60 protein-coding genes (1 of these 60 only partly in view) are annotated in these 54,162 nt (G+C 61.2%); 17 read left to right on the forward strand and 43 right to left on the reverse strand.

Going from position 1 to position 54,162, the window contains the following annotated elements; genetic code table 11:
- On the reverse strand, positions 1–751 hold the 5' portion of the coding sequence (gene mak / locus ACJ8IM_RS17835) for a fructokinase (protein ID WP_033653287.1). It extends 164 nt beyond the left edge of the window; 751 of the gene's 915 nt are visible here — the first part of the coding sequence; it begins with the start codon at positions 749–751; the stop codon falls past the left edge of the window.
- Between the two features lie 216 nt (positions 752–967).
- Here mak and rdgC point away from each other — a divergent pair, with 216 nt between their 5' ends.
- Positions 968–1,879, forward strand: coding sequence for a recombination-associated protein RdgC (rdgC, locus tag ACJ8IM_RS17840; protein WP_004940461.1), 912 nt, complete (start codon positions 968–970; stop codon positions 1,877–1,879).
- 65 nt (positions 1,880–1,944) lie between these two features.
- Here rdgC and ppnP read toward each other — a convergent pair whose 3' ends face one another.
- The 14 genes from ppnP to ACJ8IM_RS17910 all read right to left on the reverse strand — a co-directional run bounded on the left by ppnP (position 1,945) and on the right by ACJ8IM_RS17910 (position 16,705).
- Entirely contained in the window at positions 1,945–2,235 is a 291-nt protein-coding gene (gene ppnP, locus ACJ8IM_RS17845; protein WP_004940463.1) for a pyrimidine/purine nucleoside phosphorylase, read from the reverse strand.
- Between the two features lie 211 nt (positions 2,236–2,446).
- On the reverse strand, positions 2,447–3,124 hold the full coding sequence (locus ACJ8IM_RS17850) for an AroM family protein (RefSeq protein WP_033653288.1): 678 nt from the start codon (positions 3,122–3,124) through the stop codon (positions 2,447–2,449).
- A gap of 4 nt (positions 3,125–3,128) precedes the next feature.
- On the reverse strand, positions 3,129–4,058 hold the full coding sequence (locus ACJ8IM_RS17855) for a DUF1177 domain-containing protein (RefSeq protein WP_033653289.1): 930 nt from the start codon (positions 4,056–4,058) through the stop codon (positions 3,129–3,131).
- A gap of 34 nt (positions 4,059–4,092) precedes the next feature.
- On the reverse strand, positions 4,093–5,649 hold the full coding sequence (locus ACJ8IM_RS17860) for an OPT/YSL family transporter (protein WP_033653290.1): 1,557 nt from the start codon (positions 5,647–5,649) through the stop codon (positions 4,093–4,095).
- Between the two features lie 219 nt (positions 5,650–5,868).
- A complete protein-coding gene (locus ACJ8IM_RS17865; protein WP_033647338.1) occupies positions 5,869–6,642 on the reverse strand; it encodes an IclR family transcriptional regulator in 774 nt (257 codons plus the stop codon).
- Between the two features lie 253 nt (positions 6,643–6,895).
- Positions 6,896–7,687, reverse strand: a complete 792-nt coding sequence (locus ACJ8IM_RS17870; protein WP_033653291.1) for an energy transducer TonB — start codon at positions 7,685–7,687, stop codon at positions 6,896–6,898.
- A gap of 2 nt (positions 7,688–7,689) precedes the next feature.
- Positions 7,690–9,021 (reverse strand): HlyD family type I secretion periplasmic adaptor subunit, encoded by a 1,332-nt coding sequence (locus ACJ8IM_RS17875; RefSeq protein WP_033653292.1) that lies wholly within the window; start codon positions 9,019–9,021, stop codon positions 7,690–7,692.
- Complete coding sequence (locus tag ACJ8IM_RS17880; RefSeq protein ID WP_033653293.1) at positions 9,018–10,799, reverse strand: type I secretion system permease/ATPase; 1,782 nt, start codon at positions 10,797–10,799, stop codon at positions 9,018–9,020. The genes ACJ8IM_RS17875 and ACJ8IM_RS17880 overlap by 4 nt, the downstream gene beginning before the upstream one ends.
- A gap of 72 nt (positions 10,800–10,871) precedes the next feature.
- Positions 10,872–11,441: a heme acquisition protein HasA gene (locus ACJ8IM_RS17885; protein ID WP_033647344.1), complete on the reverse strand. Its 570-nt coding sequence runs from the start codon at positions 11,439–11,441 to the stop codon at positions 10,872–10,874.
- Between the two features lie 78 nt (positions 11,442–11,519).
- The gene (locus ACJ8IM_RS17890) at positions 11,520–14,219 is read right to left on the reverse strand and encodes a TonB-dependent receptor (protein ID WP_033653294.1); all 2,700 of its coding nucleotides are present in this window, start codon (positions 14,217–14,219) and stop codon (positions 11,520–11,522) included.
- Positions 14,220–14,375: 156 nt separating this feature from the next.
- Positions 14,376–15,329 carry a FecR family protein gene (locus ACJ8IM_RS17895; protein WP_033653295.1) on the reverse strand — a complete coding sequence of 318 codons (954 nt, stop codon included), beginning with the start codon at positions 15,327–15,329 and terminating at the stop codon, positions 14,376–14,378.
- 76 nt (positions 15,330–15,405) lie between these two features.
- Positions 15,406–15,906, reverse strand: a complete 501-nt coding sequence (locus tag ACJ8IM_RS17900) for an RNA polymerase sigma factor (protein WP_033653296.1) — start codon at positions 15,904–15,906, stop codon at positions 15,406–15,408.
- 146 nt (positions 15,907–16,052) lie between these two features.
- Positions 16,053–16,253, reverse strand: coding sequence for a YaiA family protein (locus tag ACJ8IM_RS17905; protein ID WP_004940491.1), 201 nt, complete (start codon positions 16,251–16,253; stop codon positions 16,053–16,055).
- Positions 16,254–16,300: 47 nt separating this feature from the next.
- Entirely contained in the window at positions 16,301–16,705 is a 405-nt protein-coding gene (locus ACJ8IM_RS17910) for a nuclear transport factor 2 family protein (RefSeq protein WP_033637262.1), read from the reverse strand.
- Between the two features lie 96 nt (positions 16,706–16,801).
- Between ACJ8IM_RS17910 and ACJ8IM_RS17915 the strand changes: the two genes are divergently transcribed.
- The gene (locus ACJ8IM_RS17915) at positions 16,802–17,545 is read left to right on the forward strand and encodes a helix-turn-helix domain-containing protein (protein WP_033653297.1); all 744 of its coding nucleotides are present in this window, start codon (positions 16,802–16,804) and stop codon (positions 17,543–17,545) included.
- 36 nt (positions 17,546–17,581) lie between these two features.
- Here the strand turns inward: ACJ8IM_RS17915 and aroL are convergent, their stop codons facing one another.
- From aroL to ACJ8IM_RS17935, 4 genes are all read right to left on the reverse strand, one after another.
- Positions 17,582–18,106: a shikimate kinase AroL gene (gene aroL / locus ACJ8IM_RS17920; protein WP_033637260.1), complete on the reverse strand. Its 525-nt coding sequence runs from the start codon at positions 18,104–18,106 to the stop codon at positions 17,582–17,584.
- Between the two features lie 109 nt (positions 18,107–18,215).
- A complete protein-coding gene (locus tag ACJ8IM_RS17925; protein ID WP_033653298.1) occupies positions 18,216–18,734 on the reverse strand; it encodes a GNAT family N-acetyltransferase in 519 nt (172 codons plus the stop codon).
- Between the two features lie 53 nt (positions 18,735–18,787).
- Positions 18,788–20,911: a TonB-dependent siderophore receptor gene (locus ACJ8IM_RS17930; protein WP_033653299.1), complete on the reverse strand. Its 2,124-nt coding sequence runs from the start codon at positions 20,909–20,911 to the stop codon at positions 18,788–18,790.
- A complete protein-coding gene (locus ACJ8IM_RS17935; protein WP_033653300.1) occupies positions 20,904–22,019 on the reverse strand; it encodes an ABC transporter substrate-binding protein in 1,116 nt (371 codons plus the stop codon). The genes ACJ8IM_RS17930 and ACJ8IM_RS17935 overlap by 8 nt, the downstream gene beginning before the upstream one ends.
- A 216-nt stretch (positions 22,020–22,235) precedes the next feature.
- On the opposite strand from ACJ8IM_RS17935, the gene ACJ8IM_RS17940 reads away from it, so the two are divergent.
- Positions 22,236–22,697, forward strand: a complete 462-nt coding sequence (locus tag ACJ8IM_RS17940; RefSeq protein ID WP_033653301.1) for a GNAT family N-acetyltransferase — start codon at positions 22,236–22,238, stop codon at positions 22,695–22,697.
- On the opposite strand, the gene ACJ8IM_RS17945 is transcribed toward ACJ8IM_RS17940, so the two are convergent.
- The 3 genes from ACJ8IM_RS17945 to ACJ8IM_RS17955 all read right to left on the reverse strand — a co-directional run bounded on the left by ACJ8IM_RS17945 (position 22,698) and on the right by ACJ8IM_RS17955 (position 25,514).
- On the reverse strand, positions 22,698–23,255 hold the full coding sequence (locus tag ACJ8IM_RS17945; RefSeq protein ID WP_004940516.1) for a class I SAM-dependent methyltransferase: 558 nt from the start codon (positions 23,253–23,255) through the stop codon (positions 22,698–22,700).
- Between the two features lie 241 nt (positions 23,256–23,496).
- Complete coding sequence (locus tag ACJ8IM_RS17950; RefSeq protein WP_033647361.1) at positions 23,497–23,781, reverse strand: YdgH/BhsA/McbA-like domain containing protein; 285 nt, start codon at positions 23,779–23,781, stop codon at positions 23,497–23,499.
- A gap of 371 nt (positions 23,782–24,152) precedes the next feature.
- Positions 24,153–25,514 carry an esterase-like activity of phytase family protein gene (locus ACJ8IM_RS17955; RefSeq protein WP_033647363.1) on the reverse strand — a complete coding sequence of 454 codons (1,362 nt, stop codon included), beginning with the start codon at positions 25,512–25,514 and terminating at the stop codon, positions 24,153–24,155.
- Between the two features lie 425 nt (positions 25,515–25,939).
- On the opposite strand from ACJ8IM_RS17955, the gene aqpZ reads away from it, so the two are divergent.
- Positions 25,940–26,635, forward strand: coding sequence for an aquaporin Z (gene aqpZ / locus ACJ8IM_RS17960; protein ID WP_025301712.1), 696 nt, complete (start codon positions 25,940–25,942; stop codon positions 26,633–26,635).
- 57 nt (positions 26,636–26,692) lie between these two features.
- On the opposite strand, the gene ACJ8IM_RS17965 is transcribed toward aqpZ, so the two are convergent.
- Positions 26,693–27,463 (reverse strand): class I SAM-dependent methyltransferase, encoded by a 771-nt coding sequence (locus ACJ8IM_RS17965; RefSeq protein ID WP_033653302.1) that lies wholly within the window; start codon positions 27,461–27,463, stop codon positions 26,693–26,695.
- 117 nt (positions 27,464–27,580) lie between these two features.
- Here ACJ8IM_RS17965 and ACJ8IM_RS17970 point away from each other — a divergent pair, with 117 nt between their 5' ends.
- From ACJ8IM_RS17970 to ACJ8IM_RS17980, 3 genes are all read left to right on the forward strand, one after another.
- A complete protein-coding gene (locus tag ACJ8IM_RS17970) occupies positions 27,581–28,366 on the forward strand; it encodes a helix-turn-helix transcriptional regulator (RefSeq protein WP_033653303.1) in 786 nt (261 codons plus the stop codon).
- 125 nt (positions 28,367–28,491) lie between these two features.
- Positions 28,492–29,238, forward strand: coding sequence for a DUF2076 domain-containing protein (locus tag ACJ8IM_RS17975; RefSeq protein ID WP_033637249.1), 747 nt, complete (start codon positions 28,492–28,494; stop codon positions 29,236–29,238).
- A gap of 96 nt (positions 29,239–29,334) precedes the next feature.
- A complete protein-coding gene (locus ACJ8IM_RS17980; protein ID WP_033653304.1) occupies positions 29,335–29,883 on the forward strand; it encodes a GNAT family N-acetyltransferase in 549 nt (182 codons plus the stop codon).
- On the opposite strand, the gene ACJ8IM_RS17985 is transcribed toward ACJ8IM_RS17980, so the two are convergent.
- The 6 genes from ACJ8IM_RS17985 to ACJ8IM_RS18010 form a co-directional block, all read right to left on the reverse strand.
- Complete coding sequence (locus ACJ8IM_RS17985; protein WP_033637247.1) at positions 29,874–30,125, reverse strand: hypothetical protein; 252 nt, start codon at positions 30,123–30,125, stop codon at positions 29,874–29,876. The two genes, ACJ8IM_RS17980 and ACJ8IM_RS17985, sit on opposite strands and share 10 nt — an antisense overlap.
- A gap of 86 nt (positions 30,126–30,211) precedes the next feature.
- Positions 30,212–30,664, reverse strand: coding sequence for a thiol-disulfide oxidoreductase DCC family protein (locus tag ACJ8IM_RS17990; protein ID WP_033653305.1), 453 nt, complete (start codon positions 30,662–30,664; stop codon positions 30,212–30,214).
- A 73-nt stretch (positions 30,665–30,737) separates the two neighbouring features.
- Complete coding sequence (locus ACJ8IM_RS17995; RefSeq protein WP_033653306.1) at positions 30,738–31,067, reverse strand: hypothetical protein; 330 nt, start codon at positions 31,065–31,067, stop codon at positions 30,738–30,740.
- Between the two features lie 231 nt (positions 31,068–31,298).
- A complete protein-coding gene (locus ACJ8IM_RS18000) occupies positions 31,299–32,474 on the reverse strand; it encodes a type I restriction endonuclease (protein ID WP_033653307.1) in 1,176 nt (391 codons plus the stop codon).
- 306 nt (positions 32,475–32,780) lie between these two features.
- On the reverse strand, positions 32,781–33,407 hold the full coding sequence (gene ycaC / locus ACJ8IM_RS18005; RefSeq protein WP_033653308.1) for an isochorismate family cysteine hydrolase YcaC: 627 nt from the start codon (positions 33,405–33,407) through the stop codon (positions 32,781–32,783).
- A gap of 118 nt (positions 33,408–33,525) precedes the next feature.
- Positions 33,526–34,407, reverse strand: coding sequence for a pirin family protein (locus ACJ8IM_RS18010; protein ID WP_033647377.1), 882 nt, complete (start codon positions 34,405–34,407; stop codon positions 33,526–33,528).
- A gap of 125 nt (positions 34,408–34,532) precedes the next feature.
- Between ACJ8IM_RS18010 and ACJ8IM_RS18015 the strand changes: the two genes are divergently transcribed.
- Complete coding sequence (locus tag ACJ8IM_RS18015) at positions 34,533–35,441, forward strand: LysR family transcriptional regulator (RefSeq protein ID WP_033637243.1); 909 nt, start codon at positions 34,533–34,535, stop codon at positions 35,439–35,441.
- Here the strand turns inward: ACJ8IM_RS18015 and ACJ8IM_RS18020 are convergent, their stop codons facing one another.
- Together ACJ8IM_RS18020 and ACJ8IM_RS18025 are read right to left on the reverse strand one after the other, a co-directional pair.
- Positions 35,442–35,825, reverse strand: coding sequence for a VOC family protein (locus ACJ8IM_RS18020; RefSeq protein ID WP_033647378.1), 384 nt, complete (start codon positions 35,823–35,825; stop codon positions 35,442–35,444).
- Between the two features lie 2 nt (positions 35,826–35,827).
- Positions 35,828–36,610, reverse strand: coding sequence for a DeoR/GlpR family DNA-binding transcription regulator (locus ACJ8IM_RS18025; RefSeq protein ID WP_033647381.1), 783 nt, complete (start codon positions 36,608–36,610; stop codon positions 35,828–35,830).
- Positions 36,611–36,643: 33 nt separating this feature from the next.
- Between ACJ8IM_RS18025 and ACJ8IM_RS18030 the strand changes: the two genes are divergently transcribed.
- Both ACJ8IM_RS18030 and ACJ8IM_RS18035 read left to right on the forward strand, forming a co-directional pair.
- The gene (locus tag ACJ8IM_RS18030) at positions 36,644–36,934 is read left to right on the forward strand and encodes a hypothetical protein (RefSeq protein ID WP_226871984.1); all 291 of its coding nucleotides are present in this window, start codon (positions 36,644–36,646) and stop codon (positions 36,932–36,934) included.
- The gene (locus ACJ8IM_RS18035) at positions 36,876–37,400 is read left to right on the forward strand and encodes a hypothetical protein (protein ID WP_229601687.1); all 525 of its coding nucleotides are present in this window, start codon (positions 36,876–36,878) and stop codon (positions 37,398–37,400) included. The genes ACJ8IM_RS18030 and ACJ8IM_RS18035 overlap by 59 nt, the downstream gene beginning before the upstream one ends.
- 29 nt (positions 37,401–37,429) lie before the next feature.
- On the opposite strand, the gene ACJ8IM_RS18040 is transcribed toward ACJ8IM_RS18035, so the two are convergent.
- From ACJ8IM_RS18040 to ACJ8IM_RS18060, 5 genes are all read right to left on the reverse strand, one after another.
- Positions 37,430–37,693, reverse strand: a complete 264-nt coding sequence (locus tag ACJ8IM_RS18040; protein WP_004940597.1) for a putative hemolysin — start codon at positions 37,691–37,693, stop codon at positions 37,430–37,432.
- A 50-nt stretch (positions 37,694–37,743) separates the two neighbouring features.
- A complete protein-coding gene (locus tag ACJ8IM_RS18045; protein WP_033653310.1) occupies positions 37,744–38,232 on the reverse strand; it encodes a DUF2501 domain-containing protein in 489 nt (162 codons plus the stop codon).
- A 126-nt stretch (positions 38,233–38,358) separates the two neighbouring features.
- The gene (gene pagP, locus ACJ8IM_RS18050) at positions 38,359–38,949 is read right to left on the reverse strand and encodes a lipid IV(A) palmitoyltransferase PagP (protein ID WP_033653311.1); all 591 of its coding nucleotides are present in this window, start codon (positions 38,947–38,949) and stop codon (positions 38,359–38,361) included.
- A gap of 211 nt (positions 38,950–39,160) precedes the next feature.
- Entirely contained in the window at positions 39,161–39,589 is a 429-nt protein-coding gene (locus tag ACJ8IM_RS18055; protein ID WP_033653312.1) for a universal stress protein, read from the reverse strand.
- 250 nt (positions 39,590–39,839) lie between these two features.
- Complete coding sequence (locus ACJ8IM_RS18060) at positions 39,840–40,040, reverse strand: hypothetical protein (RefSeq protein ID WP_144337671.1); 201 nt, start codon at positions 40,038–40,040, stop codon at positions 39,840–39,842.
- A 223-nt stretch (positions 40,041–40,263) separates the two neighbouring features.
- Between ACJ8IM_RS18060 and ACJ8IM_RS18065 the strand changes: the two genes are divergently transcribed.
- Positions 40,264–41,943, forward strand: a complete 1,680-nt coding sequence (locus tag ACJ8IM_RS18065; protein WP_033653313.1) for an alpha-keto acid decarboxylase family protein — start codon at positions 40,264–40,266, stop codon at positions 41,941–41,943.
- Between the two features lie 53 nt (positions 41,944–41,996).
- On the opposite strand, the gene ACJ8IM_RS18070 is transcribed toward ACJ8IM_RS18065, so the two are convergent.
- A complete protein-coding gene (locus tag ACJ8IM_RS18070; RefSeq protein ID WP_051917608.1) occupies positions 41,997–43,100 on the reverse strand; it encodes a DUF1615 domain-containing protein in 1,104 nt (367 codons plus the stop codon).
- 176 nt (positions 43,101–43,276) lie between these two features.
- Here ACJ8IM_RS18070 and tehB point away from each other — a divergent pair, with 176 nt between their 5' ends.
- Positions 43,277–44,140, forward strand: a complete 864-nt coding sequence (gene tehB / locus ACJ8IM_RS18075) for an SAM-dependent methyltransferase TehB (protein ID WP_033653314.1) — start codon at positions 43,277–43,279, stop codon at positions 44,138–44,140.
- Here the strand turns inward: tehB and ACJ8IM_RS18080 are convergent.
- Both ACJ8IM_RS18080 and ada read right to left on the reverse strand, forming a co-directional pair.
- Entirely contained in the window at positions 44,135–44,848 is a 714-nt protein-coding gene (locus ACJ8IM_RS18080) for a 2OG-Fe(II) oxygenase (RefSeq protein ID WP_033653315.1), read from the reverse strand. The genes tehB and ACJ8IM_RS18080 overlap by 6 nt on opposite strands.
- A complete protein-coding gene (gene ada, locus ACJ8IM_RS18085; RefSeq protein WP_033653316.1) occupies positions 44,845–45,900 on the reverse strand; it encodes a bifunctional DNA-binding transcriptional regulator/O6-methylguanine-DNA methyltransferase Ada in 1,056 nt (351 codons plus the stop codon). Before ada ends, ACJ8IM_RS18080 begins: the two co-directional genes overlap by 4 nt.
- A gap of 237 nt (positions 45,901–46,137) precedes the next feature.
- Between ada and leuE the strand changes: the two genes are divergently transcribed.
- Complete coding sequence (leuE, locus tag ACJ8IM_RS18090) at positions 46,138–46,776, forward strand: leucine efflux protein LeuE (protein ID WP_016928933.1); 639 nt, start codon at positions 46,138–46,140, stop codon at positions 46,774–46,776.
- Positions 46,777–46,935: 159 nt separating this feature from the next.
- Positions 46,936–48,435, forward strand: coding sequence for an aldehyde dehydrogenase family protein (locus tag ACJ8IM_RS18095; protein WP_033653317.1), 1,500 nt, complete (start codon positions 46,936–46,938; stop codon positions 48,433–48,435).
- 33 nt (positions 48,436–48,468) lie between these two features.
- On the opposite strand, the gene feaR is transcribed toward ACJ8IM_RS18095, so the two are convergent.
- The 3 genes from feaR to ACJ8IM_RS18110 form a co-directional block, all read right to left on the reverse strand.
- Positions 48,469–49,368, reverse strand: coding sequence for a transcriptional regulator FeaR (gene feaR / locus ACJ8IM_RS18100; protein WP_033653318.1), 900 nt, complete (start codon positions 49,366–49,368; stop codon positions 48,469–48,471).
- 139 nt (positions 49,369–49,507) lie between these two features.
- The gene (locus ACJ8IM_RS18105) at positions 49,508–50,149 is read right to left on the reverse strand and encodes a DsbA family protein (protein ID WP_033653319.1); all 642 of its coding nucleotides are present in this window, start codon (positions 50,147–50,149) and stop codon (positions 49,508–49,510) included.
- Positions 50,150–50,256: 107 nt separating this feature from the next.
- Positions 50,257–50,661, reverse strand: a complete 405-nt coding sequence (locus tag ACJ8IM_RS18110) for an Exc2 family lipoprotein (protein ID WP_033653320.1) — start codon at positions 50,659–50,661, stop codon at positions 50,257–50,259.
- A gap of 193 nt (positions 50,662–50,854) precedes the next feature.
- Here ACJ8IM_RS18110 and ACJ8IM_RS18115 point away from each other — a divergent pair, with 193 nt between their 5' ends.
- A complete protein-coding gene (locus tag ACJ8IM_RS18115; protein ID WP_019454278.1) occupies positions 50,855–51,103 on the forward strand; it encodes a hypothetical protein in 249 nt (82 codons plus the stop codon).
- Here the strand turns inward: ACJ8IM_RS18115 and ACJ8IM_RS18120 are convergent.
- Positions 51,100–51,867 carry an NAD(P)H-dependent oxidoreductase gene (locus ACJ8IM_RS18120; protein WP_033653321.1) on the reverse strand — a complete coding sequence of 256 codons (768 nt, stop codon included), beginning with the start codon at positions 51,865–51,867 and terminating at the stop codon, positions 51,100–51,102. The genes ACJ8IM_RS18115 and ACJ8IM_RS18120 overlap by 4 nt on opposite strands.
- An 84-nt stretch (positions 51,868–51,951) precedes the next feature.
- On the opposite strand from ACJ8IM_RS18120, the gene ACJ8IM_RS18125 reads away from it, so the two are divergent.
- Both ACJ8IM_RS18125 and ACJ8IM_RS18130 read left to right on the forward strand, forming a co-directional pair.
- Positions 51,952–52,332: a winged helix-turn-helix transcriptional regulator gene (locus ACJ8IM_RS18125; RefSeq protein WP_033653322.1), complete on the forward strand. Its 381-nt coding sequence runs from the start codon at positions 51,952–51,954 to the stop codon at positions 52,330–52,332.
- Between the two features lie 128 nt (positions 52,333–52,460).
- Positions 52,461–54,062: an ABC transporter substrate-binding protein gene (locus tag ACJ8IM_RS18130; protein WP_033653323.1), complete on the forward strand. Its 1,602-nt coding sequence runs from the start codon at positions 52,461–52,463 to the stop codon at positions 54,060–54,062.
- The last annotated feature ends 100 nt before the right edge of the window (positions 54,063–54,162 follow it).

Below are 54,162 nucleotides of genomic sequence, written 5' to 3' on the forward strand. Positions count from 1 at the left end.
CGAGCACCACCACGTCCGGATCCAGAATGTTGATCACGTGCGCCAACGCTTTCGCCAGCCGCATTTCGTAGCGCACGATCGCCTGCTCCGCCAGCGCATCGCCCCGCTCGCTCAGCGCCATGATTTCGTGCCCTTGCAGCGCGTTGCCGCCCAGGCGCGCATAGTCGGTGGCGAAACCGGTGCCGGAAATAAAGGTTTCGATGCAGCCCGGTTTGCCGCAGTAGCACGGCACTTCGCGGGCGTAGCGCAGCTCATCGTCATCCTGCCACGGCAGCGGATTGTGGCCCCACTCGCCGGCGATGCCGTTGCCGCCGGAATGCGCCTGCCCATTCAGCGCCACGCCGGCGCCGCAGCCGGTGCCGACAATGACCGCAAACACGGTTTGCGCGCCGGCGCCTGCGCCGTCGGTGGCTTCCGACACCGCCAGGCAGTTGGCGTCGTTGGCGATACGCACCTCGCGCGCCAACAGCGCCGAGAGATCCTTGTCCAGCGGTTGGCCGTTGAGCCATACCGAGTTGGCGTTTTTCACCCGCCCGGTAAACGGCGACAGCGTGCCGGGAATGCCGATCCCGACCGATCCCCGCTCGCCGGTATGATCTTCCGCCAGTTTCACCAGCCCGGCGATCGCCGCCAGGGTTTGCCCATAGTCATGGCGCGGCGTGGCGATGCGATGGCGAAACAGCTCCCGGCCGTCGTCCGCCAACGCAATCACTTCAATTTTTGTCCCGCCCAAATCGATGCCAATGCGCATGTATTTTTCTCCTCGATGCCGCGCAGCGTTGCCACAGCCTAATGTAAGTGCGCGGATGAATCACCTGTTTCCCTCTCCCCCGCCCGGCCTTTTCCGCTGCGGTCGGCGACGCAATTCGGAGAGAATGGGGCGATTTTTCAGCGTCAATTCGTTATCATGCCGCCCTGCTTTTGACGAATCAGCGTGCCGAGCGCACGCCCAGCCAGGGATAACATTATGCTGTGGTTTAAGAATTTGATGGTTTACCGTTTGAGCCGCGAAGTGGCGTTAAACGCGGATGAAATGGAAAAACAACTCAGCGCGTTCGCCTTCACGCCGTGCGGCAGCCAGGACATGGCCAAGACCGGCTGGGTCTCCCCGATGGGCTCGCACAGCGATGCGCTGACGCACGCGGTCAACGGCCAGATCGTCATCTGCGCGCGCAAGGAAGAGAAAATCCTGCCGTCGCCGGTCATCAAGCAAGAGCTGCAGGCCAAAATTGAGCGCCTGGAGGCGGAACAACATCGCAAACTGAAGAAAACCGAGAAAGACGCGCTGAAGGACGAAGTGCTGCACAGCCTGCTGCCGCGCGCCTTCAGCCGCTTCAACCAGACCTTCATGTGGATCGACACCGTCAACGATCTGATCATGGTCGATGCCGCCAGCGCCAAACGCGCCGAAGATACGCTGGCGCTGCTGCGCAAAAGCCTCGGCTCGCTGCCGGTGGTGCCGCTGACCATGGAAAGCCCGATCGAACTGACGCTGACCGAATGGGTGCGTTCCGGCGAGATGCCGGCTGGTTTCGCCATTCAGGATGAAGCGGAACTGAAAGCGATTCTGGAAGAAGGCGGCGTGATCCGCTGCAAGAAACAGAATCTGATCAGCGACGAAATCGCGGTGCATATCGAAGCCGGCAAGCTGGTGACCAAGCTGGCGGTGGATTGGCAGGAGCGCATTCAGCTGATGCTGTCGGACGACGGCTCGCTCAAGCGCCTGAAGTTCGCCGACACGCTGCGCGAGCAGAACGACGATATCGATCGCGACGACTTCGCCCAGCGCTTTGACGCCGACTTTATCCTGATGACCAGCGAGCTGGCGGCGTTGATCAAAAACACCATCGAAGCGCTCGGCGGCGAAGCCCAGCGTTAATCCCGCCGCAGAAATGACCAGGGCCCAGCATCCGCTGAGCCCTGCGTTTCCCTAACGAACAAAATTTATTTGCTCAGGTAACGGCACAGATAGGCGGTCGCGTCGGCCACCTGCAGGTTGAACTCGCTGTGCCCCGGCACGAAGAACTTCTCGCCCGGCGTAAACACCTGCCAGTCCGGCGCCCCCGGCAGCAGCACTTTCAGCGCCCCGGTGATCACCGTCATTTCTTCCGGCTGCGCGGTGGAGAAGGTGTATTCCCCCTCTTCCATCACGCCCACGCTGGTAAGACCGATGCTGCTACTGTCAAAACCGATAGACTTCACTTTTCCGGCAAAATACTCATTCACTTTCAGCATAGACTGGCACCCGCGTAATCATCTTGATGGAAAATCCATATTGGGGGATTGCGGTTGATCTGTCACTGGTTTTTCGCGCGAAATGCGATCGCGGCGCAGAGGAAAACGCCGCCGGGCCTCTCTCCGGCAGTCAGGGCTGCTGAAACCCGGGGATACCCGCGAGCGCAAAGCGCCCGAGGCCGCGCCGAGCGGTGATTTATGGCTATTTGTATCAGCCGATTAACTCTGCGGCCAGCTTGGCGACCAGAACGTTCGACAGCAGCACCGGCACCGACAGACGCGCCTGCAAAAAAGCGCGGTGGCGCTGGTGATAACCGATGCAATCGAGCACCACCACCTCCGCCCCCTGCCGCAGCAGTGCGCAAGCCGCCTGCTCCAGCGCGGCGTCATCCGCCAGATAAGGACTGGCGACGGCATAGCTCGGCGGCGTCGCCAGCTGCCGCCATTTGCGCGCCTGCTGCCCAACCTGTTCCGCCACCGGCACCACGATGCCGACGCGGTGTTCGCCGACGATCGCGGAGATCAACGGCGGGATGATGCGATCCGGCTCCAGCAACAGCGCCTGCTCCGCCTGCAATCGGCCGAATTCGCCGGTGCACAGCAGCAGGATCACCTGGCATCCCGCCGCTTCCAGCTCGCGGATCTTCTGCTGCAACCCGCTTTCGACGCGAGCGGCACAGAGCGTCACCTGCGTGCCGTCCAACAGGCGCGACACCAGCAGCTTATCGCCCCATTGCGGCGCATAACGCTCGGCGATCTGCCCAGCATCCAGGCCGTCCAGCAAACCGACGTGCCTCACCCGCTCCGCCGGCAGATAAGCAGACAGCAGCGGCATGATATCGCTGCGCGGCGCCTGACCGATGGTCAGCGTGGCGAATGAAGCCGTCATGGGGCTATCTCCTTTTTTGCAGGTGACTCAGACTGCCGTACAGCGCCAGCAGCTGGCCATATTCGGCGGCATCGTAGAACCGGCAGGTGCCGCGGCCGAATTCTTTGGCGACTTCCACCGCGAATTTGACCGCCAGCGCGATATCCGTTTCGTGGCTGGCGCCGGTGCCGCAGCCCGGCACCACCGATTCGCTGCAGATCGCCACGCCGACCACCGGCGCCGCAGTAGCGGTCGAGGGCTGCAGGATGCTGTTGAGGTGATGCACGCCGTTGCCGTAAGGGGTGATGTCCTGCGTGGTGATCGGGAAGGTCACCGCCGGGCGGCCGCTGGTCATCTCCATGATGCGCAGCAGATCTTCCGCCACCCGCAGGATGTAGCCCTCTTTCACCGTCGGCGATAGCGCATAGCCTTTGTGGTTGATGATGCGGTTGCCTTTGGTGGTGTCGATCGACAGGATGGCGTCAGCCTCCGGCACCACTTCATTATCGTTCATCGTCACGTCATCGATCGGCGAATCCATAAAATCGACCGGATCGTGCGGCCGGGTCGGCGCGTTCGGGCAAATATGGGTGGTGACGATCACATCCCCCGGCAGCGTGTCGCCCTTGCGCTGCATCTCCGCCAGCTTCAGCGCGGCGGCAATGGCGGCGATCGCGCCGTCGCCGTCGGACACCAGCCCGATACGCGTCGGCCGCGCGCCGATGCCGCCCAGGCGGCCGATAATGCCCAGCGTCGGCGCCGCACCGCCAGCGAATTTGCCTGCGTTGCCGGGGATCTCGATGCGCACGAAATCGGTGCCGCCCTTCGGCCCCTCGGCGCGCAGGGTGCTGGCGCGGATCGCCGGGTAAGGCGCAAACAGATCGACGACGTCCTGGCCGCTGACGAATGCGCTATCAATCAATTCAAAAACCTGCAGCGTTTGTTGCAAACTCATGGTCGTTTTACCTCACCAATGTCATCGGCAGGGGCTATTTGCCCTTGCTGGAAAAAATCGAGCTGAAGAAGTTGTAGAGCGCGTCGCCGGCGATAAATCCGGCCGCCATGATCTCCATCGGCGTGCGGCCGCGATCGCCCCAACGGCGCAGGATCGCCACGCGCAGCGCGATGCCCACCAGCACCGCCCACCCAGCCAAAGCGTTGTTGATCAGCAGGCCGGTTGCCAGCAGCACGCCGAGCTGGCGCTTGGGGCCGCCGATCAGCTGCACCACGGCGCCGGGGATCGCCCAGATCAAAAGGCTCCAGGCGATGCCCGGCTGCGCACCGGCCTCGATGGTCTTGGCGTAAACGCGCGCGACCGGCGGGATCAGATCCTGCAGGAAATAGCTGTGGTAAGAGAGGTAAACCACCGGAATGGCGATGAGGAAGGCGATCAGCGCCGCAAACAGTTGAATGCGGCGCCCCAGCAGTTCCTGCCGCAGATCCTCGCCGTAGCCGCGCAGGATGAAGCCGGCTTTCAAGTCAAAGCCCATGTCGGCGAAGGCCGGCCCGGTGGCGGCGGTAAAGCCGGTCAGGATGCACAGCGCCAGCGGTGGGAAACCGATCAGGATACCGACGATCAGGGTGATCAACGCCACCGCGAACGCCGGAAACCAGCCGGAGTGCATGGCGGCGATACCGACGATCAGCTCATGAACGAAAGCGGCGAACGCCGCGTAAATCACGAACAGCGCCAGCATCGGCAGCGACATCTCGCTAAACAGCCCGCCGACCAGAGCCAAAAACGCGGCGATGGCGATGTAGCCGACCGCGCCCAGGCCGAGCGCTTTGCTTACCGCGCTGTCCGGTTGGGTATAACCGGCGCTATCGGCGCGGCGGCTGCGGATCACCTGCGCGACCTGGATCAGCGCCACCAGGCCGGCGCCGACCATCACGCCGTGCGGAATAAAATGGGCATTGATATCGAAACCGGCCACCGGCTCGGCGTAGGCCCGCAGCAATAGCCCGACGCCGAACATGCTCAGCGCCCAGATATTGCCGATAAAGGCGGTGCCGAAGGCCGCCATGGGGATCTTGAGCATTGATCCGGCGATGCCCACCCCTACGCCCACCACCAAAAGCCAGGCCTGCTTGCCGCCGCGATCGCCGGCTTTAATCGCCTCCGCGGCGGCGACGCCCGGCGGCCAGGCATTGGCGGCGGGGAACACTTTGGTATCGAACAGACGATAAAGCAGATAGGCGTCGAGCAGCATCGCCGCCGCCACGCCGCAGAACATCGGCAGAATAAGCTGCGGTTGCCCCATCACGTAAGGCACCGCAATCGGCATCAGCAGACAGTTGGCCGCGCCGAAGGTGGCGGAGGAGATCACCGTCTGCGCCAGGTTCTGGGTGTGCACCGAGCGGTAGCGTTGAAAAATTTGCAGCGGAATGCGTGCCAGCAGCATGGCGATCAGCGCACCGATGATCGAGGTGTTGGGCGTCACGCCCAGCGTAGTGATCAGCTGAACGCCGATGATCGCCCCCACCACCGAAAGCAGCGCCATGACCAACAGCGTGCCGGCCTCTTTTAGCGGATTATTTGATTTCATACTTGGTATCCCTGAATATTTCCTGCCGCATGCCGGAAATAACGCCCGACGATAGTTCGCCGCGGCAGTTCCATTATTTGGAACTGCCGGCGTCATAACGTGATTATTTTCTTATTTAGCCTGTCTATTTCTCACCAATAAAATACGGTGAAATATAATTAATGAGTTCCCTGGTGTCGGCGCTCGTTAATGATGATGAAACGTTATAGCTCCGGCGCGTTAGTTGATCTGCTGCCAATAATCATCGCCATATTTTTCCGCCAGTTGGCGGCTGACTGCGGTTAATTCGGCCAGAACTTCCGGTACAAACGGCTGTTCCTCGCCCTGCGAAGGGAAGGACAGACACAGCCCCACCGTCTCGCTGCCGTGCTTATTCACCAGCGCGGTCGCCAGCGAACTGATGCCGTTCAAGGTTTCATTGCGCGCCAGCGACCAGCCCTGGCGCCTCACCTGCTGCAACTTCTGCAGCAGCGCATCCAGCGTTTGCGGCGCATTGGGCGAAGCTGCCCGGTAACCGCCGGCGTAACGCGCCCGAACCTGCTCGTCGCTTTCACGCGCCAGTATCGCCCGACCAACCGAGGTTTCCGCCGCCGGTGAACGGTAGCCCGCCGGGGTGACCACCTGCAAAAAGTGGCGGCCGGGGAACATGCGCATCACCATGATCTCCTGCCCCTCCAGCACCGAGAGGTAGCCGGTACACGCCGTCTGGCGGCACAGCTGCGCCATGCTGGCCGCCAGGTTGTCCACCAGCGGCATCGACAGGTAGTGGCTGGATGCCGCCAGCAACAGCGCGCCGATGCGGTAACGCCGGCTATCGGGATCGCGCTCCAGCATGCCCTGATTTTCCATGCTCTGCAGCAGGCGCGATACCGTGCTTTTCGGCAGCGCCAATTGGTCCACCACGTCGCTGAATGCAATGCCCGGTTGGCCATGCATCACGCGTTGTTGAGAAAAGAGTTTTAATACCGCAGCGGCATTTTCCAGCGTTGTCATGATCCGCCTTGTTCCACTATATGGAACTCAGTTCCTATTTTATAATTAAAAACTAAAACCCGAACTACGCAGCGTCAAGCTGTTTATTTTTTGTCAGCCGTAAAATAAAAGGCATTCGTGCTTTTTAAATGAAAATATCGCGCAGAACGCCAACTCCGCCGCGCCAAATAAAATAACGATACGCTTTGAAAATAATGAATGGCAGGACAAGCTGCTGAAAAATGATTTTATCAGGGAGAGATATTGTCGCGGCTCAAAAACTTGCGCCGCGCAAACTGAAATCGATCGGCAACGTCAATTCCACCGTGCCGTTGACGTAGGCGTCCGCCGGCGGCGTAGGCAACGGCGAAGCGCGCTTGACCAGCGCCTGGATTTCGCGATCCAGCGACGGCAACCCGGCGCTGCTGACCAGCGTCACCGCCAACACATGGCCCTGCCTGTCCAGGGTGAAACGCACCTGCCCGACGCCCTGGCGCTTCAGCCGCAAGGCGTCTTTGGGATAACGCTTAAAGCGATTAAGGCGGCCGTTGATGCGGCTGCGCCAGCTATCTTCCCCCGCCTGTGCATAGGGCGTCAGGCGGGTTTGCGGCGCGGCCGCTTTATCCGCCCGGCCCGGCGGCGGCGCGCCGACGCTTTGCTCCTGAATTCTCGGCGGCGCGATCGTTTTCTCCTGCGGCGGCGTGCGCGGCAGGGGGATTTTCTTCACCGGCTTGGGCGATTTTTTCTGCTTCGGCGGTACGGCGATGTTCGGCCGTACGGCTTCAGGCACCTTCACCGTCGGCAAGGGTTCCGGCGGCGCCGGCGGTTCAACCTGAGGCGGCGGCGTCCTTTGCCCCGGCGGTTGTTTTACCTCGGCCGGAGCCTGCGGTGCGGCGGCCATCACCACCATGACCGCCGGCGGCGGCACCCACGGCGGCTCGGCCTTGTCTCGCCAGGGCCAGAGCAGCGCCGCGGCCAGCAGGTGCAGCGCCAGCACCAACACCAGGCAACGGCGCCAGGGCATGGCATCGCCGGGCGCGGCGAAAGGCAGCGGCGAAACCGACATGCTCACTCTTCCGTCAGCGCCAGATGAAGGCGATCGGTCAGCGGTTTGAACAGGTAGTTCATCATCGAACGCTCGCCGGTGCGGATGAACCCTTCGACCGGCATCCCCGGGCGGACTTCCAACCCGTTCAACCGCTGCAGACCCGCTTCGCTGACCTTGGCGCGCACGCTGTAATAGGGCGCACCGCTTTTCTCGTCGGTCAGGCGATCGGCCCCGACCAGCGTCACTTCACCCTCGACGCGCGGCGTGGTGCTTTGGTTAAACGCCGAGAACAACAGCTCGACCGGCAAGCCCACCTGCACCTTGTCGATCAGCTCGACCGGGATACGCGCCTCCACCTGCAGCCCCCGATCGCTGGGCACGATCTCCATCAGCTGCTGACCGGCGCCGATCACGCCGCCTTCGGTGAACACGCTCAGCCCCACCACGGTGCCCGCCACCGGCGCTTTCACCTGCGTATGGCCCAGATCGGCCTCCGCCTTGGCCAGGCGGTTATCCAGCTCGTCCAGCTTCATCCGCACCTCGGCCAGTTGGCTGCTGACCTCTTTTTGATACTCTTCCCGCCGCTGGATCGCCCGCAGCTTCAGCTCCAGGATCTGGCGCCCCAGGCGGCCGATATTGCCGGTGTCTTCGGACGCCTGGCCGTCGATCTGCGCATACTGCCCTTCCAGATCCAGCAGCCGATTGCGCGCCACATACCCTTGCGCCGCCAGCTTGCGCATGCCGCTCAGCTGCTCCTGCAACATGGCCTTTTGCCGCTGCTTGCTGGCGTAAGACTGCCGGATCCCTTCCAGCATCGCCTGCGATCCGGCGATGCTCTCCGCGATCGCCGCCAGCTCGCTCTGCAACGCCGCGCGGCGGCTGGTGAACAGCTGCTGTTGCAGCAGCATCAACGACATCACCTCCGGCTCCTCCCGCCGCGCCTGCAGCAATGCCGGGAAAGCGATCGCCTGCAGGCCGTCGCGCTCGGCCTGCAGCCGCGCCCGCTGCGCGGCGTTGCTCAACTGCTGGCTGCGCAGCGCATCGCGCTGGGTGCGGCTGTCGACGGTATCCATCAGCAGCAGCACCTGCCCGGCGCTGACCCGGTCGCCCTCATGCACCTGAATTTGCGACACCACGCCGCCGCTCGGGTGCTGTACCGCCTTGCGGTTGCCGGCCACCACCACGCTGCCGGAGACCGGCACGCCCTTATCCAGCGGCGCCAACAGCCCCCACAGCAGGAAACCGCCAAACCCCAACAGCACCAGCCAACCACCGAGCCGCAGGTGGCGCCCTTCGTCGAACTGCCGGGAAAGCGCGTCGATATCGCCGGGGATCACACTCTGATTGCTCATACTTTTCGTTCACCGCTGGCCGTTTTGGCAAAATTGGCGTAGTTGACGTTGAAACCGCCGCCGCTGCTGCGGCCGGCGTTGGCCGGTACGGCCGCGGGCGTAAAACCAGGCAGTTTTTTCAGGATGGCGTCGCTGGGGCCGAAGTGCTGCACCTGGCCGGCGGCCAGCACCAGCAATCTGTCGGTCGTCGCCAGGATCGCCGGTTTGTGGGTCACCAACACGATGGTGGTGCCGCGCTTTTTCAGCGCTTCGATCGCCCGCTGCAGCGCCTCTTCCCCTTCGCGATCGAGGTTGGCGTTCGGTTCGTCCAATACCACCAACGCCGGAGAGCCATACAGCGCGCGCGCCAGCGCCACCCGCTGACGCTGGCCGCCGGACAGGCCGCTGCCACCCTCGCCCAGCTCGGTTTCATACCCTTTGGGCAAATGCAGGATCAGTTGGTGCACGCCGGCCAGCGCGGCGGCGGCCACCACCTTCTCGGCGTCAACCTGGCCAAAGCGGGCGATATTTTCCGTCAGGGTGCCGGCGAACAGCTGGATATCCTGCGGCAAGTAGCCGATATGCGGCCCCAGCTGCTGTTTGTCCCACTGCCGAAGATCCGCACCGTCCAGCCGCACGTCGCCGCTGAGCGGCGTCAGCGCGCCGACCAGTTGGCGCATCAGCAGCGTTTTGCCGGAGCCGGACGCGCCAATGACGCCCAGCACCTCCCCGGCCTCCAGACGAAAACTAACGCCGTGCAACACCGGCGCGCTCCCGCCCGGCGCGCTGGCGGTCAGCTGATTCACGGCCAATGCGCCGCTGGGCGCCGGCAGCGGCAGGCTCGCCGCCTGCGGCGGGTTGGCGGCCAGCATCACCTCCAGCCGCTGCAGGGACTGGCGCGCCGACGACCACTGCTTCCAGGCGCCGATCAGCTGATCGATCGGCCCCAGCACCCTGCCGATCAGGATCGATCCGGCGATCATCATGCCCGGCGTAATGTCGCCGTTGACCGCCAGCAGCGCGCCGCAGCCCAACATCAGCGACTGCAGCGCCAGCCGCACGGTTTTCGACCAGGCGGTGACGGCGGCGATTTTCTCGCTGGCGCGGTTCTGCAACAGCAGGAACTGCTGATGCTGCCGCAGCCAGCGCAGGCGCAAGTCGGTCAGCATCCCCATGGCGGCGATGGCCTCCGCATTGCGCAGGTTGCCGTTGGCCTGCTGCGTGGCGCTCAGCGCGACCCGGCCGGCCTCCGCGAGCGGCGCCTGCGACACCCGTTGGTTGAGCCAGGCCAGCAGCACCAGCACGATCACCCCGGCGCTGGCCAGCGCGCCAAGCCAGGGGTGGAGCAGAAAAACCACCAGCAGATAAACCGGGAACCAGGGCGCATCGAAAAAGGCGAACAGCGCATTGCCGGTGGCAAATTGGCGCAGGTTGGTCAGATCGTTCAGCGCCTGCCCCGCCAGCGGGTTGCCGGTTTTCAGATTGGTTTCGAAGGCGGCGTCGTAGACCCGCTGATTCAGGCGCATATCCATCTGGGCGCCGAGGCGGATCACCACCTGGCTGCGCACCCACTCCAGCAGCCCCATAAACAGGTAAAGGCCGACCACCATCAGGGTCAGCATTGCCAGCGTCATGCGGTTGCCCGACGGCAACACACGATCGTAGACCTGCAGCATGTACAGCGCCGGTGCCAGCATCAGCAGGTTGATCACCGCGGTAAACAGCGCGATGCCCCAAAATCCGCGCCGGTATGCGGCCAGCACGCTCATCACTTCTCCGCGCCTGACGGCGTTTTTCATGGCGTTTTCCATCGGCTAAAAACGAGAAAATGCCCGCCGGGGCGCGCGGCGCCGGCGGGCAAACGGCCGCGATCAGGCCGCCAACAGTTCCGGGCTGTCGGCGTGCTGCACGCCCACCGCCGTCGCCGCCGCCACCTGATCGAAGGTGGAGTTGACGCTCAGACCGTAGTCGTCGAGGATGCCGTTCAGCGCAGTTTCCAGCGCGCCGGTATCGCCGGACATCAGGCCGTACACCACCTGGTGCACCACGCCATCGTGGCCCTGCGCCTGCAGGCTGCTGAGGTTCAGGCCGCCAAAGCTGACGTCAGGCACCTGAATGCTGTACGGTGATGTATCGCCACCGCTCAAACCGTCGCCGAACGACAGGGAATCCAGCTGGCCGTACAGGGTATGCGCCGGTTCATTGAACAGCGTGTAGGTCAGGTTGCCACCCGCCACGACCGACGTGACATGGTTGTCCGTACTGGTCACGGCGTATTGGCTACCGGACAACCGGCCGCCGTAGAAGCCACCGCTGTTTGAGCCTTCGACGACATTGCCGTTGGTATGGTTGATATCACCGAATGTCGAAGCCCATTGGCCCAGATAGTCATGAATGCTGTAACCGCCAAAGCTGCTGTCATAGTTAACTGAAAATGCCATTTCTCTATCTCCATTGATGAACGGCGCCCCTTGCGAGGCAGCCCTTGTGCTCAAGGATGAGCAACGCCCTTTTACTGCTTAAAAACGGTATTCCACCCCGCCCTGCACGGTGCGGCCGCGCCCCAGGGTATTGGCCAGCGTCTCCCCATAGCTGACGACGTAGGCGCGGTTGGTCAGGTTCTCCACCGAGCCGCGCAGCGTCAGGCTGTCGGTCAGCTTGTAGCTGGCGTACAGATCGAACAGGGTGTACTTCGGCCAGTCGGCCAGGTACGGATAGTTGGATGGCACCGAGCTGTCCTGATAGCCCGGCGCAAAGCGCACGGTCACCCCGGCGTCCAGCTTGCGATCGAAGGCGCGGCCGCCCAGCGTCACCGAGCCGCGATCGCCCGGCAGGTAGGCGGCGGAGCCGAACTGCGTCCCCCCGTCACACGTGACGAAGTCATTGGAAGCGGCATCCGGCTCAACATAGAAGTTGCCGCGGCGCGATCCGTCGCCGTAGCGCAGACGCCCTCCCAACCAGGCCTTGTTCGAGCAGAACTCGTTTTTGCCGATCATGTGGGTATAGGTCAGGTCGGCGTAGAACACCCCGGCGTCATAGTTGAGCTGGTACTCCAGCCCGCGGAAGCGGGTTTTAGACAGATTGTTGACGTAAGCGGCATTGCCGATGCTCGGCTGCACCAGCCCCGGTTTATTGCGGTCTATCGCCAGGTTGATGTAGTTATCCACTTTGGTGTCGAAGTAGGCCACCTTGGCCACCAACCGATCGCCCTCAAACCACAGATCCGGCTGCTGCACGTTGAACCCGACTTCCCAGGCGCGCGAGCGCTCGGGCTGCAGGAACGGGTTGGGGTATTGCGTGGAAGAACTGTGTGCGCTGCCGTTAGTCAGCGTTTCGGTGATCGCCGGCGGCCGCCAGGATTTGCCGTAGGTGGTATACAGCTCAAGCCACTCCACGCCGGGGCGCACCGCCACCGCCAGCGTCGGCGACAGCTTGCCCTGATCGCGATCCACGTCCCAATCTTCGCGGGTCGTGGTTGAACAGCCGGTCAGACGCAACGCTTTGCAAGGATTGTCAATCGTGTAGCGTTGCCCATCCTTGGCCAAATCCGGATAGCTCAGGCCGGTCTGGCCGCGCAGGCGATAGCGGTCGTAACGCAGCCCGCCCTCCAGCGTCAGCCAGCCGTCGTAGTCGTAGGTCAGGTTGGCGAACAGGCTGCCGACCGAACGGTTGCCGGCCGGCGTCACCCCTTCCATACCCTCACGGGAAGAGTCGCTGGTCGCTTTGTCGTAATAGAACTCCAGCCCGTAGTTGGCGCGGAAGTCATGCCCCGGCGCCAGGCTGAAGCGCGAGGTGTTTTGCGCCTGCGCGCCATAGGTGCGCAGGCGGGTGCGCGTCGCGTAGCCGTTGTCCAGCAGCGAGCTGGTGCTGTAGGTGTCGCTGTCGTCCTGAGTATCGACATAATACAGCTTGGCCTGAAAATCGAGCCAGTCGACGCCTTCCGGCGCCAGGCTGTAGTCGAACGCCGCGTTGCGCGCCATCACGTCGCTGTAACCGGTGCGCTTCCAGCCCAGTTCATAAGGCGGCCGGGTGCCCAGGTTGGTCAACGTGCCGGCGATCGGCGACGCGGTCTGGGTCTGCAGATAGCTCAATTGCAGGCGTTGGTTGGCGGGCAGGTTCCAGCCCACCTTGGCCAGCCGCGAGTGCATGCGGTAATTAGTGTCGGGGATTTTGTTGTTCTTGATGCTCTCGGCGTAGCGATCGTAATTGCCGGTGTCGTTATTGATGCGAATGTTGCCGATGTCGCCCTTGTTGCCGGGCCAATAGTCGCCGAGGTGGCGTTCGCTGGCGGCCAGCAGGATATCGCCGGTTTCGTTACCCAATGCCAGTATGCCGCTGCCGATGAAGTGGGTGCCGTTATCGCCGGTGCTGGCGTGCAGCTTGCCGCCCAGCTCTTTGCCCGGCGCCAGGAAATCGCTCGCGCTGACGGTATTGAAGGTGGCGATGCCGCCGAGCGTGCCGGCGCTGCCCATACCGCCGGTGGTGCCCTTGTCGATGGTTACGCCGGACAGCAGTTCGGAATCGATGTACATGGTGCCGTTACGCTGGCCATGGCCGCTCTTTTGAAAATTCTGCCGCATGCCGTCGATGTTCATGTTCACCCGGCCGTAGTCTTGTATGCCGCGGATGTTGACCGACAGCGCCGGATCTTGCTGGCTGACGCTGGAATAGGCCCCCGTCGTCTGCTCCAGAATATCGGCCGCATGTCGCGCCGGGCGGTTGTCCATCTGTTCGCGGCTGATGACGCTGACCGAGCGCGGTTCGTCGTAAACCCAATCGTTAGCGTTGATGCCGCCGGCGCCCAGCACCGTCAGGCTGTCCAGCGCCAGCGCGCCGCCGTCGCCGTTCGCCGTCGGCAGCCGGCTCAATACGATCTGCCCCTGCGGCTGCAGGCGGAAAGCCACCGGATTGCCGCCGATCAAGCGCCGCAGGCCCTGTTCAACGCTCATGCTGCCGGTCAGCGCCGCCGCCTGCATGCCGTCGAGCTTCACCTCGTCGAAAAATACCTGCATGCCGGCCTGCTCGGCGAAGCGCAACATGGCGCTCTGCAGCGGCTGCGCCGCAACGTTGAAATGCTTTTGCTGTGCAGCCTGCGCGCCGTTCGCCTCAGCCTGGGCAGCGAGCGCCACAGCCGGCTGAGTCAGCATCATCGCCGCCAGCGCGGCGCGTACCGCCGTGGCCAATCGGCCGGCCGGCGTGGTTCCCTTGTGAATAAACATGCGTGTGTGTTCCACCCGAAAGAATGCCAAACCAAGTGATAATGGAAATCAATCTCGTTTAAACATAAGGACGTTCCGGGAGGCAAAAACCCGTAAAGATTTTTTACAGAAAGTGAAAATAGCGGCGAAACGGGCATCCCGGCCCGCCTGCGCCGCTCAGTAAAGCAGCGTGATGCCAGGGAGATTCAGTTGGCGGGCGGAGAGTTCCTGACGAATGGCGCCGACGCCGTCGTCGAGTTTATTGAGTGCAAACACGCCGCTCACCGTGCGCGCTCTTAGCGCGGGATTGACCGCCACGATGCGGGTCGCGCGATAGCGGTTGAGCTGCGCGAGCGCCTGCGGCAGCGGTTGGCGGTCGATCACCAGCCAGCCGCGCCGCCAGGCGTCATCGCCGGCCGTTTGCCGCGTCAGCTGCAGCTGCCCGTTGCGGTAATGCGCCGCCTGGCGTTGCGCGACCACCAGAGAGCGCTCACCGCGCTCAAGCGTCACCCGCACGCTGTGCTGATGCACGCTGACGTCCACGCCCCGTTCGGTGCGCGCCACGCTGAACTCGGTGCCCAGCGCCTGCGTGACGCCGTTTTCCGCCTCCACCCTGAATGGGCGGCTTTCCGCCCCACCTAACGGCGCGACGATAAAATAGGCGGCGCCGCTCAGCAGCCGCACCTTGCGTTCGCCTGCGGAATACGCCAGCGCGATCGCGCTGCCGCTGTCCAGCGCCACCCTGCTGCCGTCCGGCAATGCCACTTCGCGCACCTCGCCGCGAACGGTTTGATAATCCGCCTGCATGCCGATCCACAGATCCGGCCCGCGATATACGCCGAAGGAAACGGCGATCGCCACCGCCGCCGCCACCGCCCAGCGGGGCCATCGATGGCGAGATGGCGTTTTCAGCGCCGCCACCTGCGGTTGTAACGCCTGCCGCTGCTCTGGCGGCAGCTGCCCCAGCGTCGTCCACAGCAGGCGAGCCTGACGCAGCGCCGCCGGATGCTGCGGATCGGCGGCCAGCCAGGCGTCCAGCGCTCGCCGCCGATCGGCCGGCAGCGCCCCTTCGGCCAGGCTCACGGCCCAGGCGGCCGCCTGCTGTCGCGCCTGTGCGGTTAGCGGTTTCATAATGGCATAGACCTCTGTTTTTTCTGGTTATAGGTTAAGACGTCTGAGCGCGGATAAACCCGTAAAAAAATTGCCATTATTGTTCTTCCATCCGCGCCATCAGCCGCTCGAGCGCGCTGGCCAAGTGTTTTTCCACCGTGCTGAGCGACACGCCCAGCTGCGCCGCCACCTGCGCCTGGGTCAGGCCATCGAGCCGGTTAAGGCGGAAAATCTGCTGCGTGCGCGGCGGCATGTCCGCCAGCGCCTGTTGCAACAGCTGCAGCAATTGGCTATCGATCGCCAGTTGTTCAAGCGCCGGTTCACCGGAGGGATACTGCGCCAGAACGTCGTCTTCGACCGCTTCGGTCTGCCGCCGCTGCTGCTGGCGCAGATGGTCGAGCATCAGGTTTTTGGCGGTTTTGTACAGGTAGGCCTCGATATCGAGAATATTACCCTGCGGATACTGCTCGGTAAGGCGGGTAAAACTTTCCTGCGCCAAGTCCGCAGCCAGCTGAGGGTCGCGCAGTTTGGCGTTCAAATAGGCTTGCAGCGGCCGCATATGGCGCAGAAACAGCGCCTGCAACTCGGAATTGGACATCTCTTTTCCCAGAAGTGAAACACCCAATAGGGGCGATAAAAATCACATAAATGATTATCATTATCAATATTGTTCTGGGAAATATGTGCTAAGGCGGGGGGATAAACGGGAAACCGGCCTGGCGCCGGTTTCCGCTGGGCTGCAGGTCAAAGCTCTAACGCCTCGTCTTCGTAACGGTGCTTGGCGTCGAGCGCTTCCTGCTCGGTTTCATGTTCACTGAGCAGCGTATTCGGCTCAATGTCGTCGGTGCGCACTTCAAAACGGCGCAGATGCAGGTTCGGGTCGCCCCGAAACACCTCTACGACGCGGGCGCTCCGTGGATAAGCAGGTTGATCATTTTCGCGCATGCCGTTCTCCCGTGTGTTTCACACAGTAGCAAGTATAGCAGCCGCCCTCATTCCGACACGCGCGAGCCAAGATCGCGATCGCCGGGCACGCCCGCCAGCAGCTCGGTCAGTTCGTCGCAGGCGCAAATGCGGCCCTCACGCACGGTGAAGTGCGCCAGCACCCGCACGCGGCTGCAGGAGCCGTCGCGCTTTTCCACCTCGACCAGATGGTGGGTCAGCACCGCTTCGCCCCGCTCCGCCGCCGCGATCACGCTCAGCGTCATGCGCCGGGTTTGCCGCTTCAGCAGCGCCATGTGTTGCTCAAACTGCTCGAAGTTCAGCACCTTGCCATCCACCTGCTGGCGGTAGTCTGCGCTGAAACGGGCGGCGAGCTGCGTTGGCCTGTGCTCCGGGCTGGCGACGACCTGCTGCAGCGTATCGAGCACCAGGTTCAGTGGGGTAAGTTGAGTCATCAGGTTTCTCCGAAATAGGGTGAACGGCGATCCTATCCCGACCAGGCGATGGCATAATAACCACATCAAGACTTTTAATAACGTTAAACGGCCAATATGACGCAGATCCGCAGCCAACGCCTTCAGCATGAAAAAAAGCACCTGACGCCCTGGCACCGGCACGAAGGCGGCCAGATCTATCTCTTGACGCGCGGCATGCTGGCAATGGAACTCCCGGGCCGGCAATGGGCGATCACCGGCGGTACGCTGGGCTGGCTGCCGCCGGGATGCGCCCATCAGGCGCTGGCCTGCGGCGACGTGGCGGGCTGGAGTCTGTATCTGCCGGTGGAAAGCGTGCCGGAGATGCCGCCGCTGCCGCAGCTGTTCACGGCCTCTGCGCTGTTGCAGGCCCTGGTGGAGCGCATCGCGCAGTTCCCCGCCGGCCCGCTGAGTGCGCCGCAACGGCGGCTGCTGCAGGTGCTGCTGGACGAAATGCACGCGGCAAGCCGCGCGCCGTTACAATTGCCGCTGCCGCAGGACGCCAGGTTGCTGAACATCGCCCGGGCGCTGCTGAACGATCCCGCTAGCCTGCGCAGCCAGCGCGACTGGGCCATTTGGGCCGGGCTCAGCCCGCGCACCCTGAGCCGCCGCTTTCTGCAGGAAACCGGCATCAGCTTCGCGCTGTGGCGCCAGCAGGCGCGGGTATTGCGTTCACTGGAGGGATTATCACGCGGCAAAGCGGTCGGCGAGGTGGCCGACGCCTGTGGCTATGACAACGTCAGCGCCTATATCGCCGCCTTTCGTCGCCGCTTCGGCGTCACGCCCGGGGCGTACTTTGCGCCGGCTCGGCAAACGGAATAGGAAAACGGGCGCCCGGCGCCCGAAGAGAAGAAAGGGTTACTTCACCGTCTCACGCGGCAACACCGCGAGGATTTGTTCCACCACCCGCTGCGGATCGGCGGCGCCGTCTATCACGTAATGCGCGGCGTCCTGATACAGCGCTTCGCGCGCCGCCAGCACCTCGAGCATCTCCTCGGCGATCGGTCTGCCGGTGAGCGTCGGGCGCTGCGCATCTTCCGGGTACTCTTCCAACCGCTGCGCCAACACGCTGGCCGGCGCGCGCAGGTAGATAACGGTGCCATGCTGGCGCATAAACTGACGGTTCTCCTCCGCCAGGATCGCCCCGCCGCCGGTGGCAACTATAGTTGACGGCTTGGTCACAGTTTGCAACGCGATGGTCTCGCGGCGGCGGAACCCCAGCCAGCCCTCGCGCTCGACCATTTCCGCCACGCTCATCTGCGCCGCCTGCTGCATAAACAGATCGGTATCGACGAACTGATAGCCCAACGCCAACGCCAATGCGCTGCCTACCGTGGTCTTGCCGGCTCCGCGAGCGCCTATCATGAACAGGGTTTGTGTCATTACGGGTTGTCCCTTATGCGGTGACTTGAGTGCATTGCATACCAAAATACCGAGCGGGTGCGATGGCGTGGTGGCAGCATCATACCCTGCCCGCTCTGTATTTCAATATTTACGATAGTGTAAATTCCATGGCACAGCGACTGCCTGCGGCAAAGCCGTGCGCCAGATCCTCATCCAGGTGCCGCCGCAGAGCGGCCGTGAGCCGCGCGTCGTCGAGCGGCCGGAATCCCAGCCGCCGGTAGTAAGGCGCATTCCACGGCACCTCAATGAAGGTGGTGAGCGTCAGGCGGCCCGCACCCTGCCGTTTGGCCTCTTGCGCCACCGCGCCGATCAGGCGACGGCCGACGCCCTGCCGCTGCCAGGTGCCGGCGACCGACAATTCGGCGATGTGCCAATCGTCCCCCTGAACCTGCACGGCGATAAAACCGGCGCACTCGCCGTTGTCGCTTTGCGCCAGCCATTCACGGTGCTCGGCGATAAATGCGGCGTGCTGCTGCGGGGCCATCACCTCGCCTTCGGCGATAAAGCGCCATTCCGGCTGCTGGCGAAACAGCTGCGCCGCCGAACGTTCAACCGCCATCAAGTGCACAATATCCCGCTGCTGCGCCAAACGAATCTGCAGGCTCATGGGTTCTCCTTAACGTTGGGGCGGTTATTTAAGCAAATTTCACCGCCCGTGGCTTAGAAATCGACACTGCCGCGCAGCACCACCTCACGCGGTTCCCCCACCGCCACGCGCAAATTACCGCCGCTGGACGGATAGTAGGTTTTATCGAACAGGTTCTTCACGTTCAGCTGCCATTTCACCCGATAGCCGTTGATCGGCATGGTATAAGCGGCGAACGCATCGGCAACGGTGTAATTATCCAGGTAGAAACTGTTGGCGGCGTCACCCGGACGGCGGCCCACGTAACGCGCGCCGGCGCCGATGCGCACCTCATCGCCGCTGTACAGGCCCGGGCTGCCCAGATTCTGGGTCAGGAACAACGAGGCGGTGTGGCGTGCCACGTTGGTCATCTCTTTCCCCTTGTTGTCCGGATCGTCCACCACCCGCGCGTCGGTATACGCATAGGAACCGATCAGGCTCAGCGAGTCGGTGAGATTGCCGGCCACATCCAGCTCCACGCCCTGCGAACGCACGCGCCCGGCGGTGCGCGTCACGGTTTCGCCCTCCACCAGCTCACTGACCATCACGTTGCGCTTAGTGATGTCAAACAGCGCCAGCGTGCCGGTAACGCCGTTCGGCAGCGCCAGCTTGCCGCCGACTTCCCACGACTTGCCCTGCTCCGGCGGCAGCGAACCAATTTGGGTGGCGATGGAAGAGTTCGGCTTGAACGACTCGGTATAGCTGCTGTACAGCGACACATAAGGCGTCAGCTTGTAGACCACCCCGGCACGCGGCACCAGCTTGCTGTCCGAGCTGTCGGTATTGGCCTGGAACGGCCGCCCCTTGCCAGCATAGACGTCGAAAGCGTCGTAACGCAGCCCGCCCATCACCAGCCATTTATCGGTCAGCTGGATGGAATCCTGCATAAACCAACCGTAGCTGGTGAGGTTTTCCCGCTGGTCGCTGTCTTTGGCGCTGACCGCGGTTGACGGCGGCATCAGGCCGTATACCGGATGATAGATATTGAAATCGCTGTTCTTTTTACCGCGGATCATGTCGCCGCGGTAGGTACGGTTATCTTCAAAATCGAAGCCGAACAGCATCTGGTGGTTGATGCTGCCCCAGTCCACGTCGCCATTGAGCGTCAGCTGCACCGCGTTGGCGTGGCTGACGGCGTTGGCGGTCGCGTCGGCCTGGCGGCTCAATACGCCGCTCTCCGGGTTCAGCGCCGTGGCGCGCGCCTGGTTGTCGCTGTAGCTGTTGCGGCTGTAGGCGTAGGTCAGTGAGCTTTTCCAGCGCTCGTTGAGCGTTTGATCGATCTGCAGGGTAACGCTGTCCTGATCGCCGCGGGTGGCGTTATAGGCTTCGTCGAAACGGCGATCGCGCGGCGTATTCACCGGTTTGCCGGTGCGCGAATCGATAATGGTGCCGCGATCGAACGGCACCAGATATTCCATATGTTCATAGGCCAAGCGCACGGTGGTGTTCTCGCCGTACCACATCAACGACGGCGCGATCACCGTCTGGCGGTTGCGGCCAAAGTTGCGCCAGTAATCGGTTTCATCGTGATCGACGATCATGCGATAGGCGAACCCCGACGTGCCGAGCGGCCCGGTAACGTCAAGCTGGCCGCCGCCGCCGTTGAAGCTGCTGCCCCAGCCTTCCACGTGGGTATGCTGCTGCAGCTGGGGCTTTTTGGTGATCATGTTGATCATCCCACCCGGCTCGCCCATGCCGTACAGCATCGAGGCCGGCCCCTTGAGCACCTCCACCCGCTCGGTGGTCGGCGTGAAATTGCGCGCCTGCACCGAGCGCACGCCGTCGCGCAGAATGGAGCCGTCGCGGTTGTCGCCGAAGCCGCGTTTCATGACCGCGTCCTGGGTGCCGCCCAGCGTGTTGGCCTGGGTAATGCCGCTGACGTTGTACAGCGCTTCGTCCAGGCTGCTGACCGCCTGATCGGTAATCACCTGCTGCGGCACCACGTCGATCGCCTGCGGCACGTTCAGCAGGCTGGTTTCGCTGCGGGTGCCGGTGACGCTGGTCAACGGCTGATAGCTCTGCACGCCGTCGGCGTCTTTGCGGCCAATCACCACCAGGCTTTCTTCTTTCGATGCGGCTTTTTCCGCCGCCCACGTCGGCGATGTTGCGCAGGCCGCCAAAGACAACGCGCACCACCAGCCGCGCTTGTTGTTATTCATTATCTAACTGACTCCAATAGGTCCCTGAAAAAGGTAACGGCAAAAACTGCTGATACAGCTGTTGGAAGGTCTGCTGCGGGTTAATGTCGGCGAACAGATCCGGGTAAAACGCTTTGGCGAACATCTCGACCAGCACCACGTGGTACGGGCTGAGGTAAAAATTGTGCCAGACGCTCCAGGCGCGATGGTTTTTCACCGCCTGCAGGCTGGCCAGCATCGGCTGTTTGGCGATCAGCCGGCGGAAGCTGTCGGCGGCGTCCTGTTGGCTGACCTGCGGCCCGAGGCGCAGATCGGACAGCCGCTTGCCCTGCGGGCCGGCCATGCCGGTCGCGAGGTAAACGTCGGGATTGGCGCTCAGAATGGTTTCCGGGTTCAGTTCGCCATACACCCCTTTGACGCTGGCGTTGGCGATGTTGTCGCCGCCGGCGAAGGTCAGCAGATCGCCGAGATTGCCGTGCGCGGCGGTAGTGCAGCAGGTGTCGCGCCGCCCCAGATGCAGGTGCAGCATCACTTTGGGCTTCGGTCCCTGATAGCCCGCCAGCCGTTGCCGGATCACCGCCATATGCTGCTGATAAAACGCGATGAACTGCTCGGCGCGCTGCCGGCGATTGAGCACTTCGCCCAGCAGCCGCACGCTCGGCACGGTGTTGTTCAGCAAATCGATGCGCAGATCGACGTAGATCACCGCCACGCCGGCCTTGTTCAGCGCGGAAACCAGCAGATCGTTGTCGCCGTCTTCACGCGCGTAGCGCGCCAGGATCACCAGATCCGGCTTCAGCTGCAGCAGGCTTTCGATGTTAACCTGGCGGAAATTATTGCCGCTGATAATGGGGATCGCGGCGATCTGCGGGAATTTCTGCGTATAGAGCTGCCAGCTTTGCGCGTCGAACCGCGCCAGATCCGCCGGCCAGCCGACGATGCGCTGCGCCGGGTTGCCCGGCTCCAGCAGCGCCAGCGTATACAGCATGCGGCTCTCCCCCACCACGATGCGCTGCGGGTTGTCCGGCACCACGACCTGGCGGCCGGTGATATCGGTCACCGTCTTCGCCTGAGCGGAAAACACGCCAAAGCACAGGGAAAGCAGCAGTAAAATGAGGGGATTGCGCATGATTGAACCGACACGGGGAATAGTGTGCGCATGATAATCACTCTCATTAGCACTTGCAATCCTGCGCCGCAATTGCCAAAAGAAATCCGGGAAACGGCGCCGGGGGCGCGCCGAAACACCGCGAAACCGCTGAAAGAGCGGCTTTAAAAAGTTAAAAAAATGGCGGAAAAGTCGGTTAAATAGAACGGAGAAACAGCAAAAAACCGGGAGATCACCATGACTCAACGCATCATTCCGCTGTCGGAGTGCCCGCAGTTTGCCGATGTGTGCGCCGCCTGGGCCTTCGGCCAGTGGGGCTCACAGCGCGGCGGAACGCTGGAGCGCACCCAGCTGCGCTTCGCCCAATGCAGCCGGCCGAGCGACGATCACCTGACGTTGATGATGATCGACGGCGAGCGTCCGGTCGGCATGGCCAGCCTGTGGCCCAGCGACGATCATCAGCGCCAGGATCTCACCCCGTGGCTGGCCGGCGTTTTCGTGCATCCCGATCACCGCCGCAAGGGCATCGCCCACCGTCTGGAAATGGCGATTGTCGAGGCGGCGCGGCAGCGCCATCACTCGGTCTTGCATCTCATCACCGATAAATCGGAAGCGCTGTACGCCGGCTGGGGTTGGCATCCCCTTGAGCGCCGGCGGCAGTATGACGAAGACGTGGTGGTGATGGAGAAAACGCTGTAGCTAACGCGGCGTACAGACATACACCAGCGCCGGCGGGAAGTTGCGCACCACCCGCAGGCGCTTCCAGTGAAAATAGCGCGACAGCAATTTTTCCGACAGGTGGCTGTATTGGAACAGCACCAGCGTGCCGTTGCGCGCCAGCAGCCGCTGCCGGGCCTGCTGAAGAATGCGCACGCTGATCCTGACCGGGATCGACAGCAGCGGCAGGCAGGAAAACACCACGTCGTAATCCGTGGCCATCCGGGTTGCCGAATGGCCCATCACCTGCAGCCGCCGATCGTCTATTCCGCGCAGCCGATGCACGAAATGGGGTTGGATCTCGAAAGCCTCCAGCGCCGCATCGGCGCGCATCCGCCCCAGAATGCGTTTGGTCAGTACGCCGTCCGCCGCGCCCAGCTCCGCGATCGACAACGCCCGGGTCCATTCAATCTGATTCAACATCGCCTGGCACAGCCACGGAGAAGAAGGCGCCAGCGTGCCGACGGTGCGCGGCGAAGCCATAAATTGCTGCAGGTAAGCGAAGTGATTCATCAGTTGCAGCCGGGTCGCATTTAACATTGAGGCCTCCTTGGGTTAAGCCCTCAATGTGAGCCGAATTTCTTAAGTAATCATTAACATGATTCCGAAAGCGGCGGACACAGTTGTAAAAAAATGCAACCTCTGCCGCGGTGGAAAAAGAAAAACGGTCGTAATGATGACCTGAAAATAAGCCGCTATGCCCCCGGCTATTCAGATAATTATTACGACCGTTTATTTTATTGACCGCACAGCCGCGGCCAGAGGGTAAAAAAACCAACGCTTAGCGATAAATTTCCGCATTGCCGCGCCAGTTGCTGGAATCCCCGGGGGTATCCAGACCGATAATGCGGTAATGGCTGGCGCCGTCCGCCGCGGCTTTTTCTTTCAGGGCGGTGATGGCGTCATGCGGTGAGCCGCTAATGCCGGAAACCGACACTACGCCGACGCTTTGCAGATTGGCGGCCTGCTCGCTGTTGACCTGTTTCACCGACGACAGCGGCGCGGCGAAAGTGGAGAAGGAAGCGGCGGCGATCAATACGGCTGCGATGCTTGGGATAAGTTTCATGATTGACTCCAGGTGTTCTTGTTTATTAGCTCGTTGTCAGTGATGTTAATTATCCGCCAGCCAATGAAAACGGACGTCACGCAACGTAAAGAACATCAATCATTGTGAGGAGAATAAGGAGGAAGTGAGAGCGAGTATGTATTTTCAGGCAGGAATGACTTTATAGGCTTCACCTTACCCCTATTTGATGAACAATTAAAGACAGGACGAAAGAAAGAACGCGCGCCGCCGCTATTTAAGATTTTTTACCCGCCGAGGCGCGCTGAGCTACGCTGATTTTGGCGATGTGGGAGAGCATCTCGCGCGGCAGAACGCCGCAGCGGCACGCGGAAGCCTGAAGCAAAAGGGGGCGCTATCGCCCCCGATATCGGTCACTTCAAGGGGTGCGGCAAGGTGAGCACCCAGAGCTCGCTCAGCGACTCCGGCTGCTCCAGCGGGCGCAATTCGATGCGGGCGTCGGTCTTGTCGCCGTCGAGGCTCAACCGCCCTTCCTTCTCCAGCTGGTAGTCGCCGATTTTCTTGCTCTTTGGCGACGCATCCACCAGCTTGGCCTGCAAGCCGAAATCGTTGTCGTTGATCACCGCCAGCGTGCGATCGTCGATCAGCGCCAACCCTTCGGCTTTCTCCTGGCGCCAGCCCAACTGGCGCAGATCCGCCACTTCCCGTTTCTGCGCCAGCTTCACGCCGCGTTTGGCGAGCTCTTTCGCATCGTCGAACTCCAGCGCTTTCCCTTGGTCGTCAAACGCGCTCAGATCGCTGGCCTGCGCGAGATCCACCAGATAGATCTTGTTGATCATTGTTTTATCTTTATCGCTTCCCTGTTCAATCAACAGGATGCGCTGGTTGTCCAACGCCACCACATCGCCAATCTTGGCGTCTTTGGCTTTTTTATAGCTGTCGATATCGATGGGATAGCCGTACATGGCGGTTTTGCCACTGCGCGGATCGAAGCTCACCAGCCGGATAAACTGCGCCTTGTTTTTGCTTTTGCCCTCGACATCCAGCGTGCTCTGCACCGCCGCCAGAATGCGCCCATCCGGCATTCGGGTCAGCCCCTCAAAACCGCGGTTGGGCTGGCGCCACTTCAGGATGTTCGGTAAACCGCTCGCCACCGCCTGCTCGCCGGCCTGCGGCGTTGGGCCGTATTTGGCGAGAATTTTGCCTTTGCCGTCGACATGGATCAGAAACGGGCCGTACTCGTCACACAGCCAATAGCCGCCGTTGCCGTCACCGATGATGCCTTCGGTATCCAACCCGCGGCGATCGCCGGACAGCGGTTGCAGCACGTCATTCAACGCCACTTCGTTCGTGGAACCAATCAGCTCGCCCGGCAGCGGCAGCCCGCTGATCGGCCCTTTTTCGTCATGCAAGGGCCGCGCATTCTCGGCCACGGCCTTGCCGCCGCCAATACGAATGTCCATCAACAGGGGCACGAATTGCGGATTGGCGAAAATTTTGGCTTCTTGCTTGCCCACCGCAGGGGCATCGGCATTCGGGCCGCGATCGGTCAGCGTCGTCAGCACCAGATCGTCGCCCTGCTTGCTGTTGAACGTCAGCCCTGAGCCGATCCCCACCGGCAGCCCCTGCGGGAAATTCTTGGCGAACGCCCCCTGATAGGCGACGCGTTCCCCGCCGGGAAAGCCGACCACATAACGCGCCACCTCAATGTCGGCAGCGTAGGTGAATACAGGAAACAGTGAAGCCAACAGCAGGGAGAGCGATTTTATTTTCATGATTTTTACCCGAGGTTGAATGAAGCGTATCAGGCAGAAGAAGATATTAATTTAGCATGACACTTAGATGACAACAGGCCATTCGTCAAATGCACGATCGGTAATAAGGTTGGCTGGCAAATAGAAATTAGCAATTAACCTGAGCGTATTGAATGGGGAAAACCGCTGGAAAAAATCGCCCGAAAATAGCGTGCCATTTCGCTTAGGGTAAATTCTTATGGCAAAGATAAAAAAAGCGGCAAACGCGCGCCGGCACGGGAAAAAACGGCGTTTTTCTCATAGACAAAATAAAATGCCGAGGATTTAATACCGCCGTTATTCAAGGTGCATTAAGAAAATTCTATAGAATATCTGCATGAACTGAAAAAGCTGTTCTATAGTTTTTAGTGCTAACGCCCGTTAGTCAATTCCGCAGGATGGAATCTATGTCAAAGCGACTTTTTGCCGAATTTTTTGGCACATTTTGGTTGGTGTTTGGTGGTTGTGGTAGCGCAGTATTAGCAGCGGCATTCCCACAGCTGGGTATTGGTTTCCTCGGCGTCGCGCTCGCTTTCGGTCTGACCGTGGTGACGATGGCCTATGCCGTCGGCCATATTTCCGGCGGGCACTTTAACCCGGCGATCACCGTCGGCTTATTCGCCGGCGGCCGTTTCGCGGCGAAAGACGTGATCCCTTACGTGATCGCTCAGGTGATCGGCGGTATCGCCGCAGCGGCGGTGCTGTATTTGATCGCCAGCGGCAAAGCCGGTTTCGACGCCACCGCAGGCGGTTTCGCCTCCAACGGTTACGGCGAACACTCTCCGGGCGGTTACTCTCTGCAATCAGCAATCGTGATTGAGCTGGTGCTGACCGCCTTCTTCCTGATCGTTATTCATGGCGTGACCGACAAGCGCGCGCCGGCAGGCTTCGCCCCGCTGGCGATCGGCCTGACGTTGACCCTGATCCACCTGATCAGCATCCCGGTGACCAACACCTCCGTCAACCCGGCGCGCAGCACCGGCGTAGCGATCTTCCAGGGCACCTGGGCGCTGCAGCAGCTGTGGGTATTCTGGCTGGTGCCGCTGGTCGGCGGCATTATCGGCGGCCTGATCTACCGCTGCCTGCTGGAAGATAAAAAATAAGCGCATCGCAGCCGATAGCGTTTCGCGGGGCAGCCTTCATCGGCTGCCCCGTTGCTTTCAGCCCTTCGTCACTTCAAACATCATGATATCGCTGGTAAAGGTGCCGTCCGGCTGAATGGCGAAATGCGCCGCCACCTCCTGCGACACGCTTTGCTGCAGCGCGCGGATCGCGGTAACGAAATGCGCCGGCGTGCGCATGCGCGCCACCCAACTGCCAAACTCCAGCATCAACCGATCCGACGTCACCTCGCGCACCACCAGCCCGGCTTCGGTCAGCAACATCAGCCACTCGCCCGGCGCATAGTTGCGCACGTGTGAGGTGTCGCGCAGCACTTCCACGGTTTGCAGATAGATATCCAACAGCGGATGCCCCGGCGAGACCACGTCCATAAAGATCGCTCTGCCGCCCGGCTTGAGTACCCGCCTGACCTCACGCAGCGCCTGGCCGACGTCGTGCCAGTGGTGCGCCGAATAGCGGCTGATGACCAGATCGAAGCCGGCGTCCTCAAACGGCAAAGACTCCGCCACGCCCTGCTGCAGCTGAATGTTGTTCAGGCCTTTTTCCGCCGCCGCCTGCTCCACCACCGCCAGCATCTGCGCCGACAGATCGTAGGCCACCACCTGCGCTACCCTGCCCGCCGCCGTGAAGCTGGCATGCCCGGCGCCGCAGCCCAGATCGAGCAAGCGCGCGCCGGCGTGCGGTTCCAGTAACTGTGCAAGGCGCTGCAAATCCTTGCCCTGCGCGTGTACCGCGCTGGTTAAGTAGGCGTTGGCCTGCTCGCCGAACTGCCGGTCTACCGCGTTTTTATGGCTGTTGCTGATGCTCATGTTTGCTCCCGTTATTATCCGGCTTGCGCCTGTGCCTGAAGGCTTTCGGCTACTATAATCAGGCTACTATACGGGTACAATATGAGCAGTTATCCTGGTATAAATAGGTACCACGCTATGTCATCAGAAGCCTTATCCGGGCCAAAGGCCCTCGGCGCGTTTCTGCGCGCGCACCGCGAACGCATCACGCCGGAAATGCTCGGCCTGCCCAGTTCCTCGCGCCGCCGCACCAGCGGCCTGCGGCGCGAAGAGCTGGCGCAAATCAGCGGCATCAGCGCCACCTGGTATACCTGGATCGAACAGGGGCGCGAGGTGTCCATTTCCCCCTTCACGCTGGCGCGCATCGCCAAGGCGCTGCGGCTCGGCCCCGCCGAACGCCACTACCTGTTTACCCTGGCGCGCGTCGCCGACCCCGAGCAGGAAACTCACCGCGAAACCGCCAACGACGCGGTGCTGCAAAGCGTGCACCAGATGACGGTGCCCTGTTACCTGCTGGACGTGACCTGGAACGTCGTCGCCTGGAACCCGCAGGCGGCGGCGCTGTTCAGCGGCTGGCTGGATGTGGCCAACAGCCCCAACCTGCTGCACTTCATGTTCTTCCACCCGCTGGCGAAAACGCTGGTCAGCGATTGGGAAGAACGTGCCCGCCGCGTGGTGGCCGAATTCCGCGCCGAAACCAGCCACCATCAAAACACCGAAGAGATGCGCGCCTTCGTGCGCAACATGACGCACAACAGCGCGGACTTTAATCACTGGTGGAAACAGCATGACGTGATGGCGCGCGAAGGCGGCGAGCGCGCGTTCGAGCACCCTCAGCAAGGCGCGCTGCGCTATCGCCAGCTCACCTTCCACCCGGCGGAGCACGGCGGCCTGAAGCTGGTGATGCTGATCCCGCTGCCGTAATTGGTAACAAATTCATAGACAGGTTTACCCGTCATTTATTTATTGGTTCATGTAAACGCGCTAGGGTGATTGTTACCGATGACAACGATCATCCAGCACCGTTATTTATCTCCCGAGGTACGCCTATGCAATCCGAAGAACAACGCCTTATCGATGGTCTGTTTGGCCGCCTGAAAGAAGCCGAGACCAAGACGGGCCCACGGGATCTCCAGGCAGAACAGCAAATCAATCAGCATATTCGCGAGCAGCCTTCCGCCCCTTATTACATGGCGCAGGCGATGATCATTCAGGAAGCGGCGCTCAAGCAGATGGACCAGCGGGTCAAAGAGCTGGAAGCCCAGGTTGCGCAGTTGCAGCAAACCGCCAACGGCCAACAGAGCAGCGGCGGTTTCCTGGCCGGCCTGTTCGGCGGCGGCAGCCGCAATACGCCTAGCCCGCGTGAACAGTATCAGGCGCAGCAGCAAAATACGGCGGCCTGGAACAACGCGCAGCAGGGGGGCTACGCGCAGCCGCAGCAGCCAGCCTACGCCCAACCGCAGCAGGCGGCGCCTTCACGCGCCGGCGGCTTCCTGGGAGGCGCCTTGCAAACGGCGGCGGGCGTCGCCGGCGGCGTGGTATTGGCCGACATGCTGACCGGCATGTTCCGCCATTCGCAGCCGCAGGAAATCGTGAACATTATCGAAGAAACCCCGGCGCCGCTGGACGACAGCGCGATGCGCAATTTCGACGCTTCCAACAACCTTGATACCTTCAACAACGGCGACGGCGGCAGCTTCCTGAATCAGGACAACGGCTTCCAGAACGCCAACTACCAGGACGACCAGGACTACGCCGACGACGATTACAACGACGACGACGATTCCTTCCTGTAATGCCTCTCTCCCCCTCTCACCCGCAGAGGGGGGATTTCCCGTTTCGCCGATCTGGACTACAGTGAACGCTGTTCATTTATCCGGCCGGGAGAAACGATGCCGAGCTTTAATCCTTCAGCCCCGTACTTCAGCGAACGCCTGCAGATGCGGCCGCCGGTGATGGCGGACCTCGAACGTTTCTACGCCATCTTTGGCGATCCGCAAACCCAACGCTTCAACCCCGCCGGCCCGCTCACCAGCGAGGCGCAGGCCGCTTCGGCGCTGCAGGAGCGGCTCGCCGGCTGGCGGCAACACGGCTACGGCTCCTGGGCGCTCGCCCTGCGCGAACGGCCGGATTGGGTTATCGGGTTTGGCGGGTTGTCCTGGAAACCGCTCGGCGCGCAGCGCACCGTGAACCTCGGCTATCGCTTCGACACCCGCGTCTGGGGCATGGGGCTGGCCACCGAGATGGCGTGGGCTTCACTGCAATACGGGTTTGTCGGGCTGGGGATGGGTGAGATTTCCGCCATTGTGCGCGCGGAGAATCAGGCTTCGTGGCGGGTGCTGGAAAAGATCGGCATGCAGCGTGTGGATACGCTGGATGACGTGCCCGGCGCGGCGCCGAGCCTGGTGTATACGCTAAAGCGCGGCGACTATCAGGGCTGATCGTCGCTGATTTTAGCCAACGCCATGCGGTAAGATTTGACCTTCTGACGCTTTTTCAGCCAGGTGGTGGTAGAGACGATGAACACCGCGCCCGACATCGCCAACACGCCGATCGGGTGGCCGTAAAACACCATCAAGGCAAAGTATACGGCGGAAACGATCGCCACCCACTTCGCCGTATTGCCCATGTCGTTCTTCTCCTGGGTCAAACGGCGGATGTGCTCTTCTTCACTGATTCCCATACGCGCTCCTTGTTGGCTGAACGTTCCATTATATGGGGCTGGAATGTTGATATTTCAAGCAGTTGGATGGTAAAGAAGCGTAAAGCTCAGGCCGGCGGTTCCCGCCGCCGAGGCAGATAGCGCCCGGGCTGATCGGCGCCCGGCAGGCCGGTGCCGTCGTTGCGGCCAAACAGCCGGTAGCGATTGCCGGCGACCGCGTCGTAGACCTTGTCCGCCAGCCGCGGCGGCAGGTAACGCGCCAGCGCCAGCACGCGGTACGGCCACCCCAATTGGCGCAGCGCCTGGAACAGCGCAGCCGAACGCAGCCAATAGCGCCCCTGCTCAACATAGACCACGGAATCGAAACGATCGGTCGGCAGCCCCAACGCCTGCAGGATCGCCTGCCCTTCGACCGATTGCACCGTCGCCAACAGAATGCACCGCTGCCGATCGGCGCGAATAAGATACCTCACCAGCCCGTAACACAGATTGCATTCGCCGTCGAACAACAGCGCGCGATCGCCGGGCTGGAGATAAGGCAATGGTGATAAAGGGGTCATCCCGCCTCCCGATAAACGTACGCCTTAGCCTAACGCGCCTTGAGCGTGCGAACCAGTGCGGAATGACGATCCGTTAACGCGCAGGCGGGGCGTCCGGCACGGCGACCACCGCAACGCGCACCTCGTAATGTTTGGCGCTGCCCGCCGGGATCACCGCCGTCAGTTTATTGATGGTTTCCACCGGATTGTCGCTGGCCGAGGTGGCGCAGAACAGTTCGCCGCCGTGGCAGAACCCCGGCTTGGGCGGGTGCCCGCCCGGGAAAGGCGGCATGCGCATCGGCTCATCCGCCGCGGGCGGCACCGCTTTGGCCGCAGGCGCCTCGGGGGCAGATATCGCGCTCGCGCTGAACAACAGCGCCATGCCCATGCAGGGCAGCGCCAGGATCTTGATTGCTTGTTTCATTGAATTAGCCTCATTTGCCGGGTTCGGGATTACGCTACCCCGCTCCCGGCTAATGAGAAAGCCGCTTTTCGCTACCTTTTCGCCCCGCTACGTTTTGCTTACATCCCGCATCTAACTTAATGAAAACAGAAGATTTGGAAGCACTCCGATTTTTCCATCCTTCCACACGGCGCATACAACCCTGTGTGGAAGGCTTTAATTTTCCAATCAACCACTTAATGGGGATACAGGCTAGCTTTCCTGCTTATCTTTTCTCTTCTGCCTAAAGTTTTCGTCATTAATACAATATTGGTAAGAATCAACGATCAACCCCGTTAGCCGCAAAATATTTTCCGGGCGGTCGATAATGATATGCCCCCCTGCTGCCAACTCCAGGCCGGCGCGAGTTATCTCAGCCTGCCTGGCATCGTCTATCTCAAGCGGAAGCAAAATGGTTGGGCGTTGCTTATTGTCGAAATAACGCAGAATCCAACGCGTCGTCTTCCCTTGAAAGAGGATGCTGTAATAGCTTTCGGTATCTTTCGCAACCAGCTCTGCCTCAGTGCCCAAGATCATCGCCACATTGTCAAACAGGCACCTTTCTGCAAATGTAGTCACTATTTTACTATTCTCGGGGTCAACGATCGGGGCAAGCGGGTCGGGTCTGTTTTGCGTTTCACCTTCATCTGAGGATTCAGACGCTACAACATTTTCCGACGTCACTGACAGGCCAGAAACGACCATCGCACTCACTGCTTTTTCAACAGCCAAACGAACCAATGGCGTTATTGTGTCCAAAAAACGTTGGTTTAGCTGACGCTGAACGTTAGAGCGACTTGCCACATAACGAACAAAATCTGAATCAACGTCTCGAAGGCTGGCGCTGATAGTTTTTGTAAATGAAGTCAGATAGATACTTTCTTCAGCTAACGTTCGCAGCGCTTCAGGCTGAAATTGGTCGTGTCTAAATCTATAAAGCTGATCAATATCAGAATCGTTTAGATTATTAAAATCTATTTTCAGGAATGGCGAATCATCCATGATGTTCTTATCTTTCAGATCGGTGAAAAATCGCCATTCTTTTCCATTAGTTATTGCAGAAACCGTGACCTCTGGTGTCGCATTAAAATAGCGAGATAGCTGGGGACTATGGTTTGACAGATTTTGATTGAAAGACTTCGCCTCGATGAACATGACGGGAACCGCATGGCAAAAAAGGGCGTAATCAACGCGCTCACCCACCTTAACACCTGGAAAATCAGCACCATACTCTGCCTTCACCTTAGTGGGGTCATACGGATGAAAGCCTAAGGTTTCTAATAACGGCAAAATTAATGCCTGCTTAGTCGTTTCCTCAGTATTGCAATGCTGGCCAACAGAGGCCACATGAAGAACATGGGCCTTAAGCTTATCTCTGAATGCATTCATCAACCATCCCTCTGCTGTGTTAAATCGCTGTAGTCTTAAATCACACGTTTAAAAGTGCTTTTCTTGCAACAAAGCGGTGTTCTTAAATAGAACTCCGTCAATATTTAATAGAATTAGCATTAATTATTAGTTATATAGCAGAACAAATAGCCTTAATCAAAATAGGAACACGAAGACCTACAGCCGATCACAATAAAAAAGAGATAAGTATTAACAGATGGGAATTTATAGCGAGTGAACCATTATTGGTACTTATACAGAATCCAGCGACAAATGATGGGCAGGGAATACTGCCCATCTATCGCGTTACTTACCGTTTGTCAGCGTGTTATAGCTGGTCATCAGATTGCGGTAGTCCGGGATATGGTTGGAGAACAGCGTGCCCAGACCTTCGATGTCGTTGCGCCAGTCGCGGTGCAGCTCGCAGGCGACGCCGAACCAGGTCATCAGCTGCGCGCCGGCGGCTTCCATACGGCTCCAGGCCGACTGACGCGTCAGCTCATTGAAGGTGCCGGAGGCGTCGGTCACCACAAAGACCTCAAAGCCTTCATTGAGCGCCGACAGCGCCGGGAATGCCACGCACACTTCGGTCACCACGCCGGCGATGATCAGCTGCTTGCGGCCGGTGGCTTTCACTGCGTTGACGAAGTCGTCGTTGTCCCAGGCGTTGATTTGGCCGGGGCGGGGAATGAACGGGGCATCGGGGAATTGGGCCTTCAGTTCCGGCACCAGCGGGCCGTTGGGGCCGTTTTCGAAACTGGTGGTCAGAATGGTCGGCAGATTGAAGTACTTCGCTAAATCACCCAGCGCCAGCACGTTGTTTTTAAACCGATCGGGATCGATATCGCGCACCAGCGAAAGCAGCCCTGCCTGATGATCCACCAGCAATACGGCGGCCTGATCCTTGTCGAGGCGTTTGTAGTTTGCAGTCATGGTTTTACTCCCGTGGGGGTTGATGTTGCGGATGAAGCGCCCCGCCGCTGGGACGGGGCGCAGAGGTCTAAGTGTAGCGCCTGAGCCGGGGAACGCTTCCCGGCTCGGGCGCCTGCGGTCAGCCGGCGCTCGCTTCGGCGTTCATGCTGCCGAACTTGCCGCTGTTGAAGTCGCGGAACGCCTGCTGGATTTCCGCGTCGCTGTTCATGACGAACGGGCCGTAGCCGACGATAGGCTCATCGATCGGTTCGCCGCTCAGCACCAGCAGCGCGACGTCGTTGTTGGCTTCGATAGTGATCGCATCCCCCGCCCGGTCGAAACGCACCATTTGGGTTTCGCGCACCACCTCTTCGCCGTTGACCAGGATCGCGCCGTGCAGCATCACCAGCGCCAGCGTATGGCCTTCTTTCACCGTCAGTGTGGTGGTGTGGCCGGCATTCAGCTTCATATCCCACACGTTGAGCGGGCTAAAGGTGCGTGCCGGGCCGGCGTGGCCGCCGAAGTCCCCGGCGATCACCCGCACCTGCCCTGCGCCGTCCGCCAGCGGAACCACCGGAATATCGGCGTTCAGCAGCGTCTGGTAACCCGGCTCGGCCATTTTGTCCTTGGCCGGCAGGTTGACCCACAGCTGCACCATTTCCATGGTGCCGCCCTTGCGCGAGAACTCCCGCGAATGGAACTCTTCATGCAGAATGCCAGAGGCGGCGGTCATCCACTGGACGTCGCCGGGGCCAATCACCCCGCCGCTGCCGGTCGAGTCGCGGTGTTCCACTTCGCCCTGATAGACGATGGTCACCGTTTCAAAACCGCGATGCGGATGCTGACCCACGCCGCGGGTGCCGGAGGCAGAGCGGAATTTGGTTGGCGCCGCGTGATCAAGCAGCAGGAACGGGCTCATTTCCGCCCCCAAATCGTTATAAGAGAACAGCGAATTCACCAGGAAACCGTTACCGACCCAATGTGCTTCCGGGCTGTTGTGAATACCGAGGATTTTTTTCATCTTGAACTCCCGTTTCAGGCCTCACGGCCTTAAGTTGATGTCAGAAGTTTAATCCGTCGGGGTTTGCTGCAGTAGTAGGCAAGATGTACACTCAGCGTTCTACTGGTAGAACGATAAGGGATAGGATGCTGACCGATCTGAACGATCTGTTTTTCTTCGCCAGCGTGGTCGATCACCAGGGATTCGCCCCCGCCGGCCGGGCGTTGGGCATTCCCAAATCCAAGCTCAGCCGCCGCGTGGCGCTGCTGGAAGAGCGTCTGGGCGTGCGCCTGATCCAGCGCTCAACGCGGCGTTTCTCGGTGACCGAGGTCGGCCAAAACTATTACGCGCACTGCAAGGCGATGCTGGTGGAAGCGGAAGCGGCGCAGCAGGCGATCGAACAGACGCGCGCCGAGCCCTGCGGCACGGTGCGTATGTCCTGCCCGGTGGCGATCCTGCACACCCGCGTCGGCAGCATGGTGGCTGCCTTTATGGCCGACTATCCGAAGGTGACGGTGCATCTGGAGGCCACCAACCGCCGGGTGGACGTGGTGGGGGAAGGGTTGGATCTGGCGATCCGCGTGCGGCCGCCGCCGTTGGAAGACAGCGATCTGGTGCTGAAGATCCTGGCGCAGCGCACCTGGTGCGTCGCCGCCAGCCCGGCGCTGGTGCGCACCCTCGGGCCGGCGCACGCGCCGGAAGACCTGCGTAAATACCCGACGCTCGATCTCGGCCCCGCGCGCGCTCAGCACCAATGGCGGCTGACCGGCCCGCAGGGTGAACGGGTGGAGTGGGAACACACGCCGCGGCTGGTCACCGACGACATGCTGATGCTGCGCACCGCCGCCATCGCCGGCGCCGGCATCGTTCAGCTGCCGGCGATGATGATGCGCGACGACATGCTGCGCGGCGAACTGGTCCAGCTGCTGCCCGGCTGGCAGCCGCAGGGCGGCGTGGTGCATGCGGTTTACCCGTCGCGCCGCGGGCTGCTGCCGGCGGTAAGGCTGCTGCTCGATTATCTGGGCGAGCAGTTCACCAGCATCGAAGAGGAGTGATCAGGCGGTGATTTCAATCGCGTTGCCGTCCGGATCGCGGATGACGGCCTCGTAGAAGCCGTCGCCGGTCCAGCGCGGCGCGGACTGCAGGATGCCCTCCTGCTGCGCGCGCTGCGCCAACCGATCGACCTGCCGCTCATCCCCCAGCGACAGCGCGATGTGCGCCCAGCCCACCCGCTCTTCCTGGGCCTGCGCCGGCAACAGCGTCGGCACGCGCATGATCTCCAGCGTCGGCCCGGCCGCCAGGCTGACGAAGCGGGAAACAAACCCCGGCCGGTTGCGGCTGACGTACTCCTCGCCCGCCTCAGCGTTGAAATAGCGCTGCCAGAACGCCAGCTGCGCGTCGATGTCGCGGGTCCACAGGGCTACATGGGCTATTTTCATCATCATTCTCCGGTCGGTAAATCGCTGTGCCAAACCTGGCCGCCGCCCTGCGCCACCTGCAGCTCGAGCTGCGGGTGCGCGCCGCGCGCCGTCACCAGATGATCCACCCGCCCGGCGGGCAGGAAGGGGTAAGGGGCGTAGGTATTGAGTTTGTCGCGGGTACACAGCACCGCTACGCTGCCGGCACGGGTCAGCAGCCGCTTTTTGAACGTGGCGTCCTGGTAGCTCAGCGCGGAAAAGCCGCCGTCCGGGTCGTAGGCGCAGATGCCGGTGAACACCAGATCGAAATGGAAACCGTCTATCTCTTCCGCGGCTTTGGCGTCCACGCAGCCGCCAACCTGCGCATCCAGCTCGCCGCCGATCAGAATGGTGCGGAGCCCCGGCCGTTCCAGCATTTTGCCGGCGATGCTCAACGCATTGGTCACCACCGTCAAACGCCGATCGCGCGGCAACAGATCCGCCAGATACAGGTGGGTGCTGCCGGCGTCGAGGAAGATCAGCTGCTCTTCACCGATCAACCCCAGCGCGGTCTGCGCCAGCGCCAGCTTCTCATCGCCGCTGAGCGCCATGCGCGCCGCAACGGGCCCCTCGGCCGGCGTCGGCGCCAGCGCGCCGCCATAGATGCGTTTGCACAGATTCTGCGCCGCCAGCTGGCGCAGATCGCGGCGGATGGTGGCTTCGGTGGTATTCAGCCGCTGCGCCATCTCCAGCGCCAGCACCCGCCCCTGTTGGCGAAGCGTGTCGAGAATGGCCTGGTGGCGCTCATTCGGTAGCAGTTTGGACATCGTGTCAATCCGGTGACGCTAAAGTGATCACGAATGTACACAAACAAACATAAACGTACAACCGTGGGCGAAAGAAAAATCGCCGGGCAGGATTTTCGCCTGCGGGATGTTGGCTATACTGAGGCAAGCGAAGTTACCGCAGACGTAACGGCTTGGACGCTAAGGGAAAACGATGTTATTGACGATCGCAAGGTGGCTGTTTCAACTCCCCGGGAAGCTGTTCGGGCTGATTTTCAAAAATCGCCTGAGGATATTTTTATTCTTCATGCTGGTCGCCGTTGGGGTGCTCGGCGCCAAGCGCTATCTGCGCGCCCACCAATATGACGACGAGTTCAGCCTCACCGCCCCCGCCGATTACAACCGCGCAATAAAGCGCGAAATGCCGCTGCGCGAGGCGCGTGAACAGTGCGGCGGGCCGCTGCATGACAATGCCGGGCAGCCGTGGCCCGCCTCAGCGGGTTATCTGCATCAGCCGACGCGGCTGCCCACGGCCGGTCTGCATCGGCTGACGCTGGATAATCAGGGCAACGATTTTGCGGTGCTGGTCAAGCTGGAAACGCCGACGGCGCCGCAGCAGCTGGCGGAAGTCTTTATTCCGCCCGCCGGCAGCTTCGAGGTGAAAATCAATGCGGACGCGGAACACGTGATGAAAATCAAGAACATCAAGACCGGCTGCATGTTCCGCTCCCGGTCGTTCAACCTGGATAAACAGCGCGATTGGCGCATGCCGCTGACGCTACAAAAAGACGGCAGCCTGCAGCTGCAGTCGATAGGCGATCGCCAATTCTGATCGGGCGCCGGAACCGGCGCCGCATAGGGTTACTTTTTCACCGGATGATCGCGGCGGAACAGCTCCCAGCTTTCAATTTCCTGCCCGCTCGGCAAGGTGCAGGTGGAATACTGTCCTGCCGCATTCTCTTTGGCGTTCAGCTTGCCGCCGATTTGGGTGCAGTACACGTCGGCCGGGTTCGCCATGCCGATCGGTTTCACCTGCGGCGGCGGTGGCGCATCGTTGGATTTCACGGAACACCCCTGCAACATCGTCATCCCTGCCAACAGGGAAAGCATCAACGTTTTTTTCATTTTTCCAGCTTATGCAAAAAAGAACGGCGGAGCGCTCCGCCGTTCGCTTATCATGAAATAAAGGATTTGCCCTGTTTCAGCACCAGATCGCAGGCTTTTTGCTTCACCTTCTCGGTGATCTGCGAGGTGCCCAGGCTGTTCAGATCCAGGCTCTTGCCTTCGCCGGTCTGCAGCAAGCCGCCCAGGCCCTGCTGATAATCCTGGCTCTTGGCGTTTTCGGTGCTGGTGATGCCCAGCTTGCTGAGCAGCTGATCTTTCACCCCTTCGGCGCCGTTAGCCGACAGCACGTTGTTTTTCACGCAGTACTGCAGGATGCCGGCGGCATTGGTCATGCTGCTGGAACTCAACGCCTTGTCGCCACCGTTCAGCAGGCCGGTCAACGAGGAGAGCGACATGCCGCCACTGCTGTCGCCGCCCGACTTGCTCAGTTCGCCCGCCGCGCTGCTGAGGGAATCCATCAGCCCGGCGGCCTGGGTGGCGCCGCTGGCCAGGGTAGCGGACAGCGCCAAAGCCGGCAGTAAACGATGTTTGGTGATCATAGTGGTGAAACTCCTGTAATAACGGCATGCAATCGGCGCAGCGCGCCGGGATACCCTTCCGACGCCGCTGGCGGCGACAAGTTCCTTTAATCTCGCCGCCGCGCCGTTTTTCGGAATTCAGGAAGTTTAGAACTGCCAGCGCAGCCAGGCGAAGAACACGTTGCCGTTGTTATAGGTGCCGGGAATGTAGGTCGCCTGGAACGTCAGCCGCTGATAGCCGATAGAAGCCAGCGGCAGCGGCGCCGGGATGGGAATGTATTTCCAGTTGTCACGCGCGGTGACGCTGGCGGTAAAGCCCAGCCCCAGGCGGAAATCCTTGTCATCCAGCGGGCGCCAGATCTTCTCGTAGGCGTAGCCGCCGATCGGCTCCCACTTGTTGAAGGAGTCCTTGAACGCCATGATGTAGATGCCGTGCCAGTCACCGTCGCTGTCGTAGCGGGAGATGCCGTAACCGGCGCCCCACGGGCGTTCGTTGTACTTATCGATATGTTCATCATCGTAAGTCCAACGGTTGTGCCAGGTAATGGCCGGGACATAGAGATCGTGGTTAGGCGAGTTGTTCCAGGTCTCCGCCACGTTATCGGTAAAACGCTGCCATAGACCCGGTTTTTCAGCCTGCGCGGTATTGCCACTTTCTGAACCAACCTCAGCGAAAGAAGGCAGTGCAGGAAATATCAACGCCAGAGAACATGCCAAAAGAGTCCGTTTGAGAAACATCGTAAAGCTCCTGTAAAAATACGGCCGCAGATTTTTACCGATAGCCCAGGCAAGATCAAGCTGTATCTAATTTATCCAACGCCCGTTGTGCTTTGGTTAAGTTTAGCGCCGGAAAATGCCCAATAATTGGTGACAAACCGTACCTCTGTCTATCCGCATGCTATCGCCTTTAAGACGGCAAAACCGTGGGAAAAGTCCGCTTTGTCGCACGCTACTCGCGGGCAAGATGCTTGACCAACACATCGACATCGAGACGGTTCACAAACGCCAGGGAATAAGAGGAATAGAGACCGAACAGGCGGTTTTGGTGCCCGACCACCACCAGATCGATGCCGGCCTGATGAATGAAATCGTTGACGTCCTTAAAGCGCCGGATGGTGACAATTTCCTTGACCGCAACCGGCGCATCGACGGCGCTCACCAACCGGCTCAGCATCGCCTTGGCGGCGATCACCTCCTGCGCCTGGCGATCTTTGACCAGCGCATCGCTGCCGTACTCCAGCTCCGCATAGTCGGCGTTAAGGTGGCCGACGGTTATGGCGATCGGCAACCCGAGCACCATCGCCACCGTTTGACGCAGCAACGGCAGCCCATCGCGCTCATCGTGAATCAGTACCAGAATATGTCGATAGCTTTTCATCGCGTAACCCCCTCACAGACCAGCACCACAGGGACATCATCCCCTCTGGTAGGTATACGCCATCTGCGCACACGTGGAGAAAAGTTTACGTATCACTTCCCACGGAATGTGATGGCCACCACGTTATATTAGCGCCCGCAACGGCGTATTTTAACGCCGGCCCGACGTGGCGCGCACTGCAGCCCCCGTAAAGCAAAGCTGACGAAAACGGGCGAACAAAAAACTCAAGTTGTTAATTTTTTGTTTTTCATTAGTTACTGGATGGTTTCATGAAATAAGCGTGCGGCGGATCACCAAAATCCCCCTTCACGTCAGCTTCGGTTTTTCTTTCCCAGGCAAAAAGCGTTGTGTGCTCAATGGGATTTAACGCGGCGTCAAAAGTACCGGATGATTCGCCCTGCATCATGATAAATGCCAATGCGCCGCCGCTTTTCTGTCGATATACCGCCAATGAAAAATACCGCCTCCTCCCAATACACGATAACCCTACTTTTTATGTATTTCCCAATCGCGTAAAGCGCCGAATACAAACCGCCTATTTACCGCCTGCCCACAGTCTCTTGAACAAGCCGACGCTTTAAATAACTGTTAATGCTAACGACACAACATCGCCAGCAATTTATTTTTGCTGATTTTCGCCTGACAAAATAAAGATAAATAATCCGGAGCAATCAATGAAAATAACTATCGGGTCATTCATTCTGCAACAGCTTCACGCCCTGAACGTCGATCGTATTTACGGCGTGCCCGGCGACTATAACCTCAGCCTGCTGGAGCTGCTGGAAAGCGACGACCGGCTGGCGTTTATCGGCAACTGCAATGAATTGAACGCCGCCTACGCCGCCGACGGCTATGCCCGAATGAAGGGCGCCGGCGCGCTGATCGTCACCTACGGCGTCGGCGATCTGGCCGCGCTGTCCGGCATCGCCGGAGCCTATGCCGAATCCTCGCCGGTGGTCTGCATCGCCGGCACGCCGCCGCTGCACGCGATGAAGAATCATCAGCTATTGCACCATACTCTGGGCGATGGCAATTTCGACAACGTCATGAACTGTTTTAAACAATTCACCGTTGCTCAAGCCTTGATTACGCCGGAAAATGCCGCGCAGGAAATTCCGCGCGTTATTTCCCGCGCCTGGATAGAGAAGAAACCGGTCTATTTACAGCTGCCTTCCGATATTTGCGACGTCGAAATTGAAATCGCCGCAGCCGCAGCGGCGCCGCAGTTGCCGGCCAGCGATAAATACAATGTGCAATTAGCGGCGATGGCGCTGTTAACCAAAATAAAACGCGCGCAGCGCCCGATCATGTTGGTCGACCAAATGGTGGATCGCTATCAGCTGCAGCGGTTGGTGATCGAGGTCGCTCACCGCTTTGCCATTCCGCTGACCAATATGCCGACCGCCAAATGCATCATTCCGGAAGATACCGCCGGTTGGATGGGCGGCTACAGCGGCAACCTGTCGCGCCCCGAACTGTATGAACGCATGGCGCACTCGGACTGCGTGCTGAGCTTCGGCGTGCGTCTGGTGGACTCCACCACCGGCTATTTCTCGCAGCAAATTCCCGCCGCCGCTCAGGTAGATATCCAGCCGTTCTCGCTAAAGTTGGACAACACCTCCTATCCGGCGGTGGCGACGGCGGATCTGCTGCAGGCGCTGCTGGATCTGAGCGAAGACGCGCCGGTACAGCCCCTGGCGCCGCTGCCCGATCCGCGTGAAAAGCTGGCGACGCCGAGCGACGCCCCCATCGACCAGGCCTATCTGTGGCAACGGATCCAGCGATTTATCCGGGCAGATGACGTGGTGGTGGTGGAAAACGGCACCTCGGGCGCCGCCATCGGCGGCATGCGCATGCCCGGCGGTGTCAAGGTGGTCAACCAACCGATCTGGGGTTCGATCGGCTATACCCTGCCGGCGCTGCTCGGCACACTGATGGCGGCGCCTGAGCGCCGTCACCTGCTGTTCATCGGCGACGGCTCCTTCCAGCTCACCGCGCAGGAAGTGTCTACCCTGCTGCGCTGCGAGCAAAAGCCGATCATCTTCCTGATCAACAACGACGGCTACACCATCGAGCGTTATATCCTCGGCGAAAACTCGTCCTACAACGACATCGGCCCGTGGGACTACGCCAAACTGCCGGCGGTGCTGAATACCCAGGCGCAGCCGTTCAGCGTGGTGGTGGAGACCACGCAGCAGCTGGAAATGGCCCTGGAACACGCCTCACGGCAGGATCGGCTGGCGTTTATCGAGGTGAAAGTGCCGATGATGGACACGCCGCCGGTGATGAAAGAGTTCTGCAACCGCTGCAACAGCTTTAACTTCGGCCTGACCAACCCGCGCCGCAGCGCCTGATGCGCGATCGCGCCGCCGATGGTTTCAGGCCACCGGCGGCGTTTTCTTTTGGGTTACCCGCCGGCGCGCGCCATACAGCGCTGGCGGCGTTCATCCACCCGTTTGGCGAACCAGGCGGTGGTCAGCTTGCGGGTGATTTTCGGGCTTTCCAGCTGGATGCCCGGCAGCATCTCGCGCGGCAGCTTGCCGCCCGCCAGCGCAAAGACCTTCTTATACAGATCGGTGTCGGCAAAGTCGGCCGTCTCGCCTTTCTCGAGCGCCCGGCGAATGGCGCTGTCGCTCATGTTCAGGCGCTTGCCGAGCGTGCGCACCGCCAGCTCGGTCGAGCCGGGCTTGTCGCTGCCGAAGTCGATAAGATCGCCGTCCAGCGCCAGCGGAATGGCGCTCGCCCGGCTGACCGCGTTTTGGAACGCCGCGTTTCGGCTGGCGTACCAGCCGGCGTTGAAGTCGGCAAAGCGATAAATCGGCCGGCTGTAATCGGCCGGGTATCCCAGCAAATGCATAATGCCGAAGTACATACCGCCGCGCCGGCTGAAAACTTCGCGGCGAATCGAGCCGTCGACCGGATAAGGGTACCCTTTGGCGTGCGCCTCGGCGAAGGCGATGCTCACCTGCATCGGGCCGCCGGTATGTACCGGGTTTAAATGGCCGAACAGCTTCTGCCCCATCGGCACGCGGTCGATCATGTCATCGAAGATATCGCTCAGATCCTTCTCGGTGCGCACCTTATCGAGCCGCTCGCTGTAGCTCTGGCCGTTCGACGACGAGATCTTCAACGCGGTGTGTACCAAAAAGTTCGGGATGTGCATCTGATCGGCGCGGCGGTCGATCTCCTTCCAGGCGATCTTCGGCAGCCCCGGCACCTGCGGGTTAGCCCGGAACGTCGACTCCTGTTCGGTCACCGCCAGCACCGAACACAGGTTCTCATCGCTCGGCTCGATGCCCTGCGCGGCGAAGGCGGCGGTAATATCGGTGGCCCAGCCCTGACGATCGCCGGCGTTGGCCGGGATCAGCGTCATCAGTCGGGCTTTGACGTCGGCGGGGCGCGCCGTTGGCGCCGTGGTGGTGGTTTTGCTGGTACAGCCCGCCAGCGCCAGCAGCGCGGCCAGGCTCAGCAAACGGAAGGATATCGGGTGGAATAAACGAGGTATCGGCATCTTTTCCCTGAACGTGATGACATGAACAGCACTGAAATTAGCCCAGCCGCCGCGCACAATCCAGTATAAAGAATGCCGCGCCTTTCCGTCAGGCCGCTATGTTCAAACGATCGATAAAGATGTATTTTATATGCATTATATAAATCACTTTGCTTGCCCAGCCAGAGGAGCCCCTTATGGAGCAGCAGCTGCTTTGCTATAAAACCCTGCCGGAATGGAACAGCGACACGCTGCCGGAGGCCTTCCGCCAGCGCCACAACACCCAGAGCGGCACCTGGGCGAAGCTCACCGTGCTGAGCGGCAGCCTGACGTTCGCCATGATGACCGAGGACGGCGCCACCACCGAGACCTGGCAGTTCAGCCCCGAAAGCCAGCCGCCGTTTATCGCACCGCAGCAGTGGCATCGCATCGTTTCCTTCTCGGACGACATGACCTGCCGGCTGGCGTTTTACTGCACGGCGGAAGATTACTACCACAAGAAATACGAACTGACGCGCACCCACTCCGAAGTGATCGAGGCGGCGGCGCGCATCGCGCCGGGCAAGGCGCTGGATCTGGGCTGCGGCGGCGGCCGCAATTCGCTCTATCTCAATCTGAAGGGTTTCGACGTCACCGCCTGGGACAAGCACGCGCCGTCGATAGACCGCCTCAATCAGATCATCGACGCCGAGCAGCTGACCCGCCTGAGCGCCGGAGTGCAGGATCTCAATACCCACCGCTTCAGCGGCGAATACGACTTCATCCTGTCCACCGTGGTGATGATGTTCCTCGAGCGCCAGCAAATTCCGCCTATCGTGCAAAACATGCAGGACAGCACCGTTCGCGGCGGCCATAACCTGATCGTGGCGGCGATGGATACCGAGGATTATCCCTGCCCGCTGCCGTTCCCGTTCACTTTTAGCCCGGGTGAACTGCAGCATTATTATCGCGACTGGGAGATCCTCAAATACAACGAGGACGTCGGCCAGTTGCACAAGACCGACGCCGCCGGCAACCGCATCTCGCTGCGCTTCGCCACCCTGCTGGCGCGCAAGCTATAGCGCGTCGTGAAAGATCACCCCCAGCGTGTGGCGTTGGCCGGAACGTACCCGGCTGACGCCGTGGCGCAGATTGACCCGATAATAGCCTTTAGCCCCCGCCATCGGGCGATGATGCACGGCGAACACCACCGCGTCGCCCTGCTGTAGCGGCACCACCTCCGGCCGGCTCTGCATCCGCGGCCGCTGTTCGGTCAACACGAATTCGCCGCCGGTGAAGTCCCGTTCGGGTGCGGAGAGCAAAAACGCCACTTGCAGCGGAAACACCCGCTCGCCGTACAGATCCTGATGCAGGCAGTTGTAATCCCCCGCTTCGTAACGCAACAGCAGCGGCGTCGGCCGCCGTTGGCCGGCCCGGTGGCATTCGGTCAGGTAGGCCTCGTGTTCGGCGGGATAGCGCGCCGCCAGGCCCAATAAAGTATTCCAGCGGTTGGCCACCGGCGCCAGCCGCGCATACATCAGGCTGCGCGCCTCGGCCACCGGAAGCGGCAGCGGATAGGCGAAATAGCGGTACTCGCCGCGGCCAAAACCGTGCTGCGCCATCACGACACGGCTGCGGAAGTGCGCATCGTGCGGGTAGAGCGCCGCCAGCTCGCGGCACAGGTCTTGGCTGAGCACGCCAGGCAACCGCGCACAGCCCTGCGCATCGAGTTCGCGTTCAATCGCCGCCCAGTCCAATTCGGCCAGCCGCGCCGCCAGCGAGCGGCTCATCGCTGCGCCTCTTTTTCCAGCAAGGCTTTCTTGCGCTCGACGCCCCAACGATAGCCGGACAAAGCGCCGTCGTTGCGCACCACCCGGTGACAGGGGATCGCCACCGCCAGCACGTTGGCGGCGCAGGCGCTGGCCACCGCGCGCACCGCTTTGGGCGCGCCGATGCGCCGGGCGATATCGGCATAGCTGACGGTTTCGCCGACCGGTATCGCCTGCAGCGCTTGCCAGACCCGCTGTTGAAACGCGGTGCCGCGAATATCCAGCGGCAGCGCCAGCCCGTTCTCCGGCGCTTCAATCAGCCCCACCACCTGCGCCATCAGCGCTTCATACTGCGCGTCGCCGCCGATCAGCTCGGCGTTGGGAAATTTGTCCTGCAGATCCTGCACCAACCGCTGCGCATCGTCCCCCAGCAGAATGGCGCAGATGCCCACCTCGCTTTGCGCCGCCAGGATCTCGCCCAGCGAACAGCGCCCGACGGCGAAATGGATGCGCATGCCTTTGCCGCCCGCCCGGTAGGCCTTCGGCGTCATGCCCAGCGCGGCGTTGGCTTGCCGGTAGAAGCGGCCGTTGGCGCCATAGCCGGCGTCGAAAATCGCGTCGGTCACCGTCTCCTGCTGCGTCAGACCGGTGCGTAAGCGCTGGCTGCGCTGCGCGTCGGCATAGCCTTTCGGCGTCAGGCCGGTGATCGCTTTGAACAGCCGGTGGAAATGGTATTGGCTCAACCCGACGTGACGCGCCAGCGCCTGCAGCGACGGCGCTTTCTCCGCCCGTTCGATATAGCGGCAGGCCTCGGCTATCTGCCGCGCATGCTGCTCTGTCAACGGCGTCAGCCCCTGGCGGCAGCGTTTGCAGGGCCGATAACCCGCCGCCTCCGCCTGCTCGGCATCGTCGAACAGTTCCACGTTTTGCCGGTTCGGCTGACGTGACGGGCAAGAAGGCGAGCAATACACGCCGGTGGTTTTCACCGCATAGATAAAGCGGCCGTCGGCGTGTTTATCGCGGCTGACGATCGCCAGCCAGCGCGGGTCGGCGCTGTCGATTACGTTTTTCATCATCCGTTCCTCACTGCGGTTTCGATGTTAACCAGCATAGTGACGGGCCGTTGGCGAAACACGCCGACTCTTGCTTTTTAATTCGGCGCCGACGTTTTCAACAATGTTTCGACAATTTTTAACCAACAACATGAAGTTTATTACGTTGCCAACCCGGTTGCACAGCGTTAGGATCGCGGCCGGTCACGGGCGTGGCCAGTGTTTTTGCCTGTTAGTTGCGCGCATGGAGAGGTTATTGTGTTAGAGAGTTTTGGCGTCCTGAATTTATGGACCTATTTGGCCGGGGTGGTCTTCATTATCATTCTGCCGGGGCCGAATACGCTGTACGTACTGAAAACCGGCGTATCGCGCGGCGTGCGCGCCGGCTACACCGCGGCGCTCGGCGTGTTCATCGGCGATGCGATCCTGATCTTCTGCGCCTATATCGGCGTGGCTTCGCTGATCCGCACCACGCCGTTCCTGTTCACCCTGGTGCGTTTTCTCGGCGCGATTTACCTGCTGTTCCTCGGCGCAAAAATCCTCTACGCCACCTTCGTGCAGAAGGCGCAGGCGCAACAGCAGCAGATTGAAGGCGGCCACAGCATTCTGCGCAAATCGCTAACGCTGAGCCTGACCAACCCGAAAGCTATCTTGTTTTACGTGTCGTTCTTCGTGCAGTTCATCGACTTCAACTACGCGCACACCGGACTGTCGTTCACCATTTTGGCGCTGATCCTCGAAGCCGTCAGCTTTATCTACATGAGCACGCTGATCTTCTCCGGCGCGATGCTGGCGCATTTCTTCAACCACAAGAAAGGCCTGGCGAAGCTCGGCAACGGCCTGATCGGCCTGCTGTTCCTCGGCTTCGCCACCCGTCTGGCGACCCTGAGCTCGTGATCCCTCCCGGCCGGCGCCCGCCGGCCGCAGTTTACCCTTCCGTCACGGCAAAATGACACGCAGGGCAAACCGAATGTCAGGCAGACCAAAGCCGCCGCTTTTCCGCTGATCTAGACTTGCAGGGTTAACGATAACCTGATGAGCCTGATCGGAGGATGTATGTCTGACAATACCGTAGCCGTGCTGGATAGCGTGTCGCGTTTTCTCGATCGTCAGCATGGGCTGTATATCGACGGCCAGTGGCGCGCGTCCGCCGCGGAAGGCCGCCTGGCGGTGTATAACCCCGCCAATGGGCAGCAGATCGCCACCACCGCCGACGCCAACGAACACGACGTCGCGCTGGCGGTGCAGTCCGCCCACAAAGCCTTCAGCGAAGGCGTCTGGGCGCAGCGTCTGCCGGTAGAACGAGAACGCATCCTGCTGCGCTTCGCCGATCTGGTGGAACAGCACGCCGAGGAGCTGGCGCAGCTGGAAACCCTGGAGCAGGGCAAATCCATCAACATCGCCCGCGCTTTCGAAGTCGGCAGCACCCTGAACTGGATGCGCTACACCGCCGGGCTGGCGACCAAAATCACCGGCCAGACGCTGGACGTCTCCATTCCGATGCCGCCGGGCGCTAAATATCAGGTTTATACCCGTAAAGAGCCGATCGGCGTGGTCGCCGGCATCGTGCCCTGGAACTTCCCGCTGATGATCGGCATGTGGAAAGTGATGCCGGCGCTGGCGGCGGGCTGCTCCATCGTCATCAAGCCGTCGGAAACCACCCCGCTCACCCTGCTGCGCATCGCCGAACTGGCGAGCGAAGCCGGCGTGCCGCCGGGCGTGTTCAACGTGGTCACCGGCCGCGGCACCGTGTGCGGCAAGGCGCTGACCGAACATCCGCTGATCGCCAAAGTCAGCTTTACCGGCTCCACGCCGGTGGGCAAAAGCATCGCGCGCGCGGCGGCGGATCGCCTGACCCGCGTGACGCTGGAGCTGGGCGGCAAAAACCCGGCCATCGTGCTGAAAGATGCCGATCCGCAGCAGGTGATCGAAGGCCTGATGCTCGGCAGCTTCCTCAATCAGGGGCAGGTGTGCGCCGCCAGCTCGCGGATTTATATCGAAGCACCGATTTATGACCAGCTGGTGGCCGGTTTCGAACAGGCGGTGAAATCGCTGTCGGTCGGGCCGGGGATGGATACCGGCGCGCAAATCAACCCGCTGGTGTCGCTCGCGCACCGCGACAAGGTGGCGGCCTACCTGGACGACGCCCGGGCGAAAAACGCCGAGCTTATCGGCGGCGCGGCCGGGCCGGATGCCAACGGCTTCTACATTCCGCCAACGCTGGTGATCAACCCGGACGATCGGCTGAACCTGACGCGCGAGGAAGTGTTCGGCCCGGTGGTCAACCTGATTCGGGTGGCGAGCGCCGAGGAGGCGCTGAGCAAGGCCAACGACACCGACTTCGGGCTGACTGCCAGCCTGTGGACCACCAGCCTGCAGCAGGCGATGGCGCTGACGCCGCGCATTCAGGCCGGCACCGTGTGGGTCAACACCCATACGCTGATCGACCCTAACATGCCGTTCGGCGGGTTCAAACAGTCGGGCAGCGGCCGTGATTTCGGCCCGGATTGGCTGGACGCTTACACCGAGTCGAAATCGGTCTGCATCCGCTATTGAGTGAAGCGGCGCGGGCCTGGCCCGCGCCCTGGCTTACTGATACTGCCGACGGTACTCGCTCGGCGACATGCCGAAACGCTGCTTGAAAGCGGTCGAGAAATGGCTGTGATCGGCAAACCCCCAGTCGAGGCCGACTCCGGCCAGCTTCTCCTGCCCGGCGGCGCTGCGCAGCGCCTGCGCGCACAGATCCAGCCGGCGGTTCCTGATGTACTGGGCCACCACCAGCCCCTGACGGGCAAACAGCCGATACAGGCTGCGCAGTGACACCCCCAACTCGGCCGCCACCCATTCCGGGCGCAGCTGCGGCGACTGAATATGCCTGTCGATCAACGCCAGCGCCTTGTCGAAAACCGGCTGTTGCCCCTCCGGGCGCGCCTGTTCGAGCGCCAGCGCCGGGCGCAGCAGCGCCGCCAGCGCATTCAGCACCGCCTCGCTTTCCGCCGCGGCAAGCTGAGGATCCTGCATGCTGCTCAGCACCAGTTGGCGGCTGAGGCGCACCGCGCTGAGCTCTGCCCCGAGACGCTGGGCGCAAGGCGGCGGCACCGGCAGGCAGCCGCGCGGCAACAACAGGGAGATTTGGCGTGAATCGCGCTGGAAGGTGAAGCTGCTGGGCCGTGAGGCGTCGATCAGCGTGATGTCGCCGGGAGAGAGCACCGTCTGGCTCTCGCCCTGCTCCATCAACGCGCTGCCGCGCAGCTGGAAGACGGTAAAAAAGTGCGCGCCGTCGCTGCGGGCGATCTCGCGCGGCGTGCGGTACAGCCGGGCCTGAGACACGTCGACCAGGCTCAGGCGCAGGGCATGGGCGCGAAACTCCTGCATCGCCCCGCTGAAGCCCGGCCCCAGCGTTTTTGCGCAGAATCTGCCGCAAGCGGTGTTGATTTTCCCCAGCCACTCTTCGAAGCCGACGTCCCGGAACGTTGCCAATGCCGTCATGATCTCTCCCTTCAAACAGCAGCGGTGCTGCGCCGTTGAACAGAAAACCACCATAACAATCCGTTAACACACAATCAATGGCGAGCCGGGGATTTGGCGCCGCGATCACAGATCATCGGGCGCCGGAGGAGGAATCGCCTTAAGGCTGCGTATCCAACAGATGCCGCACCACCGCCGCGTACTCTTTGGCGTAGCCTTCAACGCTGGTGCTGGCCATGCCGGCATTGTCTATCTTGTATTTGCCGGCTACGTAGAACGACGGGGTGCCGCGCACCTCGAACGCCTTCACCGCTTCGTTCTGCTTGGCGATCAACCCTTTGACCAGCAGGCTGTGGCGCGCGTTTTCATAGGTGGCGGCATCGATGCCGGCCGCCGTGAACACCCGCTGAATATCTTCGGCGCTATTGACGGCGCGCTGTTTCTGCAGCGCGTCGAACATCGCCCCTTCAATCTTGTCTTCCACGCCCAGCACCGTCGCCACCGCCCAGGCTTCGGTCAGCTCATTGCCCAATTTGCCCATCAGGCTGACGTGATACCTGGTGACTTTCTCACCGGCGGGCAGCGCCTGCGCCACGGTGCTGCCTACCCGGTAGGTTTCGGCGAACTGATAGCAAGGGCCGCAGTAGAAGGAGAAGAACTCCACCACCGCAGGCGCGGCGGCTACCGGCTTATCCAGCCGGGTGTATTGCTCGCCCGCACGGTAATCCGCGGCCTGAACCGCGGGCAGCGCCAACATCAATACGACGGCGGCGGCGAACGAACGCTTAACGTTTGCCAACATAAACACTCCTGGTTTCGATTATGAACATCGTCCTTAGCGGCGGTTTTTATAATCAAATAACCGGCAGAAGGCCAGTTTTTATTACCTTCTGTTTATGTGGGATTCAGTCAGCGGCCTTCGTAACCGTCCCAGTAGGCGCCCACCGCTTCCTGCGACAGCACCTGACGGCGTTTAGGATTGTCGGAGCCGCTGTAGGCGCGATTGATGAAAATGGTTTTGTGTTCCATGTTCTGCTGGAATTCCGGGCTGGCCAGATAATCGGCCTTTTTCTGCGCCTCGCTGCGCGCCACGCCCGCCGCGCGATCCTTTTTCCCCTGCTGGTAGAACTGTTCGAACATCGGCACGGCGTTTTTAATGCTGCCGTTCACATCGGTGCGGAATTGCGGGTCGAAGTCGTCGCGCGTTTGATAAACGTAGTGCTTCGCATGCCGCTCCGCGCTGCTGAGGTGGTGGGTGCAGGCGCTGAGCGCCAACAGCGGCAACAACAGCGCCGTGCTTTTCAGTCTTTTCATGTCGTCTGTCCCTGTCAGTGAGGAAGGTTCCTTTAGCGCCAAGAGCATAGCGCCGGCCCCCGGTAAACGTCAAACGACAAAATACGCATCACATTGTTTTATATTAATATTATATACATTGATTGGTATTCATTGCCTGAAACACTATGCTTTAACCGAACAGGGTAAACACTCACCGACAGCGAGGCGGCCAATGAAACCGATCGACAAAAACGTGGGGGAGTACGACCTCACGGCGGAAAAAAAAGCGGGCATGATCACCGGCACTATCCGCGGCGAGCTGCCGGACAGCGACGCCAATCTGCCGCTGCTGCCCTTCTCCGGCACCTTTGCCGGCCCGAGCGTGGCCGAAGCCATCGCCGATATTCAGCAGCAGTTCCCCGACATCGAACCGGCGATTATCGACGACCTGCGCGAGGAACTGCTGAAGGCCGGTTTCTAAACCGGATCGCGGTGGCGCACGAACGGGCTATAGACCGGCGCACCGGGCTTCAGCGCCAGATCGGCGTCAAAATCGTCATTGCGGTTGAACCGCACCGCCGGCCAGGCGGCAAGATCGCCTAAGCCAGCCCGATACGCCTGCGTCACCTGCGCCAAAGCGGCGTTCTGCGCCTGCAGCGCCTCGCCCGTCAACCCGCCGCGCACGCCATAAACCAGGAACGGCTCCAGCACGCTAAAGCCGATATAGTGCAGCGCATGCATGATCGGCCACAGCATCAGCCGCATATCGCCGTCGCGCCCGTTCGGCGCGCAGGCCTGAGCGGAGGCGCCGGCGGTGACGGTCAGCAGCGCCCGTTTGCCGCGCATCACGCCGTTTTCATGGCGGTGGCGGCTGTCGTAGATCCCACCGTAAACGAACACCCGATCCATCCAGCCCTTGAGGATGGCCGGCGCGCCGAACCACCAGAAAGGGAACTGCAGCACCAGCGTGTCCGCCCAGCGCAGCAGCTCGATATGCCACCGGATCTCCGCCGGCAGCGCCTGAGTCGTCCAGTGATGGCGCTGCTCCTGCATCGCATCAAATCTGTCCGCCTGCTTTCTGCTGGGGTAATGGTCTGCGCCTTCACGCGGATCAAACCCCTCCTGATACAGATCAACCGTCTTCACCTGGTGCCCCTGCGCCAGCCAGGCCTGCCGCGCCTGTTCGGCCAAATGGGCATTGAAAGAATGCGGCTCGGGGTGAGCCAGCACAATCAGCACGTTCATCCTGTGTCTCCCGCTGTAAGGTGGTGCTGCTATGCTGTGGCTTTATCGCACCCTTGGCAATTACGCACCTGAAGGTAACCCCCCATGGCCTATCCCGGCGACGTCTATTCGAGTAAATGCTCCGCGCGCGATGCGCTGGCGCTGATTTCCGGCAAGTGGGTGATGCTGATCCTGCCCGCGCTGGCGCAGCGGCCGATGCGCAACGGCGAACTGCTGCGCCGCATCGACGGCATTTCACAGAAGGTGCTGACGCAAACGCTGCGCCAGTTGGAACGCAACGGGCTGCTCGAACGCTTGGATTTAAGTGAAAGGAATCAGGCGCATGTGGAATACCGGCTCAGCGTCGTCGCCTGCTCGCTGGTCGAGACGCTGACGGCACTCGACAGGTGGGCGGAATACCATTTCCCCGAGTTGGACGCCGCCCGCGAGCGCTATGATGCAGACCGCAAGCGCGCGGCCGATTAAAGCGGTTTGCCTGGCAACGCGTGGCGCACAGAATGCGCAGGTGAGACGCTTGTTCCCCGTCGCGCCATCCGTTATCTATAGTTAAATCAATTCGCCGGTAACGGCCCACTCCACCTGAGGATCTTGCCTTGACGTTTTTAAAACACCCTATCGCCGGATTGGTGCTGGCTGGCTGCGGCCTGTTGTCGGCGGGCGGCGCGCTGGCCGCTTCCGATGCGCTGGTGTACTGCACCGTCGCCTCGCCGGAATCGTTCAACCCGCAGCTCGCCAGCTCCGGGCCGACCTTTATCGCCACCTCGCAGGTGCTGTACAACCGCTTGGTGACGCTGCGCGAAAGCGATAAAACCCCCGCCCCTTCGCTGGCCACCGAGTGGAGCGTCAGCCCGGACGGCAAGACCTACACCTTTACCCTGCGCCAGGGCGTGAAATTCAACAGCAATAAATACTTCACCCCAACGCGCGATTTCAACGCCGAAGACGTGGTGTTCACCGTGATGAGGCAGAAGGATCCGACTAATCCGTATCACAAGGTCTCCGGCGGCAACTATGAATACTTCACCGACATGGGCCTGAACAAGCTGATCGCCAAGGTGGAGGCGGTGGACGAGCATCACGTGCGCTTCACGCTGAGCCAGCCCAACGCCGCCTTCGTCGCCGACTGGGCGATGGATTTCGCCTCGATCCTGTCCGCCGAGTACGCCGACGCGATGCTGAAAAAGGGCACGCCGGAATACGTCGACAACTGGCCGATCGGCACCGGGCCGTTCGCGCTGCAGCAGTACAAACAGGATTCGCTGATCCGCTACATCGCCAATCCGCACTACTGGCAGGGCGAAGTGGCCAGCAAGCACCTGATCTTCTCGATTACGCCTGATCCGCAAACCCGGCTGGCCAAACTGAAAACCAATGAATGCCAGATTATCCCCGCGCCGCTGCCGGAACAGTTCGCCGCCATCAAGGCCGACGGCAACCTGCAGCTGCACGACATCACCGGGCTGAACGTCGGCTATCTGGCGTTCAACACCCAGAAAAAGCCGTTCGACAACCTGCTGGTGCGCCAGGCGCTGAGCTATGCGGTGGACAAGAAAGCGATCGTCGCCGCGGTGTTCAAAGACAGCGGCACGCCGGCCAACTCGCTGCTGCCGCCGGGCATGCTGGGCTACAACGATCAACTGCCGGAATACGCCTACGATCCGCAGAAGGCGCGCGAGCTGCTGAAGCAGGCCGGGCTGGAGCAGGGCTTTGAGACCGATATCTGGTCGATGCCGGTACAGCGCCCCTACAATCCGAACTCGAAGCGCATCGCCGAGATGATCCAGAGCGACTGGGCGAAGGTGGGCGTGAAGGCCAAGATCGTCACCTGGGAGTGGGGCCAGTATCTGGCAGGGCTGCGCAAAGGCGAACAGCAGAGCGCGCTGTACGGTTGGGTGTCGGACAACGGCGATCCGGACAACTTCGCCACCCTGCTCGGCTGCGCCGGGGTGCAGAGCGGCGCCAACGTGGCGCGCTGGTGCGATAAGGATTATGACCGGCTGATCCAGCAGGCGATTCTGGAAAACCAGCCACAGGCGCGCGCCAAGCTGTATCAACAGGCGCAGGTGATCTTCGCCAAACAGGCGCCGTGGCTGCCGCTGGCCACCGGCAAAGTGTTCTACGCCACCCGCAGCAACCTGAGCGGCTATGTGGTGGACGTGAACGGCAGCGATTTCGCCAAGGCCAAATTGAACTGATCCCGGGCGCCGCGGCGAGGGCTGCGGCGCTACCCGCCTCATCGCTTAATAAGCTGCCAGCCTCTGAACCTACTTCACAACTTACGATGCCAGCTGCCTC

The sequence above is a fragment of the Serratia sp. CY33525 genome (genome assembly GCF_052169115.1).
Taxonomy (GTDB): domain Bacteria; phylum Pseudomonadota; class Gammaproteobacteria; order Enterobacterales; family Enterobacteriaceae; genus Serratia; species Serratia sarumanii.

Excerpts from the sequence above, each read along its gene's own strand:
- ACJ8IM_RS17905 (WP_004940491.1), bottom strand. The coding sequence starts at position 16,253 with ATGCGCGAAAATGATCAACCTGCTTATCCACGGAGCGCCCGCGTCGTA.
- ACJ8IM_RS18055 (WP_033653312.1), bottom strand. The coding sequence starts at position 39,589 with ATGAAAAGCTATCGACATATTCTGGTACTGATTCACGATGAGCGCGAT.
- ycaC (WP_033653308.1), bottom strand. The coding sequence starts at position 33,407 with ATGACTGCAAACTACAAACGCCTCGACAAGGATCAGGCCGCCGTATTG.
- ACJ8IM_RS17900 (WP_033653296.1), bottom strand. The coding sequence starts at position 15,906 with ATGTCCAATTCCGAGTTGCAGGCGCTGTTTCTGCGCCATATGCGGCCG.
- feaR (WP_033653318.1), bottom strand. The coding sequence starts at position 49,368 with ATGACGGCATTGGCAACGTTCCGGGACGTCGGCTTCGAAGAGTGGCTG.
- ACJ8IM_RS17895 (WP_033653295.1), bottom strand. The coding sequence starts at position 15,329 with ATGAAACCGCTAACCGCACAGGCGCGACAGCAGGCGGCCGCCTGGGCC.
- ACJ8IM_RS18030 (WP_226871984.1), top strand. The coding sequence starts at position 36,644 with ATGTACACAAACAAACATAAACGTACAACCGTGGGCGAAAGAAAAATC.
- ACJ8IM_RS18065 (WP_033653313.1), top strand. The coding sequence starts at position 40,264 with ATGAAAATAACTATCGGGTCATTCATTCTGCAACAGCTTCACGCCCTG.
- ACJ8IM_RS18025 (WP_033647381.1), bottom strand. The coding sequence starts at position 36,610 with ATGTCCAAACTGCTACCGAATGAGCGCCACCAGGCCATTCTCGACACG.
- rdgC (WP_004940461.1), top strand. The coding sequence starts at position 968 with ATGCTGTGGTTTAAGAATTTGATGGTTTACCGTTTGAGCCGCGAAGTG.
- ACJ8IM_RS17925 (WP_033653298.1), bottom strand. The coding sequence starts at position 18,734 with ATGAGCCTGCAGATTCGTTTGGCGCAGCAGCGGGATATTGTGCACTTG.
- ACJ8IM_RS18015 (WP_033637243.1), top strand. The coding sequence starts at position 34,533 with ATGCTGACCGATCTGAACGATCTGTTTTTCTTCGCCAGCGTGGTCGAT.
- ACJ8IM_RS17940 (WP_033653301.1), top strand. The coding sequence starts at position 22,236 with ATGACTCAACGCATCATTCCGCTGTCGGAGTGCCCGCAGTTTGCCGAT.
- ACJ8IM_RS18000 (WP_033653307.1), bottom strand. The coding sequence starts at position 32,474 with ATGAATGCATTCAGAGATAAGCTTAAGGCCCATGTTCTTCATGTGGCC.
- ACJ8IM_RS18010 (WP_033647377.1), bottom strand. The coding sequence starts at position 34,407 with ATGAAAAAAATCCTCGGTATTCACAACAGCCCGGAAGCACATTGGGTC.
- ppnP (WP_004940463.1), bottom strand. The coding sequence starts at position 2,235 with ATGCTGAAAGTGAATGAGTATTTTGCCGGAAAAGTGAAGTCTATCGGT.
- ACJ8IM_RS17915 (WP_033653297.1), top strand. The coding sequence starts at position 16,802 with ATGACGCAGATCCGCAGCCAACGCCTTCAGCATGAAAAAAAGCACCTG.
- ACJ8IM_RS18020 (WP_033647378.1), bottom strand. The coding sequence starts at position 35,825 with ATGAAAATAGCCCATGTAGCCCTGTGGACCCGCGACATCGACGCGCAG.
- ACJ8IM_RS18120 (WP_033653321.1), bottom strand. The coding sequence starts at position 51,867 with ATGAACGTGCTGATTGTGCTGGCTCACCCCGAGCCGCATTCTTTCAAT.
- ACJ8IM_RS18110 (WP_033653320.1), bottom strand. The coding sequence starts at position 50,661 with ATGAAAAGACTGAAAAGCACGGCGCTGTTGTTGCCGCTGTTGGCGCTC.
- ACJ8IM_RS17875 (WP_033653292.1), bottom strand. The coding sequence starts at position 9,021 with ATGAGCAATCAGAGTGTGATCCCCGGCGATATCGACGCGCTTTCCCGG.
- ACJ8IM_RS17860 (WP_033653290.1), bottom strand. The coding sequence starts at position 5,649 with ATGAAATCAAATAATCCGCTAAAAGAGGCCGGCACGCTGTTGGTCATG.
- ACJ8IM_RS17865 (WP_033647338.1), bottom strand. The coding sequence starts at position 6,642 with ATGACAACGCTGGAAAATGCCGCTGCGGTATTAAAACTCTTTTCTCAA.
- ACJ8IM_RS18125 (WP_033653322.1), top strand. The coding sequence starts at position 51,952 with ATGGCCTATCCCGGCGACGTCTATTCGAGTAAATGCTCCGCGCGCGAT.
- ACJ8IM_RS17990 (WP_033653305.1), bottom strand. The coding sequence starts at position 30,664 with ATGACCCCTTTATCACCATTGCCTTATCTCCAGCCCGGCGATCGCGCG.
- ACJ8IM_RS18095 (WP_033653317.1), top strand. The coding sequence starts at position 46,936 with ATGTCTGACAATACCGTAGCCGTGCTGGATAGCGTGTCGCGTTTTCTC.
- ACJ8IM_RS18070 (WP_051917608.1), bottom strand. The coding sequence starts at position 43,100 with ATGCCGATACCTCGTTTATTCCACCCGATATCCTTCCGTTTGCTGAGC.
- ACJ8IM_RS17910 (WP_033637262.1), bottom strand. The coding sequence starts at position 16,705 with ATGACTCAACTTACCCCACTGAACCTGGTGCTCGATACGCTGCAGCAG.
- ACJ8IM_RS17945 (WP_004940516.1), bottom strand. The coding sequence starts at position 23,255 with ATGTTAAATGCGACCCGGCTGCAACTGATGAATCACTTCGCTTACCTG.
- ACJ8IM_RS17995 (WP_033653306.1), bottom strand. The coding sequence starts at position 31,067 with ATGAAACAAGCAATCAAGATCCTGGCGCTGCCCTGCATGGGCATGGCG.
- ACJ8IM_RS17970 (WP_033653303.1), top strand. The coding sequence starts at position 27,581 with ATGTCATCAGAAGCCTTATCCGGGCCAAAGGCCCTCGGCGCGTTTCTG.
- pagP (WP_033653311.1), bottom strand. The coding sequence starts at position 38,949 with ATGTTTCTCAAACGGACTCTTTTGGCATGTTCTCTGGCGTTGATATTT.
- ACJ8IM_RS17975 (WP_033637249.1), top strand. The coding sequence starts at position 28,492 with ATGCAATCCGAAGAACAACGCCTTATCGATGGTCTGTTTGGCCGCCTG.
- ACJ8IM_RS18105 (WP_033653319.1), bottom strand. The coding sequence starts at position 50,149 with ATGTTGGCAAACGTTAAGCGTTCGTTCGCCGCCGCCGTCGTATTGATG.
- ACJ8IM_RS18040 (WP_004940597.1), bottom strand. The coding sequence starts at position 37,693 with ATGAAAAAAACGTTGATGCTTTCCCTGTTGGCAGGGATGACGATGTTG.
- ACJ8IM_RS17890 (WP_033653294.1), bottom strand. The coding sequence starts at position 14,219 with ATGTTTATTCACAAGGGAACCACGCCGGCCGGCCGATTGGCCACGGCG.
- aroL (WP_033637260.1), bottom strand. The coding sequence starts at position 18,106 with ATGACACAAACCCTGTTCATGATAGGCGCTCGCGGAGCCGGCAAGACC.
- ACJ8IM_RS17950 (WP_033647361.1), bottom strand. The coding sequence starts at position 23,781 with ATGAAACTTATCCCAAGCATCGCAGCCGTATTGATCGCCGCCGCTTCC.
- ACJ8IM_RS18045 (WP_033653310.1), bottom strand. The coding sequence starts at position 38,232 with ATGATCACCAAACATCGTTTACTGCCGGCTTTGGCGCTGTCCGCTACC.
- tehB (WP_033653314.1), top strand. The coding sequence starts at position 43,277 with ATGGAGCAGCAGCTGCTTTGCTATAAAACCCTGCCGGAATGGAACAGC.
- aqpZ (WP_025301712.1), top strand. The coding sequence starts at position 25,940 with ATGTCAAAGCGACTTTTTGCCGAATTTTTTGGCACATTTTGGTTGGTG.
- ACJ8IM_RS18080 (WP_033653315.1), bottom strand. The coding sequence starts at position 44,848 with ATGAGCCGCTCGCTGGCGGCGCGGCTGGCCGAATTGGACTGGGCGGCG.
- ACJ8IM_RS17880 (WP_033653293.1), bottom strand. The coding sequence starts at position 10,799 with ATGAAAAACGCCGTCAGGCGCGGAGAAGTGATGAGCGTGCTGGCCGCA.
- ACJ8IM_RS18115 (WP_019454278.1), top strand. The coding sequence starts at position 50,855 with ATGAAACCGATCGACAAAAACGTGGGGGAGTACGACCTCACGGCGGAA.
- ACJ8IM_RS18035 (WP_229601687.1), top strand. The coding sequence starts at position 36,876 with ATGCTGGTCGCCGTTGGGGTGCTCGGCGCCAAGCGCTATCTGCGCGCC.
- ACJ8IM_RS17955 (WP_033647363.1), bottom strand. The coding sequence starts at position 25,514 with ATGAAAATAAAATCGCTCTCCCTGCTGTTGGCTTCACTGTTTCCTGTA.
- ACJ8IM_RS17930 (WP_033653299.1), bottom strand. The coding sequence starts at position 20,911 with ATGAATAACAACAAGCGCGGCTGGTGGTGCGCGTTGTCTTTGGCGGCC.
- ACJ8IM_RS17935 (WP_033653300.1), bottom strand. The coding sequence starts at position 22,019 with ATGCGCAATCCCCTCATTTTACTGCTGCTTTCCCTGTGCTTTGGCGTG.
- ACJ8IM_RS17855 (WP_033653289.1), bottom strand. The coding sequence starts at position 4,058 with ATGAGTTTGCAACAAACGCTGCAGGTTTTTGAATTGATTGATAGCGCA.
- ACJ8IM_RS17980 (WP_033653304.1), top strand. The coding sequence starts at position 29,335 with ATGCCGAGCTTTAATCCTTCAGCCCCGTACTTCAGCGAACGCCTGCAG.
- ada (WP_033653316.1), bottom strand. The coding sequence starts at position 45,900 with ATGAAAAACGTAATCGACAGCGCCGACCCGCGCTGGCTGGCGATCGTC.
- ACJ8IM_RS17965 (WP_033653302.1), bottom strand. The coding sequence starts at position 27,463 with ATGAGCATCAGCAACAGCCATAAAAACGCGGTAGACCGGCAGTTCGGC.
- ACJ8IM_RS17850 (WP_033653288.1), bottom strand. The coding sequence starts at position 3,124 with ATGACGGCTTCATTCGCCACGCTGACCATCGGTCAGGCGCCGCGCAGC.
- ACJ8IM_RS17985 (WP_033637247.1), bottom strand. The coding sequence starts at position 30,125 with ATGGGAATCAGTGAAGAAGAGCACATCCGCCGTTTGACCCAGGAGAAG.
- ACJ8IM_RS17885 (WP_033647344.1), bottom strand. The coding sequence starts at position 11,441 with ATGGCATTTTCAGTTAACTATGACAGCAGCTTTGGCGGTTACAGCATT.
- ACJ8IM_RS17870 (WP_033653291.1), bottom strand. The coding sequence starts at position 7,687 with ATGTCGGTTTCGCCGCTGCCTTTCGCCGCGCCCGGCGATGCCATGCCC.